We start from the raw sequence: 56,075 nt of genomic DNA, 5'->3' as shown, positions 1-56,075 counted from the left end.
AAACAAATTGTTATATTTACAAATTGCCACAGGGAGAGATTGTCATTGACGCTGGGATTGGCGCGAGTGATTGGGTGATGGCGCATTGCTCCAAGCCACTTGCATTTTTAAATACACACGGGCATTTTGACCACATTTGGAGCAATGCCACGCTTAAAGCACATTTTCCTCAAGTACCGCTTGTCTGTCCTGCACTTGATGCGTTTATGTTAGAATCAGATTGCTTTGGCACAGGTGTAACGCCAAGCACACCTGATATTCTTACATTATGTGAAAAAGGTACACAAAGTTTAGTGTTTGATGGCATAGAGGTGATATTTTCTCATTTTCCCGGACACACACCGGGCTGCTCAATTATTGAAATTGAGGGTAATATTTTTAGCGGGGATTTTATCTTTTATCGCTCTATTGGGCGGAGCGATTTTCCCTATTCAAGCACGATTGATATGAGAGATTCTCTTCTTGCTTTTAGTGCGCTTCCTTCAACTCCCAATAAGCCTATTTATCCCGGACACGGAAGGACTACTTACCTTAATGATGAACAGGCAAATGTGCCCTTTTGGATAAAGCATTTGGGCGGTATGTAATATCTATTTACTAGGAATATTTTTTGCTTTCTATTTCTTAAATTAGTTTATGAGGTGCCTATGGATTTAACGAGTATTTTAGGACTTTTGGGGGCTGTTGCTAGTCTCTCGCTAGGAGATATTTTGGAGGGAGGTAACCCTTTACATCTTATCCATATTAGTTCGCTCATCATCATTATTCCTACTGCTGGTTGTGCAGCAATGGCAGCCACACATGGTACACATGTTAAGGCTGCTTTTAAAGAAATGAAGCTTGTTTTTGGTGGAAGTGGAGTGAATTTGAACGAAACTATACGTACTCTTGTTGAACTTTCTACCCTTGCGAGAAAAGATGGTGTCCTTTCTCTTGAAGGTAAGGCGGCACAGATTGAAGATGATTTCTTACGTCAGGCACTTTCAATGATTATTGATGGACGCGATGCACACGCTGTGCGTGAAGATATGGAAGTGCAAATAGAATCTTTAGAAGAGTACTATCACGGGTCTTCGCATTTTTGGATTATGTATGCTGAGACTTGCCCTACAATGGGGCTTGTTGGAGCGGTTATGGGGCTTATGCTTGCTTTGCAGTTGCTTGATGACCCAAAGGCTATGGCAGCAGGGATTGCTGGAGCATTTACTGCAACGGTTACAGGGATTTTCTGTTCTTATGGAATGTTTGGTCCTTGGGGGCATAAAATGCACGCTAAAAGCAAGGATATCATACGTGAACGTATGGTGATTTTAGAGGGCGTTGTGGGTATTGCTAATGGTGATAATCCTCGTAACCTTGAAGAGAAATTATTAGGATTTATCCCACCGGGTGAGCCCAAAATCTCACAATTTGAATAAGAGAGTGCATAATGGCTAAAAAAAAGAAGTGTCCCGATTGTCCTGCAGGAGAAAAATGGGCTGTGCCTTATGCGGATTTCCTTTCGCTTCTTTTGGCTCTTTTTATTGCCTTGTGGGCGATTTCATCAACAGCCGATTCGGATTCTGAAGCCTTAAAAACGGAGTTTATAAAACTCTTTGATTTTACACTTACCGCACCACTTCCTTCAAATCAAGATGATATAAGTGAAAATGAAGTGGAAAATGAAAGTTCTGCCCTGAGTGAAAATTCATCTATTACTACTGCGCAAATTGAACAAATGGCAGAAGAGGGTGGGATTTTAGAGCAAATGGAAATGGGTGTGTCGCTGCGGTTACCCTCTAATATTTTCTTTGAAGCAGGAAGCGCAGAGATTAATAATAGCGATGTGTATTTATATTTGCAACGTATGAGTGCGATTATCAAGAAACTTCCTGATTATGTTAAGATTGATGTGCGTGGTTATACGGATAATTCTCCTTTGCCTGTTGGCTCACGCTATAAGGATAATTATGAGTTGTCTGCGGCACGTTCACTTAGCGTAATGAAGTCTCTTGTGAAAAATGGTATCTCAAATGAACGTATTTCATTTTCTGGCTATGGCGAACACCAAGCTATTGCGCCCAATGATACACCTGTTAATCGTGCAAAAAATAATCGCGTGGAAATCTTTTTCTTTGTAGATCCTAAAGATGCGCCAGTGGCACAATCCATCTTGGAAGAAACTTTGCAAAATACACAGTAGTATGCAAGTTATATAGCTTTGTATAGTGATAAGCTTGTCTTTACTCTAGCTTATTTATTGGATTAGATATTTGTGTTTAATTCATACCAAATAGGTAGACTTTAGGAAGAAAATTTTAGTAAAGAAGTTCATTTTGGCATATTCGAATTGATAAAGTGTATAAAAAGCATTTTTACTCTAGTAAGATGTGTTGCGTTATGAATCACTATCAATTAAAGAATAATGCAGTTTATTCTATTTAGCTAAATGCTGATGAATAGCTAAGTTTGTGTTCCTATCTTTTGCAAAAACAGCAAAGGGGTTTTATGCTCTTTGTAGACAAAAGCAGTTTATTTTATGTATTTTTTAGCTTTTTAAGATAGAATTTCACCTTTTAATTTACCATTCAAGGAGGTCTTATGGCTTTAGATATGGCGAAAAAGAAAGAGATTATTGCTAAGTTTGCAAGGGATAATAAAGATACGGGTTCAAGTGAAGTGCAAATAGCATTGCTTTCGCAAAGAATTACTGACTTAACAGAGCATTTAAAGGCAAACCCAAAGGATCATTCGAGTCGTTTAGGGCTTTTAAAACTTGTAGGGCAAAGAAAATCATTATTAACCTACCTCAAAAAAACACAATATAGTCGCTATACAAAATTAATTAGTGAATTAAAACTCAAAGATAGATAGCACTTAGGACAAGTGTCCAAGTATTTGAATCTGTTTGTCATTAAATTTTATAGAGATTTTATATGTGCTATAAAACAATGTTATTTGATGCTAGATTTAGCTGAGACAGAGTCATAAATAAAAATAAGTTTTGCAAACAAACATCTATCTTGCAATACCTTTTAGAATAGTAAAAAGGAGAGTGTAATCTTTCCTTTTTACTATTGGGATAAAAAAATTAAGTAGAGTAAGTTGCACATAAAGTTGTTTCCACTTGTATAAATAAATCATAAATATATTTTCTCCATATTATTGTAAAATTCTTTAGATAACTTAGGAGGGTGAGTCTAAGCAGGACAAGCAGACCTGATAAGCAATAGTTAAACTTGTATTCTAATCGCTGATAGATGTATTTGCATATTTTAAAGAAAACTATGAAACTTGAATTTTATGAATATATATATTGCAGGTAGGCGTTAAACAAAAATATTATTTTCTTTTGATATCCATCCTAAAGGCACTTTTATCTTTAAAGTATCTTTAGATTCTTTTTTATAATAAAGATAGAGTTTTGATGTAATCTTAAATAGTGATTAAAAAATAATCCTTTCTATTGCCCATTATCTACCCACTCCCTTCATTCCAGTATAATCCTACAAAGGTAAAAAAGATATTATTTTTCTATTTGAGGATACCTTTCACCTTCAAGCCCAAAATATAAAATCTCTTTTTGCCTTAAGATATGAGGATTACATCTTTTTTGGTAAATTGAAGGAGAAATCTTACTTTGTATCCCTATGGGATTTACTTAAGAGCTAATGTTATTGCAGACTTTTGCAAGTATTAAATAAATACTTTGTGTGAATGCTTTATTGAATCTGCTTCTCTGGCTTTTCTTTGATAGGTTATTTTTTATTTTCACTCCATATCTCCAATATTTACAAGAGGTGAAGGGAAATCATAGCTAATATCTCTTTTATGTATCTTTATTGTGAAAGCCAAGGTTGTGTGCTTTATATTCTTTTACTATTGTGCCGTGTGCCGTACATACACCAAGTACTAATCCATACTCGCAAGCAATTCTTAAGGTTATCTGTGAATTGTATAGCTTACTAAACTTGCTCATTTGCAAAGAATTAAGTGTATAATATAACAAACGTTATAGGCTTATTTGAGTTTGTTTTTTTATATTAAGGAGTGATATGTGAAAAACCTGCTTCAATCCATTCCTAAAGTCGATTCGCTGCTCCAGCATAATGAGCTAAAATCGTTTGATAAATCCCTCCTTTTGCCCCTTATTGCATCGCATCTTAACGCCCTACGCACAAATCTAAAAGCAGGACATATCTCTAGAGCAACTTTTGAAGAATCTCTGCTTGGTCTTATCCCCATGCTTAAAAAAAAGGCAGAGGCACTTTCTCGCCCTACCTTAAGGCAAGTGGTAAATGCCACAGGCGTTGTGATACATACAAATCTTGGGCGGAGTGTGCTTTCACAAGAAATCCTTGATGAAATCATGCCATTTTTACGCAGTTATCACACACTTGAATACGATTTGGACAAAGGCAAGAGAGATGAGCGCTATAGGCACTGCACACAAATGTTATGTGAAATATGCGGCTGTGAGGACGCGCTTTTGGTGAATAACAACGCCTCTGCGGTGTTTTTAGTGCTAAATACCTTTGGAGCGCAAAAAGAGACTATTATCTCACGTGGGGAGCTTGTGGAGATTGGCGGGAGTTTTAGAATCCCTGAAATTATGGCAAGTGCGGGGAGTATCCTATGTGAAGTAGGTACGACAAACAAAACGCGTCTAAGGGATTATGAAAATGCCATTAACGAGCAGAGTGCTATTATTATGAAAACACATCAAAGCAATTTTAAGCAAATAGGCTTCGTGCAATCCTGCGAGTTTAAAGAGCTTACCACTCTAGCGCGGAAGCACCATCTTATTGATTATTTTGACTTAGGCAGCGGGCATATAGGAGTGCTAAATCTCCCAGATGAGCCAAGTGTGCAGGAGATTTGCAAATATAAGCCCTCACTTCTTAGCTTTAGCGGAGATAAACTCTTAGGGGCGGGGCAAGTAGGCATTATACTTGGCTCATCGCCTCTTATTGCAACACTTAAGAAAAATCCCTTACTTCGTGCATTGAGAGTAGATAAATTCAGCATTCTCGCCCTCAATGCGACCCTCAAAGCCTATAAGCAAAAGGCTTATTATAAGATTCCAACCCTCTCTATGCTTCAAACAGATAGCAAGGTGTTAGAATCTAGGGCACAAACGTTAAAAAATGCTCTTAATGCCACTCCATTTGCCTCAAAATTTGCCCTCCTTGAGGTTATCCCCTTGCAATCACTCGCAGGAGGAGGGAGTATCCCACATTTATCATTTGATTCCTTTGGTGTAGCACTTTGTATGAAAGATATGGAGGTTAAGGCTTTAGAATCTGCCTTAAGGCGATGTGGGATAATCGTCTGTGTGCAAAAAGATAGAATCCTCCTTGATATGCGGACATTGCTTAATGGCGATGAGGAGCAAATTTTAAGCGCACTTGAAAGCATTCTAGGTGAGACAAATGCAGGATAATGATATTATCGTTGGGCTAGGTGGGCATATTGACCACGGCAAAACAACGCTTATCAAGGCTCTTAATGGCTTTGATGGAGATAATCTCAAAGAGGAAAAGCAAAGGGGTATTACATTAGATTTAAGCTTTTCCTCCCTCCCCCTACCTGCACGTAATGTCGCCTTTATCGATGTCCCCGGACACGAAAAATTAGTAAAAAATATGATTGCGGGGACCTTTGGTATTGATGTATTGCTGCTTGTGATAGCCGCAAATGAAGGGATTATGCCTCAAACATTAGAGCATATTAAAATTGCCGATATGCTGGGGATTCGCACCTGCATTTGCGTGATAACTAAAATTGACAAGCTCACTTCACCCTCCACGCAACTTCCGCTTTTAGAATCTCACATTGCAAAGCTTTTTATACAAAGTGATATAAAGTTGTATTCCTGTATTGCCCTTAGTCTGCACCCTAAAGCAGACAAGATAGAAAACACACAGGCATTAGAGGCATTAAAAGAAGTCCTAGATAATGTGCCTAAGCCACAGAGGGCAGATTTTGGTATGTTTGTGTATTACATTGATAGAAGCTTTACGATAAAAGGCGCAGGCTGCGTGGTAACCGGTAGTGTTTTAAGCGGGCAATGCGCCCCTAATGACAAGCTTTATGCTTATCATATCCATAAGGAAGTATCCGTGCGCGGGATACAAATTCACGATAAAGATGCGCCTCTAGCCACGCCCTCGCATCGTGTCGCGCTCAATCTCACACAAGTAAAACACAATGAGCTTAAAAGAGGCTTTCTCGTTGCGCCTAAGGGATATTTGCGGGGATTTAATAGTGTTGATGTAGCGATTTTTGGTGATGTGAAGCATAATGCTACCTATCAATGCTACATAGGCAGCACGAAGCTTAATGGAAAGGTGCAGATTCTAGAATCTTCTCCCATAAGCGCACATAGCTTTGGCTCAAAGCCCCTTATCCTCGCTACACTCAAATGCGATGAGCCCATCTTTGGCATATTCTCGCAACGTTTTGTCCTAAGAAATGATGAGGGCGCATTAGGTGGAGGCGTGATTTTAAATCCCATCATTGACCCTATTAAAAAATCTACCAAGATTACATTGCTTAAAGCCCTCGCACAAAGGGACTTCCACCAAGCATTTACCTTGCTTACACGCATTCATAAAAAGGGCTTTGGACTTGTGAGTTCGACACAAAGATTTAATCTTAGCCACGTTCAAAGCTGTGAAATCGCCACCTCAATAGATTCTATCTTTGTTGATGAAAAGTCCCTCACACTCTACCCCCTCTCACAAATAGAATCGATAAAAACCGCTATTATTGATATTTTTACACGTAATAAATATGCTCTTCTCTCCGCGCAAAGCTTGAGTTTAAAGCATAAATGGGCGTCTTTAGCCCTCGCACAAAGGGCATTAGATGAGCTGCTTGATGAAGGGCAGATTATCCATAAAAATGGGCTGTATCTCTCCTGCTGGAATGAAACTAAGGATATTCGCATATACGTTGAAGATGTGCTATTTGATACACTTATTAAGCAGCACTTTACGCCACTTGCGCCCTATAATATTTATGATGCACTTGATATTGATAGAAAAATGGGCGATAATGCACTAAAAAGCCTCTCCCTAAGCAAAAAGATCGTGCGTCTTAGCCATAATTTTTTTATCGCTACCACTGCATTAACGCAAATGAATGCCCTTATGCGTGAGATTATCACAAAGCAGGGCTATGTAGATGTCAATAATTTGCGCAAGCGCACTCATTTAAGCCGTAAATATCTCATCGGCTATTTAGAGTATCTCGATAAATTTGATGATATAGAATGTATCGATAATAAGCGATTCTATAAATACATAAAGCCGCATAATGAGGTAGAGCAATGAATATACATCTTGATTTTTTAGCTAATTTCCCGCTAAATAAAAGCGCAAATGCCCTGCTTTTTGAGGATAGCTATCCTAATCCTAATATATTTGACAATGCCTTTGTGCGTGATTTAAAGGCAGATAGCGCACACTTAAGCGCGATGTTTAATAAAACTCACGCCCATAGTTTTGATTATAGCTGCGGGGAGTTTCTCTGCCTCTTTAGCACACTTTTTTCTCATCATTATCATATTGTCTTAGCTCCTAGCTTTTCACAGCAGAGCTTTTATGCCGCACATACATTTCAGACAATGCACAAAGATGGCTTATCTTTTATGCCACTCTCGCGGCAGGGCATTATAGAATCTCTGCCTGTTTTAAACATACGCCCAAATGAACCAATAGTTTTTTTCCTGCCTATTATCAACCAAGATGTGCTATCCATAAATCCCATAAAATCTATGATAGAGCAGATTCTATGTGCTTATCCTCACGCGCTTATATTTTGTGATATTTCACTTTTTTTAAGCACACTCACACAAGCACATTTAGAATCTTTGCGCCTTCTCAAGCATAAAAAATTGCTTTTTATGTGTAATGCCGAGCATATTGGCTTAATGCGTAAATGCGGCTTTATCCTAAGTGAGCTAAGTGATGGGGAAATTCCCGCACTTAAAGCTTATTTTGACACACAGCTTTTGCGTCCCAATCTCTTTAAAGCCGCCATTACCGCCATAGAGGACATACTCGCCCTGCCTCCTAGCATAGATACTAAAGCGCAGTTTTTTACATCTTTGCAATCGCATTTAAAAGATGATATGGCACTTTTTGTGCCACCTCATTTAAATAGCCCAAACGCCCTTGCTTTGCGATTTAGGGGTATAAAAGCACGACTTTTGATAGAGAGTTTGCAAATAGCAGGGATTTATGCTATTAACGGGCAGGATTGTCTCTTTGGCAATGCAAAGCCCTCTTTTGTCCTACATTCTATGGGCTATGATGAACCACAATGTCGCGAGTTACTTAGCGTGAGCTATAAGCATTTAGATGATATAGAATCTATTACCTCACATATCGCCTCTGCGTATTTGCAACTACGACAATTCCATTTATGAAGGAGATACGCTATGGTAAGTTTTTTAGAAGCATTACAAATCGCCACATCTTTAAGCCCTACCACGCGCACACATACATTGCCACTTTTTAAATCTTACAATCATATTATTACTCAAGATATCAAAGCCGCTAAATCGCTCCCGCCATTTGATAATTCTGCAATGGACGGCTATGCGATTATGTTAGATGATTATGGTTCTACTTGTGTGTGTGATGGGAGCATTTTCGCCGGGGATAATGCTACTCATATCACGCTCACAAAGGGGCATACTTATAAGGTAATGACGGGCGCGATGATTCCCCAACATACACAAGCCATCGTGCAGTTTGAATGGACTAAAGATAATGGCACAGCGGTGCAAATCCCTGCTAGTGATTGTTTGCAGAGTATCAAAGCAGGGCAGAATATTCGTTTCAAGGGTGAAGAAATCGCCCCAGATTCTATACTTTTACGCAAAGGGCAGCGGCTTAATCATTTAGATGTAAGCATTCTTGCCTCACAGGGTATAAGCGCAATAGAGAGCTTTACACCCTTAAAAATAGGGATTTTCTCTAGTGGCGATGAGGTGATTGAGCCTCACCAAAAGGCAGCACCTCATCAAATCTATAATACCAATGCCACAAGCCTTTATACACTCCTTACGCAAAGAGGCTATCAATGCAGTTATGAGGGTATTTTAGCAGATGATATGAATGCCCTTTGTGGGAAAATAGAGCAATTTACACAATATGATGTGGCGATTACAAGCGGTGGGGCGAGTGTAGGCGATGCGGATTTAATCAAAACTGCCCTTCAGGCACAGGGCGCGAGATTTCTTTTTGATGGCATAAATGTAAAGCCCGGGCGACATCTTAGCTGTGCTATGCTAAAAGATACTTTGATTATCCTGCTCCCGGGCAATCCTCTAGCCCTGCTTTTACATACGCATACTTTTGTGCTTTCTGTTTTAGAATCTTTGCAAGGTGGTAGGGCTATCTACCCTAAAAGCCTTACTCTAAAGCTCTCGCACGATGTAAAACTAAAGCCTAATACTACAAATATGCTTCTAGGCAATATACAAAATGATACATTTTTGCTTTATAATAATGGCAAAATCGGCTCAAGTTCGTTAGTAAATATGTGGAAAAACAATGCGATCGCGCTTTTTGAAAGCACTCGTACATTCTCTCAAGGCACAGCGATTAAGGTTATCCCATATAATGCCGATTTTTGTGATATAATGGACTATATGAATTAAAGGAGTAAGTATGACAAAGCTTTTGTTTGGAGTGAGCGATACGCAAGAATGCCGCAGAGCCATTAGTACGATTATCCGTTTTTTTGGGCATAGAGATGAGATAGAGCTTACACTTTTGCACGTTACTCCCGAAATTGTCGTATATGCTGAAAGTGGGATTGTGGATTATGGCACGATAGAAAATATAGAAAATGAAAAATCAAAAAATATTTTAAATGAGTTTGAACTCGCTTTTAATAAAGAGGGCATTACTTGCAAAAAGATTCTAAAAACGGGTAATCCTGTTGATGTCGTGCTTGAAATCATCAATGAATATGATTTACTTGTAATTGGCGCGAGTGAATCTTCCCTTTTGCATAGAATCTTTAATTCTCATCAAAATAGCTTTATCAATTCCTCCCCTATCCCCGTTTTGGTGGCAAAATAACTAAGGTTTTAAAAGAGGTAAGTATGAAAAAGCAGCTTTTAATAAGTGCTATATTTTGTGTAAGCGAGGTTTGCGCGCTAGAATTTGGCTCTATGGGAAATACAAGCGCGAGTATGGGCGGTGCAGGAGTAGCACTCAAATCCTCTGCTTGGGGCTTGTATTACAACCCTGCACTTTTAGCCGCTGACCCGCGCGTAAAAATAGGTTATTCACTTGGCATTGGTTTTAAAGAACATAATCTCGCTGAAATTACAAAGATTGACATTAGTAATATGTCAAATGTGGCTGAAAGGCTGATAGAAACTTTTACTGACACAAGCGGTGCAAATGCGGGGGAGATTAAAAATGTAGTAACAAGTGCTTTAGATAGTGTCCTTAAGGCATCAAGTCAAACTCCAACAGGCGACGTAACAAAAGATTTAGAAACTTATTTGCAAAATAAACAAGGTAGTAGCGATTATAGCGATTTGGCAAAAGAGGTGATGAATGCCGTTCAAAGTTCATCAGCTCTTACTCCCGAGCAAAAAAGTTTGCTTGATAATATCGCTGGAAGTATTGATTATGGCAATTTAAACTTTGATAGTGCTAAAAATAATGCGTTACAAAATATCACTATCAAAAAAGGTGGTGACAATGGGCTTGATAAGGCGGTGGGGGATATAAGCACTTTGCAAGAGATTCTTAAAGATAATAATTTAAGCGTGGTTAGCCAAAATGGCGTGATTTTGCAAATCTCAAGTAAGACAATCAATCAAAAGCTTGGTTCACTTGGTGTAGCCTATTTTGGTTCTTTATATTCTAATCTCTCTTTCAAGGCAGACCCCGAACGTATGCGGCTTATCGTTAATGGAGGCGGGGGCTACTATGAACTTACAGATAATGGCGATAATTATAGCTATAAAGAATCTACAAAAGATGATTATGAGAAGTTTTCACTTATTGCTTCATTAGAGGGCGACAGTGATACCCATAAGCTCGTGACTACGAGCTTTGTGCTATCTGAAATCCCTGTGGGCTATGCGCGGACATTTTATCTTAAATATGGGAATTTGAATCTAGGCGTAAGTGGAAAACTAATGAATGGCATTAGTACACAGCATATTATTGCTATTAATAAAGGCACTGACTTTGAAAAAGAGCTAAAAGATCTCGCCTCACTTGATAATGCTATCTCTTCTAATAACTTTGGGATTGATTTGGGGGTGCTATATGAGCTAGATTTGCCTAAATATCGTTATCTTACTGTAGGGCTAGTGGCTAAGAATCTCAACTCCCCTACTTTTAAATCTACATTTTATGATATTACCATAAAGCCTCAATATCGTATGGGTCTAGGCTATAACTCAAAGTTTTTAAAACTCGCCTTTGACGCGGATTTAGTCCCTAATGATATGATTGCCTTTAGTAATATTAAACAGCAAAGTCAAATGATTGGCGGGGGCGTGGGCTTTGATATTAGGGCGTTTGATTTGCGCTTTGGGGCGATGAAGGACTTAAAGCAAGATACCGGGCTTATCCTCACAGCAGGGATAAATCTCTTAGGATTCTTAGATATTGCCTTGCAATCAAGCACAAAGGTTACTGATGTAGATGGAATACCTATTCCCAAATATTTGAATCTCCGTGTGGGTGGGAGCTTTAGCTTCTAGTATTTAGAGTATTGCTAATCAAGTCTCTGTCTTAATGTGGCTTGAGGTATATCATCACTGACATAAAAATAAAATCGCAATTTAGCATTTTTAAGGGAGTGGTGTTGAGGGAAAAAGCGCATATTATACTTTTTGATTTAGATGGCACACTTGTAGATTCTACACAGGCGATTTATGCAAGTTTTTGTGAGAGTTTTAAGGCAATGGGGCAAATTCCTCCATCATTTGAATCTGTGAAGCAATATATTGGGCATACATTGGAGGATATGTTTTTAGCGCATAATGTTTCATCCTTGCAAGTTGAGAGCTATGTGCAGCATTATAGAAACTGCTATCGTAAGCTTATGGAGGAGGGTACACATTTGCTTCCTTATGTCAAAGACGCATTGAAAAGGGCTTATGAGTTTGCCTCTCTTGGCGTGGTAACGACCAAGCGAGGGGGATTTCTCACGTATTTTATTAGAAAATCTTGGTGTATGGAAATATTTTGATGGGATTGTAGGTATTGAATCTGTTAAATACCCTAAGCCCCACGCAGAACCGATTCTAAAGGCACTTGATTTACTACAAGCACAGCAAAAGGGCATTAGCAAAAATAGAATCTATATGGTAGGTGATACGATGTTAGACATACAAGCAGCGCAAAATGCGGGGATTAAGGCTGTAGGTGTGCTATGTGGGTTTGGCATAGAGGCGGATATGAGGGCGTCTAATGTGCCTTTGTATGCAAATCCTTTGATGGCAGTAGATTATATTGCGCAAAAATGTAGCATTTAGTCCTTGTTTATTTTACTTTAGCTATTATTATAGATTCTGTTTCACATACTAAAAAACGGGGAGAGTTATGGCAGTAGAACCAATGACAAATTACGGCTATGAGAAGCTTTGCGCGGAATTAAAGAATCTCAAAGAAGTGGAGCGCCCACGTATTATTGTAGAAATTGATGTGGCACGCTCACACGGAGATTTGAAAGAAAATGCAGAATACCACGCCGCACGTGAGAAACAAGCTTTTATTGAAGCGCGTATCAATGAATTAGGGCTTATGCTTGCAAATGCACAAGTGATTGACCCTGCGAGTTTGCCTCACGATAAGGTGAGTTTTGGCTCAAGTGTGAAAATACTCAATCTTGATACGGAAAAGGAATTTATCTATACGCTTGTGGGCTCTATGGAGAGTAATCCCTCTAAGGGACTTATCTCGGTTTCTTCGCCTATTGCTAAAGCACTAATGGGGAAAAAGCAAGGCGATGAAGTGAGTATTATGCTGCCTAATGGAGAGAATGAGTTTGAAATCTTAGAAGTCTTTTATAAAGACATTGTGTTTGGGGAATAATAATGAAGCGCACACGACTTAAGATTAAAAAGCTCCATTTTAATGCAATTATCCCATCGTATCAAACGCCACAGTCAGCGGGATTTGATCTACACGCTTTAGAATCTTGTGTGCTAAAAGCCGGAGAGCGCATACTTGTAGGTACAGGATTAGCCTTTGAGGTGGATTCTGGCTTTGAGATTCAGGTGCGCCCAAGGAGTGGTTTGGCACTTAAAAATGGCATTAGTGTGCTCAATACGCCCGGCACGATTGATAGCGATTATCGTGGGGAAATCAAAGTCATTCTTATCAACCATTCGCGTGAGGATTTTCATATCAAGGAGGGCGATAGAATCGCTCAAGCAGTAATCAATGAAGTGATATATGCAGATTTTGAAGAGGCAGAAGAATTAAGTGAGAGTGTGCGAGGGGAAGGTTCATTTGGCTCTTCGGGTGTGGCTAAAGATAAATAAATCCTAAGGAGGTTATGATGAGTTTGCAATCTAATCTGAAAAGTGTTAAAGAATCTTTTAATAGTGATGAAAAACTTTTAGAGAGTGCTTTTGCTCTAGAAATTATGTGGAAGCGATACCGCAAGTACATCATTACATTGCTTATTTGTATGGTGGGTGTGGGAATATGGTGGCTTGTGAGTAACTATATTCAATCACAAAAAGCAATAAAAGCAAGTGCCGCGTATGAAAGGCTTATTAGTGATTCTACGGATAAAGAGGCATTAGAATCTCTAAAAGATGCAAGCCCTGCTTTGTATGATATGTATCGTTATTTTAATGCAAATAATGATAGTGCAGTGTATGAGGCATTAGCAGATTCACAAAATGCCTTTGTCCGCTCTATCGCACAATATGAATTGGCTTCAATACAGGCAAGTAAGCTATTAGAGGCAAATGATATAGACGAATCTTCTCTTAATCAAGCCTTAGTGTCTTTAGAACGCACAAAGCCTACAAGTCTTAAAGAGTTGGCTATATTGCAAGAGGCGTATTTGCTATTCAAGGCAAATAAGGTCAAAGAAGCATATCAAAAGCTCATATTGATACCTGAAAATAGTGCATTTTATAATGAGGCAGTTATTTTTAAGCATTTTGGATTGGATAATAAATTTTTACTTGGGGGCAAGTAAGCAATGCTATATGTATCAAGGATTATTTTTTACATAGTGTTTGCAAGTAGTATATGGCTTATCTTTGGATGTAGCTCTAAAAAGCATTTTGAGCCTAATGCTATACAGGGTGATATGCGATTTGAAGGCAAGTTAAGTGCGCCGCTAAAGAGTGCTACGCGTGTGGGTGCTGTGCTTAAAGATAATACATTGCTTAGCTTTGCAGATGGGCTAACACCTATTGTTTTAGAATCTAATTATAAATTTCTTGCGCAAAATAAAAATACTTTCGTGCTGCAAAAGCAGTGTAAAGATATATTGATAATGGATTCTCAAAATATATTACATACTATCCCCTTTGATACTTGCGTGCTTTCTGCTGATTTTAAGGACAATAAACTCGCTATGGTGCTACTTGATAATACGCTTATGTATTATGATGTGCCTACACAAAAAGAGATTTTCTCGCAAAAGTATCCTGCAGTCATCGCCATTAATGCCTATTTGGCTTCACCGCAAATCACGGATAGTCAAGTGTTTTTCCCTGATTTAGAGGGAAAGGTGCTTGTATATGATAAGGCGCAAAATAAGATTATTAAAGATATTTTAATAAGCAGTGATAAGTTTTTTAATAATGTGATTTATATGTATATACACAATCAATATTTGCTTGCAGCTACGGCTAGACGCGTGAGTGTGATTATTAATGATAAAAGCTTTAAGTATGATGTGGATTTACGCGATGTGTTGTTTTTTAATAACAAAATTTATGTGTTGAGCATTGAAGGAGAGATTGTCGAGCTAGATCATACGCTTAAAGTGCTGCGCAAGGTGCGTTTGCCCTTTGCGGTATTAAGCGGTATAATTATCACCAATAATACACTTTATACGCTTGAAAAGGGTGGGTATCTCATCGCTCTTAATCTTGATGATTTTGTTCCTATGGTGTATAAAAGCCATCTCTCTAAGAAAAAGAATCTTTTCTACAATCGCGATACTTTCTTTTATGACAAGGTTTATAAAAGGTTTGAGTAATGCTTTTGTGTGATATAGGCAATACTTTTTTACACTTTTATCATAAGGGTAAAATATGGAAAGAAAAGCCATATTCCTTAAGTAAAAAAAAAGAGAATCTGCCTATTTATTACATCAGCGTGAATGAACGATTTGAGAGATGTCTCCTTGCTTCACACCCATATTGCGTTAATGTAAATGAGTATATTGAGATTGAAAGCGAGTATAAGGGCTTGGGTGTGGATAGGAGGGCAGCGTGTAAGGCAATTAGTGATGGTGTGATAGTCGATGTGGGAAGTGCCATTACGGTGGATATTGTGCAATGGGGCATTCATATAGGCGGATACATTATGCCCGGATTAAATGCGTATAGAAAGATGTGTGCGGATATTTCTCCTGTGCTTGATAGGGTCATAGAGCCAAGTGTGAATCTCTCCGCCCTGCCTCAAAATACAAGCGATGCACTGAGCTTTGGAGCGATAAAAAGTGTGGTATTAATGATAAAAAATACCTCACGCACGAAAAAGCTTTATTTTACCGGGGGCGATGGCAAGTTTTTCGCACGATTTTTTGAAAATGCCATTTATGATAATACGCTTGTATTTAAGGGTATGCAAAAAGCCCTAGAGAAGCACATATAAGGCAAGAGCAGTAGATTCTAAATAAGGAGCTGAAATGATAAAAATAGCTTTACCAAAGGGCCGTATAGCAAAAGAAAGTCTTGCGTTGTTTGAGCAGCTCTATGGAGGGGGCTTTGTCTTTGATGATAGGAGACTGATTTTAGAACGTGATGACTTTACTTTTATGCTTGTGCGTAGCCAAGATGTGCCTACTTATGTGGTGCATCAAGCCGCAGATGTGGGGATTGTAGGGCTAGATGTGATTGAGGAGCAGCAAGTGAATGTCGTGCGGCTTTTGAATCTTGGTATTGGAAAGTGTAAGGTGGTAGTAGGCTCTCCTGTGGGGAAAAGCCTTGATTATCAAAAGCCACAGCTTAAAATTGCTACAAAAATGCCTCATATTACACGCAAATATTTTGCTAATAAAGCCGTTTCTATTGAATCTCTAAAACTTTATGGTTCTATTGAGCTTGCCCCGCTTGTGGGCTTAAGTGATGCGATTGTGGATATTGTGGAGACAGGCAGCACAATGGCGCAAAATAATCTTAAAATTGATGAAGTGATTATGGAATCAAACGCATATTTGGTAGCAAACAAAAATAGCTTTTATGAGAAAAAAGAGCAGATTCTATCACTTTATAAGCAGCTTAAAAAGTGTATTAAGGCTACTCAATAGCCGCATTGAGCATTTCTTGAGATTTTTTAAGTGCATCAAGCTGCATATTTTTCACCCTCTCATCATCGACTTTAGGCGTGGTAGGCGTATAGATAGCACTTTGTGAGCCTTTTAGTTCATTTGGCTGCATACCGCGAGGCATTTTGATAAATACATCTTCATAATTTTTTTTGCCTAAATGATGGCGAATGTAGATTTCACCAGTATTTGTGGAATAAATATAGGTATCCTCTCCATCTGAGAACATCACCCAATCTCCTGCCCATAAGCTCACGCATATACACAAGCCACACAGAATCTTTTTCATACTTTCTCCTTTGCATTGATCTATCAAATTTATAAGTGAAGTATATCCTTACTTACGCAACAATTAAAAGCATTGTGGCAACATTAGTTAAGTGGGTTTAAAGTCTTAAGGATTATGCAGAGAGCTTACAAGCTCAATTTTTCCTTTATGTGTATTGATGATACCTTGATTTTTAAGAATCTTTAGTGCGCGTGAGAGTGATTGAGGTGCGATATTGAGACTTTGGGCGATATGCTTTTGACTCATTGTATGCAGTGAGTCTTTATGCGTTTGCAGATATGATAAAAGCCGCTCTTGGAGGGTTTGATTACTCATATTGATATGAGATTCTAAGATTTTGATCTTTTGACAAAGTGAAGTGATGAATAAAAGGCACATTTGCATATCATTAAGGCAGTGTTTGCAAAACTCATCAAAGCTTATGCGGATAATTTCACAAGATTCTATGCACTCAGCATTCGCAGGATAGCAAAGTCGCATAAAAAATGGCATTTCAGCGATAAATTGAGGGGTGTTAATCGTGTGAATCGTGCATTGGGTAGAGAGATTTATATCTGCCCTGCTTTTATAAAGCCGCACTTTACCACTTTTTAGTAAAAGTAAATGCGTGGCTTCCTGCTCTTCAAAAAAGAGAATATCACCCTTTGAATGTGTAAAAGTGTGCCCTATACGAGATAGAGTGTCGATAAGTTGCTGCATAGATGTCCTTTTATTGTGAATTATTAAATTGTATGGGTATTATATAAGCCACCTATAAAACTTTATATTTTAAGGAGAGATTCACAAGTGAGGTATATCCTCGAGCTGACTTTGTGCTCGTGCTTTAACACTAGCTCATACTTATACATTTAAGTCCTTTCCCCTTGTAGAAAACAAACTCATTTTATAAAGTAATATTTGAAGATGAAAATATTACAAATCATTCAATTTTTTGCAAAATTTAACATAAATCAATTTTTTTAGATAGCTTTTATTCTAAGATTCTCTCTTAAATTTCACCAAAGGAATAACAATGGAGGCTATGTATCCATATTTGCTTATCGTGCATATATGCTGTGCGATTATATTTTTGGGCTATATTTTTACTGATGTGGTGCTGCTTGAGCCTTTGAAAAAGGTTTTAGATTCTAATATAGCAGATAAGGTTTTTGCCACTATTATGAAGCGAGGGGTAAAGATTATGCCTCTTTGTGTGCTGCTTTTGGTATTGAGTGGCGGAGCTATGATAAGCCGATATATAGGCGGCTCACAGGGATTTTTTGATACACCATTACAGATTTTGCTTGTGATAAAAATGGGCTTTGCGTTGCTTATTTTGGCAATGGTGATTACCTCACTTAGTTGCAAGTTTTTGGGATTAAAGAATCCTTTGGCTAAAGTGATACACCCAGTAGTGTTGCTACTTGGGCTAATCATTGTTATTCTTGCAAAATTGGCATTTTATCTGTAAAGGAGAGGTTATGAAATATGATGAAATAAATGCAGATTCTATTCGCGCGTTGATGGATGTATTTTATGCGAAAGTAAGGGCAGATAAAAATGGTTTGGGCGATGTGTTTAATGCAAAAATTAGCACAGATGACGCACATTGGGAGGCTCATAAGGAAAAGATTGCAAACTTTTGGGGCGGTATGCTACTTGGTATTGGCGATTATAGCGGACAGCCATTAAAGGCACATTTAGACTTACCACCATTCCCTAGAGAACTTTTTAATGTGTGGCTTGAGCTTTTTGAGGAGAGTTTAAAGGCTATATATGAGAGAGAGGAAGATATTTTCATTGTTTTGCAACGTGCCCAAGCCATCGCACAACGTTTCCAATATGTGCTCTATGAGAGTGGAATGCATCATTAGAGGGATTTAATTAGAATCTCTAATCTATCCTATGCCCTTGCTACTGCGATGTAATCGCCGCATTCGCACGAAGTGCTAATCCACACTTGCAAAAGGTCTTGCTTTGTAGATATAAAATCTGCTTTGCGTCTCAAGTTAGTTTTTAAAGGTAGATTCTCTAATCTATAAATCACAAAATACCACTTTAAAAATTTCAGACTCTCTAGTTTTTCTTTTTTATAATGGGGGAGAGGGGCATTGAATCTTTAAGTTGGCTCGAGGATATACCTCTTGCTCCCCCTTATAAATCCCCACCCCTACACCGCTTTCAAGGTGTGTGATACGCTTTGTGTATCACACTATTTTATTTTCTATAAGTGAAGATATACCTCACTTGTGGGGAGATTATAGATTTTTAAACCTTAGGAACTCACCTTATAAATACGGAGTTTAGCTGTAACAGCAGGCATAATTAGACTAAAGATTCTAAACTTTAAAAACACATTTAATATTATGATTTAATACGTATCAGCCACACTTTGTAATACACAATTTCACAATACTATTAAGTAGCGATGGAATAAGCATAAGAATAGATAGTTCAATGCTTGAAGCCCAAATGCTAGATATATTTATCGCAGCTTTAAATTTTCTTGGATATTATTATTCATAAGTTTATCTTTGAATTTGCCAATAAACAGAAGCAGAGTTGTTACTTTCTTGTAAGTATTATAAGGAGTATTTCCACGAGAATAATATTCAAGTATAGAATCTGTTTGCAAGAGATGAAGCTCTAAAAACTTCAAAAATTTTGGCAAATGTTTTGTGTCTTTCAGGTAATAATGACCAATACTTCGAGGGTTATATTCTACTCCTTGTAAATCCACCTCTATACCATTATTAAAGAGTATATAGATTAAATCAGCACCAACAAGAAAGCTCAATTTTTATCAGTGAGTGTTTCTTTAGGGTGGTGTGCTAAAAGCTCCTTAAAAAATATATCAAGTGTTTTTGTTAAACATATATCTATAGCCTATATGTTCAGGATTAAACTCTAAGTTTCTAAACAACTCTTCATTGATTTTATTGCTGCAATTTTGCACAAAGAAGCGCATCACCCCCCCCCCAGCATTTCTTTTGTTGGTTTCACCCCTAATCCTATGTTACAACTCCAATCACCAATAATAACTTTATAGCCAAAAGCGCTCAAATACTTCACATATTTTATTTCGTCATATGTAAGATATCTTGGCATTACCCCGGGCTCTGCATAAAAGCAAAGTCTCGCACATTTTGTGTATTCTGCTTTTTGAGCGGTGGGTAGCTTTGAGAGGCATTCTTTTGCATTGGCATAATCTCTTGTCAAATCTACACTTGGATTATCCATATCGAAGACAGATTTATATTGTAATGGCTGGTGTTTTGTGATATTGGGCAGTTTTTGAAAGAGACTTTTTGCTTTTTTAGTTTCCATTTACTCAAATCTGTCCTAAAGTCTTTCAGTCTTGCAAAAAGTTTACTTATATCATTGATTTTGCGTGTAGCCTATTGTTCTATACCGCTAAAATTTCCCATTTTTATCATATAAAGGATAGAGCTATGGAGGGCAGATTCTATACTCTTACCTTTTGTAATAGTTCCTAAAGCTTCCTTTAGCTTCTTCTTTTTCGAGTTGCTTCACTGCTATAATCTTTAAACCCTTGACGTTATAATTTGCCCTTATAACTTGCAAAAATGCTGCTTGAATGCCTTCTCCAATTTCTTTGCTGCTTTGAGAATCTAGCCTTAGCCGCAAATCTTTTTCACTTATTAGCTTCTCTAAAAGTGTGCAGATTTTGGCTAAAAAACCAAGCAATGGCTTTCAAACCACCTTTGAAAGCCATTGCTATCGCACTCAGCCGTAGAAATGCCTGTTGCACTTTCATATTCTAATGCATACTTTTTGTAATCAGCATTCATTGTCATTCCACAAGAGGATTCATTGAGATATTCAAGTGCAGCTTTGATTTATTTTTTGGCATTTTGACATTGGCTTTAAAATAAGTGGTGATGGTTTCCTCATCGATATTCTTTTGTGTTATGAGGGATTTAAGTGCCTGTGCATCTTGTTTTTCATTTTAAGCCTTAAATAGTATAAGCAAATTTTTTGTGCAATACTGATGAAGATTTACTTCATACCAAATTAAAATATGATTAAATATTATCAATAATGAAATTTTAGTCTTACCTCAATACCAAAAAAACATAAAGAGCAATATTATTGTCCTTATTAAAAGGATATAAAAATATATAAAAAGAGCGAAAAATAGGCAAATAACTTGACTTATTTTTATAATTTTGTCTATAATCACGCGCTAAAAACATCAAAAAATTTTATTTTTGATGAGTTCTTTAATAGTGAAGGAAAAAATATGGAAAGAATACGACTTAGGCTAAAAGCTTACGATCATAGGGTTCTTGATAGGTCGGTTGCGTCTATTATAGAAGCAGTGAAAAGGACAGGTTCAGAGATAAGGGGTCCCGTACCACTTCCTACGAAAAAGAAGCGATATACCGTTTTACGCTCGCCTCATATTAATAAAGATTCACGAGAGCAGTTTGAAATCAGGGTGCATCATCGTATCATTGATATTATCTCTGCTACCCCTGATACCGTAGATAGCCTTATGAAGCTTGATTTAGCACCAGAGGTAGATGTCGAAGTAATGTCTATGAGTAAGTAAGAATGTGAGGTTTAGGATATGGAATTTATAGTTGAAAAAATTGGTATGAGCCGCACAATAGGTACAAAGAGTGAGGCAGTAACGTTGCTTCGTGTATTTGGCGCAAAGGTGTGCGAGCTTTATGATAATGGCAAGGCACTTGTGGCTTATCCGCAAGGCAAAAGATTCAATAAAGCCATTGCAGGGCAGCAAAAGAAATATAGCCTAAGCAAAGAGTTTAATCAGTTTGCTACATTGAAAGTGAATAATAAAGAGGTTGGCGATATTGATGTGAGCGTTTTGGAGAGTGCAAAACGAGTGAAAGTGAGCTTTAAGACAAAGGGTCGGGGCTTTAGCGGTGCGATGAAAAGATGGAATTTTCAAGGCGGTCCAGGCGCACATGGGAGCAGATTTCATAGACGTTTAGGTTCTATTGGGAATCGTGAGTGGCCCGGGCGCGTTCAGCCGGGTAAAAAAATGGCAGGACATTATGGAAATGAGCTTGTGAGTGCAAAAAATGATATCTTTTCATTTGACAAAGAAAGCGCTATTTTGGTGCTTAAGGGTTCAGTAGCTGGACATAATGGCGCATTTGGCAGAATAGAAATCATAAAGTAAGGTAAGGCAGTATGAGTAAAGCGATTGTATTAGATAAAAAGTTCGCACAAAGTGGTGAGCTTGCATTACCAGAGAGATATTCACAAATCAAAGAGCATAATTTGTATTTGTATGTGAAGTCTTATCTTGCCTCATTGAGGGCGAATAATGCGTGTGCAAAAAAGCGAGGCGAAGTAAGCGGTGGCGGTAAAAAGCCTTGGAATCAAAAAGGTGGCGGTCGTGCACGTGCAGGGAGTATCACTTCTCCTGTGTTTGTGGGTGGAGGCGTTTCACACGGTCCTAATAATGATAGAAACTATCAGCTTAAAGTCAATAAGAAACAAAAGCGATTAGCGCTTGAATGTGCCTTGTATCAAAAGGCGCAGGAGGGTGCACTCTTTGTGGTGGATTCTCTTAATATCTCAAGTGGTAAGACAAAAGAAGCGTATGCGATGTTTAAGGCGTTAAATAAAAGAAATGCCTTATTTGTTACACAATTAAGCGATGAGCCTACATTTTTGGCTTTTAGAAATTTGCAGCATTGTTATTTAGCCGATACAAATGAGCTAAATGCGTATCTGGTGGCTACATTCCGCTCTATTGTGATTGAAAAAGCCGTGTTTGATGAAATTATCGCAGAAAAGAAAGGGGAATAAAATGGCAGATATTACAGATATTAAGTCAATCCTCTATACAGAAAAATCTCTCTCTTTACAAGAAAGCGGAGTGCTTGTAGTGCAGACAGCCACACACGTAAGTAAGAATCAGCTTAAAGAGATTTTCAAAGAGTATTTTGGCATTACACCTTTAAGAATCAATTCTTTGCGTCAAGAGGGCAAAGTGAAGCGATTTAGAGGCAGAATCGGACAGAGGGCGTCATTTAAGAAATTTTATGTGAAGATTCCAGAGGGCGCAAAACTTGATGCGCTATCAGTGTAAGGAGTGAATATGGCAGTTAAAACGTATAAGCCTTATACCCCAAGTCGCAGATTTATGAGCAATCTAAGCTCAAGCGATATTACAGGCAAGGCAAGTGTAAGGAGTTTACTTGTTAAGCTACCTGTGAGTGCGGGGAGAAATAATAATGGGCGCATTACAAGTCGTCATAAAGAGGGCGGGGCAAAAAAGCTATATAGAATCATTGATTTTAAACGCAATAAATTCAATGTGCAAGGCAAAGTAGCAGCCATAGAGTATGACCCATATAGAAATTGTCGTATTGCACTTATCTATTATGTCGATGGTGAAAAGCGATATATTATCCAGCCAAGTGGATTAAAAGTAGGCGATATAGTGTTCTCTGCAGAATCTGGGCTTGATATTAAGACAGGTTTTGCAATGAAGCTTAAAAGCATACCGATTGGGACAATCGTGCATAATATAGAGATGCACCCCGGCGCAGGTGGGCAGCTCGCTAGAAGTGCGGGAGCAAGTGCACAGATTATGGGACGTGAGGGTAAATATATTATCCTTAGAATGCCAAGTGGCGAGATGAGATATATTTTAGAGGAATGTATGGCAACTATTGGCGTTGTGGGTAACGAGGACTTTACAAATATTTCTATTGGTAAGGCAGGGCGCAATCGCCATCGTGGTATTCGCCCACAAACACGTGGTAGCGCGATGAACCCTGTGGATCATCCACACGGCGGTGGTGAGGGCAAAACAGGCTCGAGCGGACATCCTGTATCTCCGTGGGGAACACCAGCAAAAGGTTTTAAAACTCGTAAGAAAAAAGCGAGTGATAGATTGATTATCTCAAGAAAGAAAAAATAAGGTAGGAAACTATGGCAAGATCAATTAAAAAGGGTCCATTTGTAGATGATTATCTCATCAAAAAAGTTGAGAAAGCAAAAGCAGGTAAGGATAATAAACCTATCAAAACGTGGTCTAGACGCAGCACGATTTTACCCGATATGATAGGGCTTACATTTAATGTGCATAATGGTAGGGCGTTTGTGCCAGTGTATATTACTGAAAATCACGTAGGTTATAAGCTCGGTGAGTTTGCCCCTACACGCACCTTTAAAGGACACAAGGGAAGTGTCCAAAAGAAAATTGGTAAGTAAGGGGATAAGATGAGTAAGGCATTATTAAGATACGTTCGATTATCTCCAACAAAGACGCGACTTATCGCAAGAGAAGTGCAGGGTATGAATGCTGAAGTGGCAATTGCGAGTTTAGAATTTACACCCAATAAGGCTGCAAAGGTAATTTCAAAGGTTATTGCTTCAGCAGTGGCAAATGGTGGCTATGACGCACAAGATGTCATTATTACCTCTTGTCGTGTAGATGCTGGTCCTGTGCTAAGACGTTTTACACCACGTGCAAAAGGGAGAGCTACTCCTATCCGTAAACCAACATCACATATTTTAGTAGAAGTGGACACACAAAAATCACAAAAAGCTCTAGATTCTAAAGCTACTAAGGCAAAAGATGTGAAGCCAAAAGTAAGCCAAACACAGCAAGAGCAAGAAAAAGTAGCTACACAAGAAAAAACCCAATCAAAAGCAGCTACAAAGGCTAAAACTACTACTAAAAGCACCAAGAGCAACACAGAATCTAAGGTAGTAAAAACAGAGGCAAGCAAAGCAAGTGGAGAGAAAAAAACAACGATAAAGAAAAAAACTGAAGGTGAGGAAAAATAACAATGGGTCAAAAAGTTAATCCAATAGGTTTAAGATTAGGTATCAATCGTAATTGGTCTTCTCGATGGTTTTCAGTTTCACAAACGACACCTTCAAATATCTTAGAAGATCATAAGATTCGTAAATTTCTCAAACGCGAGATGTATTATGCAGGAGTGAGTGAGATTATTATCGAACGTGCAGCAAATAAGATTCGTATAACCGTTGTTGCTTCTCGTCCGGGACTTATTATTGGTAAAAAGGGCGTGGATATTGATAAACACAAAGAAGCATTGAAAAAGATTTTGCATAAAGAAGTGTTTATTAATATCAAAGAGGCTAAACGTCCCCAAGCTAACGCGCAACTCGCAGCGGAAAATATCGCTACACAGCTTGAAAAACGTGTGGCTTTTAGACGTGCTATGAAAAAGGTTATGCAAGCAGCGATGAAAGCAGGAGCTAAGGGTATTAAAGTCAAGGTTTCTGGTCGTCTAGCAGGGGCTGAAATGGCAAGGACAGAATGGTATATGGAAGGACGTGTGCCTTTACATACACTTCGTGCTAAGATTGATTATGGCTTTGCCGAAGCGATGACAACTTATGGAATCATTGGCGTGAAGGTATGGATTTTCAAAGGTGAAGTATTGCATAAAGGTATTTTGCCTGAAAAAAAAGAAGAGGGAAAGAGCGGCGATAAAGAGGCGCGTTCTAAATCACGAAGAGGGAGGCAATAATTATGTTAATGCCAAAAAGAACAAAATATAGAAAGCAGATGAAAGGACGCAATAGGGGTAAGTCTTTCCGCGGTGCAAGTTTAGCTTTCGGCGATATTGGGATTAAAGCATTAGAGCACGGGCGTATAGATTCACGTCAAATAGAATCTGCTCGTATTGCGATGACAAGACATATCAAAAGAGCAGGGAAGGTGTGGATACGCGTTTTCCCTGATAAACCACTCACGGCAAAGCCCCTTGAAACAAGAATGGGTAAGGGTAAAGGTGGTGTGGAAAAATGGGTGATGAATATCAAGCCCGGTCGCATTATTTATGAAATGGCAGGGATTGAAGAATCTTTAGCGCGAGAGGCATTAGCCTTAGCTCAAAGTAAGCTCCCTTTTAAAACCAAAATCATAAACAGCGAGAGTGAAAATGAAATTTATTGAATTGAAAGATAAGGACGTTGCAGAATTGCAAAAAATGTTGAAAGAGAAAAAGTCGTTGCTTTTTGAAAAAAGATTGCAACTCAAAACAATGCAGCTTACCAATCCAAGTGAAATTAAAACGATTCGCAAGGATATTGCAAGAATTAATACAGCTTTAAGTGCGAAAAAGGATTGAGTATGAGTGAAAAACAAGCACATAAGAGGGTGATTCAGGGCAAGGTTATCAGCCGAGCAGGGAATAAGAGTGTAGTGATTTTAGTAGAACGCAAAGTGGTGCATACAAAGTATCGTAAAATCGTTAAACGTTTCAAAAAATATACTATCCACGATGAGAATCATAGTGCCAAAATTGGCGATGTGATTAGTGCGATTGAATGTAAGCCAATCTCTAAAACAAAGGCTTTTAGATTCAAAGAAATTATTACCGCAGGAGTAGAGCTATGATACAAAGTTTTACAAGATTGAATGTCGCAGACAATAGCGGTGCGAAAGAGATTATGTGTATTAAGATTTTGGGCGGTAGCCATAGACGATATGCACGTGTAGGCGATGTGATAGTCGCTTCTGTGAAAAAGGCTATCCCAAATGGGAAAGTCAAAAAAGGGCAAGTTGTCAAGGCAGTAGTGGTAAGAAGTAAAAAAGAAATCCATCGCGATAATGGTTCTTTGGTACGCTTTGATGATAATGCGGCGGTGATTCTTGATGCTAAAAGAGAGCCTATTGGCACGAGAATCTTTGGACCAGTAAGTAGAGAAGTGCGATACGCTAATTTTATGAAAATAGTATCGTTAGCTCCGGAGGTGTTATAGTGGCAAAGTTTAAGATAAAAAAAGGTGATTTGGTGCTTGTTATCGCAGGTGATGATAAGGGCAAAAAGGCAAAGGTTTTGCAAGTGTTGCCTAAAAAAGCACAAGTGATTGTTGAGGGCTGTAAAATCGTAAAAAAGGCAATCAAGGCAAATGATAAGAATCCTAAAGGCGGATTTTTAACCAAAGAAATGCCAATGAGTATTTCAAATGTAAAAAAAGTGGAAGGAGATAATTGATGTTTGCATTAAGAGAAAAATACAAAAATGAGATTATCTCCCAACTTAAAAGTGAGCTAAATATCAGCAATCCTATGCTATTGCCAAAGCTTGAAAAGATTATCATTAGCGTTGGAGCAGGAGATTATGCAAAAGATTCTAAGGTAATGCAAAATATCGCTGATACGATTTCGCTCATCGCAGGGCAAAAGGCGGTCATTACATTAGCAAAGAAATCTGTTGCAGGATTCAAAATGCGTGAGGGTATGCCTATGGGTGTGAAAGTTACACTTCGTGGCAAAATGATGTATAACTTTTTAGAAAAGCTCATTGTTATTGCTTTGCCTCGTGTGAAAGATTTTAGAGGTGTGAAACGTAACGGCTTTGATGGTAGAGGTAATTATAGCTTTGGCTTGAATGAGCAGTTAATGTTCCCCGAGGTCGTATATGATGATATTATGGTAACTCATGGTATGAATATTACATTTGTAACTTCCACTAATAGTGATAAAGAGGCGTTTAAGTTGCTTGAGCTTCTTGGTATGCCTTTTGCGAAAGGACGATAAAATGGCGAAAAAATCAATTATTGCAAAGGCAAAAAGAAAGGCAAAATTTAGTGCGCGAGCCTATACAAGATGTCAAGTGTGTGGCAGACCTCATTCTGTATATCGCGATTTTGGATTATGTAGAGTGTGTTTGCGGAAAATGGGTAATGAGGGCTTGATACCCGGATTGCGTAAAGCAAGTTGGTAAGGAGAAAGTATGGTAAATGATATTATTGCAGATTCTTTGACGAGGATTCGTAATGCTTCTATGAGGAGACTAGAGGTTACGACATTGTATTATGCTAAGATTGTCGTATCAGTCCTAGAAGTGTTTAAGACGAAGGGTTTTATCAAGGATTATAAGGTAAACGATAAAGATGGTAAGCAATCCATTATGGTGCAGCTTGCTTATGATGAGCGTGGGAGAAGTGCTATTAATGAAATTAAACGCATCAGTAAGCCCGGTCGCCGTGTGTATAAGGGACATAATGAGCTAAAACGTTTTAAAAATGGCTATGGCACGATAGTGGTAAGCACAAGTAAAGGTGTGATTGCCAATGATGAAGCTTATCGTGCAAATGTTGGTGGCGAAGCACTTTGTAGTATATGGTAGGAGAAAGATATGTCAAGAGTTGGTAAAAAGCCTATTAGTATTCCAAAAGGCGTAGAGGTATCCGTGCAAGGAAGCAAGATTCTATTTAAGGGCACAAAAGAGCAAAAAGAGCTAGAGACGTATGGACGCGTGCAAATCGCACTAAACGATGGGGCTTTGAGCTTTAGCTGTATAGATTCTCAAGCGCAATCTCGTGCATATTGGGGGACATATCGTGCATTAGCAAATAATATTATTATCGGTTTGTCTCAAGGATTCACAAAAGTGCTTGAAATCAATGGTGTGGGCTATAAGGCAAATATTAGCGGAAAGAATCTTGAAATGGCATTGGGATTCTCTCATCCAGTGATTTATCCTATCCCTGCAGGTATTGAAATGAGCGTGGATAAGAATACGATTACTATTAAAGGTGCTGATAAGCAGCAAGTAGGGCAGATTGCGGCTGAAATTCGCGAGTTTAGACCACCAGAGCCTTATAAGGGCAAGGGGATTAAATACAGCGATGAGACCATCATTCGCAAAGCCGGCAAAACTTCTAAAAAATAACTAGGGGTAAGATATGACAGAGAAAGTATTAAAGCAAAAGCAGCTTCTTAGGACAAAAAGAAAGCTACGCACAAGAGGCAGAATCTATGGCATAGCGAATAAGCCACGTATCAGTGTATTTAGGTCTAATAAATATTTTTACGCACAGGCTATTAATGATGAGTTGGGTGTAACACTTGCTTGTATTGATGGCAAAAAGCTTAAACTAGGTAACAATAAAGAAGATGTGAAAAAAATTGCTAATGAGTTTGCTGCCGCATTAAAGAAGGCTAAGATTGCAGAGGCGGTATTTGATAGAAATGGATACCTCTATCACGGCGTTGTAGCGGCATTTGCCGATACTTTGCGCGAAAATGGCATAAAGTTATAATCAAAGGACGTTTATGGAAATCAATAGAGAAGAATTTAGCGAAGTGGTTGTGAATATCGGTAGGGTTACAAAGGTTGTTAAAGGCGGACGTAGATTCCGTTTCAATGCGCTTGTGGTAGTAGGCAATAAAAATGGGCTTGTGGGCTTTGGGCTTGGCAAGGCAAAAGAAGTGCCAGATGCGATTAAAAAGGCTATTGATGATGCATTTAAAAATATCATTAAAGTAAATATCAAAGGGACAACCATAGCCCACGATATTGAGCATAAATATAATGCAAGTAAGATTCTCTTAAAACCTGCTAGCGAGGGGACGGGCGTTATCGCGGGTGGTTCTACTCGCCCAGTGATAGAACTTGCAGGGATTAAAGATATTTTGACTAAATCACTCGGGTCTAATAATCCCTATAACGTCGTTCGTGCAACTTTTGACGCACTTGCACGTATTAAGGCTTAAGGAGTAGGCTATGTTAGAAAAGATTAAACCAGCAAAAGGCAGCACAAAAGATATTAAACGTGTAGGTAGAGGACAGGGCAGCGGAATGGGCAAAACTTCTACGCGTGGTGGAAAGGGACAGACTGCTCGTAGCGGCTATAAGGCAAAGAGAGGTTTTGAGGGCGGACAGCAACCACTTCAAAGACGTTTGCCTAAAGTGGGCTTTACTTCACGTGTTATTAAACCCGTTGTTATTAATGTGGATAAGGCAAAGGTTTTTGATACATTCACAGAAATTAATATGGAAATATTACGAGCACATTTTAGTATTCCTAAAGGCGCGACAAAAGTAAAGCTCATTGGCAAAAAAGCCAAAGCTTTAGCTGCTAAAACCAAAGATACTTGCATTACAACAAGCGGAAATAAAGAATGACAAAAAGCATTGTAAATAAGATTCTCATCACTCTTGCCTTTTTATTTGCATATAGAATCTTGGCGTATGTGCCTGTTCCGGGCGTAGATGTTGGGTTGATTAAATCTTTTATTGACGATAATGCAAATAATGCGCTAGGCTTATTTAATATGTTTAGTGGGAATGCGGTGGAACGTTTTAGCATTATCTCACTTGGCATTATGCCCTACATTACCGCTTCTATCATTATGGAGCTTCTTGCAGCGACTTTCCCCAATCTTGGTAAGATGAAAAAAGAACGCGATGGTATGCAAAAATATATGCAAATTGTGCGTTATGTAACTATTGGGATTACTATTATTCAAGCAGTGAGTGTAAGTATTGGGCTTAATAGTATGAGTATGGGGGCGATTAAAATTGATTTGAATCTTTTTATTGCTGTTTCTGTGTTTTCAATGCTTGCAGGCACAATGTTGCTTATGTGGATTGGAGAGCAGATTACACAACGAGGTGTAGGCAACGGGATTAGTTTGATTATTTTTGGTGGTATTGTTTCAGGCATTCCTTCAAGCATAGGCAATACCTTTAACCTCGTCAATACAGGGCAAATTAATATATTTATGCTCCTTGTCCTATTAGCTGTGATTCTCTTAACCGTTGGGGTGATTATCTATATTGAATTAGCCGAAAGGCGCATACCTGTATCTTATGCGCGCAAGGTGGTAATGCAGAATCAAAACAAGCGCATTATGAACTACATTCCTGTGAAGCTTAATTTAAGCGGGGTTATTCCGCCTATTTTTGCTTCAGCGTTGCTTGTATTTCCATCGACTATTTTACAAGCCTCATCAAATAGCGTGATTCAATCCATTGCAGATATTTTAAGACCCGATGGTTATATCTATAACTTTTTGATGTTTGTTTTGGTGATTTTCTTTGCATATTTTTATGCTTCTATCGTATTTAATGCGAAGGACATCGCGGATAATCTCAAAAGACAGGGTGGATTCATACCCGGATTGCGTCCGGGTGAGGGGACATCAAATTTCCTTAATAATGTAGCGAGTAATCTTACCTTTTGGGGTGCGTTTTATTTGGCTCTTGTATCTACGCTCCCGTGGGTGCTTGTGAAATTTACAGGTGTGCCTTTTTATTTTGGTGGGACAGCGGTGCTGATTGTGGTGCAGGTGGCTATTGATACGATGAGACGTATCGAGGCTCAAATTTATATGAGTAAATATCAAACCCTAAGTGCCGTAGGGCTTTGAAATGGCAATTAGCATTAAGAGCAAAAAAGATATAGAATCTTTACGCATTCCTAATAAAATTGTCGCTCAAACTTTGCAATTTTTAAGTCTTCAAGCAAAGGAGGGCGTCTCTCTCCTTGAGCTTGATACAATGGCACAAGAGTTTATCGCTGCTCAAGGCGGGAGGGCTGCATTTTACCAGCTATATGGGTTCCCAAAGTCTATCTGCACATCTGTAAATGAAGTCATTATCCACGGTATTCCTACGGATTATAGGCTCAAGCAAGGCGATATTTTAGGGATTGATATTGGTGTGGAATATAATGGCTGGTATGGTGATGCGGCTATCACACTTGGAATTGGGGAGATAGCTCAAGCTGACAAAGAATTGATTAAATGCGCGAAAGATACATTATATGAGGCTATCTCGCAAGTGCGCGTAGGTATGCGTTTTAAGGAATTAAGCTTGATATTAGAAGAGGCAATTACAAAGCGAGGTTTTGTGCCATTACGCGGATTTTGTGGACACGGCATAGGGAGAGCACCTCACGAGGAGCCGGAGATTCCAAATTATTTAGAATCTCCCAATCCAAAGCAAGGTCCAAAGATTAAAGAAGGGATGGTGTTTTGCTTAGAGCCAATGATTGTCCATAGTGATGGAGAGCCTATTGTCTTAAATGATAAATGGTCAGTGGTGGCAAAAGATGGTTTAAATGGTAGCCATTATGAGCATACAATAGCTATTGTCAATGGCAAAGCAGAGATCTTAACGGAGGTGTAATAAATGGCAAAAGATGATGTGATTGAAGTTGATGGTAAAGTGATTGAAGCTTTGCCAAATGCAACTTTTCGTGTGCAGCTTGAAAATGGACATATAGTGCTTTGCCACATTGCGGGCAAAATGCGTATGCACTATATTAAAATTTTACCCGGAGATATGGTAAAAATCGAGCTAACCCCTTATAGCCTAGATAAGGGAAGAATTACTTATAGACATAAATGAAATGAAGTTTGTAAGTAGATTTTAAAAATTTTTTCGCTAGAATCAGCAGCTTTAACTCAAAAAAGTTAGAAAAATATATAAGGAGCAGGTATGAAAGTTCGGCCTTCAGTCAAAAAGATGTGCGACAAATGTAAGGTTATCAAGCGTAAAGGCGTGGTTAGAGTGATTTGCTCAACCCCTAAACACAAACAAAGACAAGGATAAAAAATGGCTAGAATTGCTGGTGTAGATTTGCCAAAAAAGAAAAGAGTAGAATATGCTATTACTTATATTTATGGTATTGGGCTTAAAAGCTCAAGAGATATTCTTAAAGCTGTAAATATTTCTTTTGATAAGCGAGTTAATGATCTCAGCGAAGATGAAGTATCATCTATTGCAAAAAAGATTCAAGAAGGTTATATGGTAGAGGGTGACCTCCGTAAAAAAGTAACAATGGATATTAAGTCATTGATGGACTTAGGCAGTTATCGGGGCTTACGACATAGAAAAGGATTGCCTGTGCGAGGACAGACGACAAAAAATAATGCTCGCACACGCAAAGGCAAGAAAAAAACCGTTGGTAGTAAATAAGGAGTAGGCAGATGGCAAAAAAAGGTGTAACGAAAAAAAAGAATGTCAAAAAGAATATTGCACGTGGCATTGTGTGCATTTCTGCGTCATTTAATAATACAAATGTAACTATTACTGATGAAATGGGAAATGTTCTATGCTGGGCTACTGCTGGTGGATTAGGATTCAAAGGAAGTAAAAAATCTACCCCTTATGCCGCACAACAAGCCGTGGAAGCTGCAATGGAAAAGGCTAAAGAACACGGAATCAAAGAAGTTGGCATTAAAGTGCAGGGACCGGGTAGTGGGAAAGAGACAGCTGTTAAAAGTGTAGGGGCGATTGAGGGTATTAAGGTTTTATGGCTAAAAGATATCACACCATTGCCACATAATGGCTGCAGACCACCAAAAAGAAGAAGAGTATAAGGGAGTAGTGTATGGCACGATATAGAGGACCGGTTGAAAAATTAGAAAGACGATTTGGCGTATCTCTTGCATTAAAGGGTGAGAGACGATTGGCAGGTAAGAGTGCGCTTGATAAGCGACCTTATGGACCAGGACAGCACGGACAAAAGCGCGGTAAAATTTCGGAATATGGGTTGCAATTGCGCGAAAAGCAAAAGGCAAAAATGATGTATGGTGTGAGTGAAAAGCAATTCCGCTCTCTTTTTAGAGAAGCCAATCGCCAAGAGGGCAATACAGGTGAAAATCTAATACGCATTATTGAGCAACGTTTGGATAATGTAGTGTATCGTATGGGATTTGCGACAACAAGGAGATTTGCAAGGCAGCTTGTTACACATGGACATATTCTTGTGAATAGTAAACGTGTGGATATTCCTTCATATATTGTTAAACCCGGACAAAAAATTGAGGTAAAAGAAAAAAGTAAAAATAATCCTCAAATTATCCGTGCAATAGATTTAACCGCACAAACAGGCATTGTACCTTGGGTAGATGTAGATAAGGATAAAAAGTTTGGTATCTTTACGCGTTTTCCACAAAGAGAAGAGGTAGTGATACCTATTGAAGAGAGACTGATAGTTGAGTTGTATTCCAAATAATTAAGTAAATAAAGGATGGTCGCAAAATGAATATGATTAAAATTGAGCCTTATATCCCTACGGATATAAATATTGAAGAAATTTCAGCCAATAGAATTAAAATTAATGCCTATCCTTTTGAATCTGGATATGCTATTACATTGGCTCACCCCATTCGTCGTTTGTTACTTTCAAGTTCTGTGGGTTATGCACCTACGGCTTTAAAGATTCAAGGTGTATCGCACGAGTTTGATTCTATTCGTGGTATTGTAGAAGATGTGTCGCATTTTATCAGCAATCTTAAAAATATTCGTTTTTTGATTAAAGATAAAGAAGTGGATAACGTGCAGTTGCATTATGAGCTTAAGGGACCTATGGTTTTAAATGCAGGTGAGCTAGCTAATGATTTGGTGGGGATTGTGAATCCCGATGCGTATTTAGCTACCATTAATGAAAATGCTGCACTAAGTTTTTCGCTTATTGTGCAAAAGGGTATAGGCTATGTGCCAAGCGAAAGCATTCGTGCTACGATAGCAGAGGATTATATCCCTCTTGATGCGTATTTTACTCCTGTAAAAAGAGTAGTGTATGAAATAGAAAATGTGCTTGTCGAGGACAATCCAAATTATGAAAAAATCATATTTGATATTGAGACAGACGGGCAAATTGAGCCACTTACTGCATTTAACGAGGCTATAGCCATTATGCATAAGCAAATGAGTATTTTTGGTGTAGATTTAAGTGAAACAAGCAATAATGCAAAAAATATTGCTGAAGATTCTGGTGAGCTTAAAACATTAATGATTAAGATTGATACATTAAACTTAAGCGCGCGTTGCTTTAACTGCCTTGATAGATCAGGCTTAGAGTATGTGGGTGAATTAGTGATTATGAGTGAGAATGAGCTTAAAAATATCAAAAATATGGGTAAAAAGTCTTACGAAGAAATTGCAGAAAAGCTAGAAGAGCTTGGTTATCCTGTGGGTGGAGAAATTGCCGAAGATATTTTACAGCTACTCAATCGCAAGTTGGCTAAGATGAGAAATAATTAAGACAAGGAGAGCTAGATGAGACATAGACACGGATATAGGAAATTAGGACGCACATCTGCTCATCGCAAGGCGTTATTAAAAAATCTTGCCATTGCGCTTATTACTTACAATAAAATTGAGACAGGTGTATTTAAGGCAAAGGAATTGCAAAGTTATATTGAAAAGCTTGTGAGTGTAGCGCGTAGTGGTGATTTAAACGCACATCGCTATGTATTTGCGCATTTGCAAGAAAAGAGGGCGACTAAAAAACTTGTAACAGAAATAGCCCCTCAATATAATGGACGCAATGGTGGATATACAAGAATTCAACGCACTCGTCTCCGTAGGGGTGATGCCTCACAAATGGCGATTATTGAATTTATATAGAATTTAGGAGCGGCTCTCCTTAAATGTTAAAATCGCTTGTTATACAATGGTGGTTTATGGTTCTTATACATATAAAAAACCTTTAAGAAAGCTTATAGCTTTTGATATAAAGGGTGTTTTGAGTGCGTTAGATTCCATAGATATATTTCTTAACTCTCAAAACAAAGGTTATTTTGTAGGCTATATTACGTATGAAGCAGGGGTTTTGCTAAGCACTTATAAACTTGGGGCTTATGAACACCTGCATAAAGCTATAATACAGCTTCATCAATCAGTTTCCTATACTTCTCCTTTGCTTTATTTCACACTTTTTAAAAAACGTAAAAAATTTAAATTCTTACATACGCATACAAAACCCTCTTTGCATATTGTTAAGGGATTAGATTCTAAAGCATATACGCAAGGTTTTCAAGTGATAAAAAACCATATTCACAAGGGCGATAGCTATCAAGTCAATTTTACGCAAGAAATATTGCTGCATTCCCCCACTAAACCTAAACATCTTTTTAAGCAGCTCCTTTCCCATCAAAATACCACCTATAAAGCTTATATGAAAAATGTATTTATGGAGATTCTATGTTTTTCGCCTGAGCTATTTTTTAAGGTGAAAAATCACACTATTACCGCGCAACCGATGAAAGGGACGATAAAAAGAGGCAAGGGCGGCGAGGATAGAGAGCTTAAAGGGCGATTACAGGCCGATAGCAAAAATCGCAGTGAAAACATAATGATAGTGGATTTACTCCGCAATGATTTAAGCAAGATTATCAAACCCCATTCTTTGCGTGTGAAGGAGCTTTGTGCTATTCATAGCTATCCTAGTCTTCATCAAATGGTTTCTACATTACAAGGGCGATTAGCCCATATTTGTATACGTGAGATATTCCAAGCCCTTTTCCCCTGTGGCTCTATCAGTGGTGCACCTAAGCTTAAGACAATGGAGATTATCCATAGCTTAGAATCTCGTTTGAGAGGTGTGTATTGTGGTGCTTTAGGCGTGATTTCTGCTAAAGATACATCTTTGTGCGTGCCTATTCGCACGCTTTTTAAGCACTCTAGTGAATCTTGCTATCACTATGGCGTGGGAAGCGGGGTAGTGTGGGATTCTGTCTGTGAGGAGGAATATGCTGAGCTTGCATTAAAAAGCCGCTTTTTATCTGCTAAAGAGGATTATGCACTTTTTGAGACAATGCTTTATGATGAGGGACATATTTTTCTCCTTGTGCAGCATTTAAATCGTATGTATAAGAGCGCCTGTGATTTGGGCTTTGAATCTAAGCTTATACAAAGGTTATGTGCAGTTGTTTCACTTAGTGAGACGAATATTGGCGATGATTTTATCACACGTTATAGCTATATTTGCTTTGATGGTGAGGATAGGCTATGGGGGAGGGCGCACTTTTTGTTTGAATTCTTGCAAATGCCCTTGCCCTATAAACGTTGCATAGTGAGACTTACTTTATCACGTGATGGTGTATTGAATCTTAGCATATCGCCACTAGATGATATTGCCTCACATACCCTGCTTGTATCATCTCAAAATATAGATAAGCATAATCCTTTGATATATCATAAAACCACGCAGCGCGCACATTTTGCCAATGCGCATGAGCTGATTAAAGAACATAAGATATTTGATATGCTGTATTGTAACAAAAAGGGTTTTGTGAGTGAGGGTAGCAGGAGCAATGTTTTATGTGAGATAGAGGGGAGATACTATACACCTAGGATTCAAAATGGACTACTTGGAGGGACGCTACGTGCAGTGCTTTTAGATAATGGGTGTATCAGGGAGAAAAATTTGTATCTTAAGCATCTTAAAAAGGCAAGTAGAATTTTTTGTATTAACTCTGTGCGTGGTATTGTAGAGGTGAAATTAAACACAAAATGTATTGAATGTTTTATGTAGTTTTTGCAGAATATTGCAAGGATAAAGTTAGCACTCTTAAAATATAAGGGTTATGGGCTTTTGCAGGTATTTTTTCTTAAATTGTTTTCAAGCACGATCTTTTCTTTCACTTGTGGAAAGCGTGTTAGTATATTTTGGAGTTGAATATCATTTTGTCCTTGCGTGAGATTGATATACCATAGGGGTTGCCCTCGCATTCAAAACTGCTTATTTCCCTAATATTATTTTCCACGGCATTACATTTCACATCATTGCATACCGCCATTGCCCAAAACCAAATATCATCACCCGTAGGGCAAAGCCCCATAAATGTTTTAGAATCTAGGGCTTGTGTGCCTAAGCTATGCGGAGGGTAAAGCACCCCGCCAACGCCAGTAAAAAAGTGCAAAAACGAAGGGGTAGTATGCCTAAAATCAATGCAAGATTCCCAATCATTATAGGGAAGGGGCTGATTATGCTTATCAAGGCTTATCTTATAGACGCGGTGGGCGTGAATGTATTGTGGGGCTTGTGTATAAGCGTGATAAAGCCGCTCTAGCCAATATGACGGATATATGGTATCATCATCGGCGGTTACGATGATGTCACGAGGAAAATCTTGCAAAGCATAGACAAGCTTCTTATAGGGCTTAAAATTTTCTTTGACCCATTTGATTTCTAAGCCTTTGTGTTAGAATGCGAGAATCTTATCGGGCAAATTAGCTTGATGTTGCGGATATTCTTGCGTGGTAAGGTAGAGAATGATTTTATTGGGTTTTAAATTTTGTGTGAATAGTGAATAAAGCGTGTGGTGGAGTATGTGATTGCGTTTAGGATAGGAGGTAAGTGAAATGATTAATTGTGGATTTCTCTGTTCTATCCCCCCCCCCAGTTAAAATATTTTGTTTATTGCGATGAAAAAGATAGAGCTTTGTCTCAAAGCAATAGCTATTTATTTTTCGTCTTAATTTTCCTAATATTCTTCTTATTTCTCTAAACATTTTGTTTCCTTATGGTGCTTAATGGATAAAATTTAAATAAGATTCTATGTTAGCAAACTTTAAGGTAGGCTTATAGTTTTATACCCCACCCCTTTATCCTTAAATTCTCCTCTTAGTGTATTGGTTATCGCTTCCTCCCATTCTTTTGTATTGCACTCCTACAAATGCGACAAATATATTGCAACAGCGTAGCCATCACATACTCGATTCTCTACCTTAGAATCTTTGCTTTGTAAGTGTGGATAAGCATTGTGTGTAAATACCTCTTAATGATAAATGCGATAGCGGTTTTTAACTCTATTCTATTTTAAACTCTCCTTCTGCCCCATACGCACTTAGCTTATTAATAGCTGATATATCAAGGGCATTGAGATAAAGCTCAAACTCAGGGCTTTGTATTTGGGCGTGTAAAGAGAGTTTCATATAGTATTCCCTCATACCACTTGTGTAAAATGTCTTATAGTATGTCCCACCCACAAGAATACTGCTATTATTCACTCTTGCTTCTCCAGTAGAGCGAGGGAGAGTAGCCTTACCTTGCTCATAGCCTAGATAGATTCCAGCATTCCCCCAAGTATCTAGATTCTTAAATGTGCCTAGCAATGCTCCACCAGAGAATTCACTCCCTATATATCCTTGTCCTAAATCTGTGCGTGTATAGCGACTAAAAGGAATGATAAAGCTTTGATGATTTGAATCTTTAGCGTGAGGGGCATAAATGAGATCTGTTTCGTGGAGTAAGTCTATATTACTATAAACTAAAGGCACTTCTACATTCTCATCATCTTTTATTCTTTTGCCCTCTTCATCTACACTTCTAGAAGTAACCACATAGGTTTTACCTTGTCTATGGGAGAGTGAATCATGAAACATTCTTCTGCTCATAGCATCTATAAGATTACCTATAAGGATATTCTTAGAGATTGTTCCATTTAAGAGTGCAGCAGAAAGCGATTCTACAGGAGAGCCTTGAGGCTCAATCCCCAATGCAAATCCATCAAGCAAATCTATAATCCTTGTAGTAGATTGTGGGGTATAGAGATGCTTTAAGGCTTCTATTTTAACCGTAGTATTGCCCCCATAGCCTGTGGCTTGACCTACTGCTGGCTGCCCATAATCATCAGTTTTACCTACTGTATTGCCATTTTCATCTTGCACTGCACTAATGATAGTAGAATTTTGTCCTTGAGCATTTCTTTGGAGGAAGAGAGCCTGATAGTTATATTTCTCTCCCCATTTATCCTGAGTGGCGAGTATTAATATGCCTGCGTTTTGATCTCTTATGCTGCCATCATCATTAAAATGCGCATCAATCCTAATCTCACTCAAATTGACATTCTCATTTACTAAGATATGCCCTTTGGTATTATCATTTGTAGCATTATTTAAATTGGTATTATAATCTCCTCCTCTTTGTGTGCCTCCACCCTTTTGCGTAAGCTCTAATACCCAGTTTTTTAATTCAAGCTGTGTGGCATTATTATTACCGGCATTGATAGTCCCACCTATATGCACACCATTTGTATTTGCTATCAACGCTGTAGGATTAGCAAGATTACGTCCAAGTATTATCGTATCTGCAGTAATTGTGCCTGTGTTGCTAAAAGTTCCCCATATATCAATAGTCTTTCCGTTAGCTTCAATAGTCCCAGCATTATTAAATGCTCCATTCGCATCGCCTAAGCCGTGGATAAATAAATCTGTGTTATTTGTATTAATAGTCCCTGCAGTATTAGTGAAATTCACAAAGAAAGATACATCTTTGGCAGCATTGGTATTGAGCGTAGTGGTAGTGTTAGCGGCATTATTGGTATAGTTTGTGATAGATGAGGCAAGATTGAGTGTAGAGAGTGTGCCTTGGTTACTCAAAGTATTTAATGTAGCATTGGCATTATGAGTTAAAGTAGTGAGGGTGCCCTCATTAGTAAGAGTAGTAAATGTGCCATCATTAGTAAGCGTAGTGATTGTCGCATTGGTATTATTAGTAAGCGTAGTAAATGTGCCAGTGTTTGTAAAGGTAGTAATTGTGCCTTCATTGTTCCCTGCGTTGATAGTGCCTTGGTTAGCAAGGGTAGCTAGCTGTGCGTTATTAGCATTACTCAAGGTAGTGATATTTCCAGCATTAGTAAGCGCAGTTACATTACCATTAGTATTATTCGTCCAAGTCGTGATTGTCCCGCCATTTTGATTAGTAAAAGCATCTACTTGTCCGGCTTGATTATCAAAGGTAGTGATTGTGCCCCCTTGGGCATTTGTGAAGTTGAGGATATGTCCACTATCAGGGTTAGCCGCATTCGTGTTTTGATTAGTGAAGGTAGTAATAGTGCCAGAGTTGCTCCCATTATCTATTTTACCCTCATTGGTTAGAGTTTGTAGAGTGTTAGTATTGGTGAGGGTAGTAATGGTGCCACTTTCTTTGTTTTCTAGAGTGGTGATGGTGCTTTGGTTAGTAAGGCTTCCTATGGTTCCGTTGTTATTATTTGTAATAGTCTCTAATGTAGCGCCATTTTCATTATTTAAAGTAGTGATTGCGCCCGTATTCTCTACTTTGGTGAGAGTTCTGCGATTATTGATTGTGGTAATGGTGGCATTTTGTTCATTGGTGATACCTACATTAATACTGCCTTCATTGGTAAGCGTATCAATGGTAGCATTGCTTTTATTGGTGATTCCATTTGTAAATGTGCCCGTATTGCTAAGGGTCGTTACATTGCCTTCATTACTAAAGGCATTGGTAATAGTTCCAGCATTATTGAGCGTAGTAATAGTCCCTGTGTTTTTATTCTCAAGCTCAGTGATTGTGCCATTTGCTTGATTATCTAATTGAGTTATACTCCCGCTATTATCTACTTTATCAAGTTGAGAAGTATTTGTTAATGTCCCTATATTCCCTTGGGCTTGATTTGTGATACCTACATTAATTGTCCCATTATTCGTAAGTGTTGTAATAGTCCCTGTGCCAGCATTGGTAATCCCTTGTGTAAATGCGCCCGTGTTATTGTTATTAAGGGTAGTGATTGTCCCATTATTCGTAAAGGCATTAGTTACACTCCCTGCATTATCAAATTGCCCTATGGTAGCATTGGCTTGATTGGTAAGGGTGGTTATCGTGCTATTTTGGGTATTGGTAAGCTGGGCAATTTGCCCATTAGCATTATTAGCAAGCTCTGTAATAGTAGCCCCAGATTCATTATTAAAAGTAGTGATTGTTCCGCTATTTTCTACCCTAGATACATCTCTTCTGTTAAAAACAGTTGTAATTGTGCCATTTTGTTGGTTTGTGAGTGTGCCTGTGAGATTTCCCTCATTTGTGAGTGTGTCTATATTTCCCGTGCTAGAGTTTGTGAGATCACTTAGAGTTCCTGTGGTTTGATTATTCAAAGTAGTGATTGTTCCATTATTTGTAAGAGGTTGGGTAATCGTGCCATTATTGTCTAGCCTTTCTATCGTAGCATTAGCATTATTATCAAGGGTAGTAATTGTGCTTCCTGCTGTGTTATTTATCGTAGAAATAATTCCATCACTTTGATTAGTTAAAGTGGTAAGCGTAGAGTTGTTTTGATTATTGATTGTGCCTATATCTCCTGTATTGGATATAGAATTTAAATTGGTGGTTGTAGTGATAGTATCTATATTCCCTCTACCATTATTATTTGCCTCATTTGTGATAGTTGTCATTGTGCCATCGTTTTGAATGGTTGTTATAGTGCCTGTGGAGGAATTGGTAAGAGTTGTTAGCGTGCCGGTATTTTCATTAGTAATAGTAGTGATTGTCCCATTATTGGTAAGAGGTTGAGTGATATTCCCTCTATTCTCTATGGTAGCAATAGACCCACTCATTTCATTGGTAAGAGTTGTTAGCGTGCCGGTATTTTCATTAGAAATGCTATCAATACTCCCTGAATTGCTTATTGTGGTGATGGTATTTTCATTAGAAATGCTAGTAATTTGTGCATTAGCTTGATTAGTAAGGGTAGTTATGCTTCCATTGGTGTCATTTGTAATATCGCCTATCGTGCTCGAGTTTGTAAGAGAAGGAAGTTGTGCGCTATTGCTAATGGTATCTATATTCCCATCATTGGTAATACCATTATTGAAATTTCCCTCATTTGTGAGTGTGTCTATTTGCCCGGTATTAGAGTTGGTAAAGCCATTCATCACTCCATTGCTCATATTAGCAAAAGCAGTTATCTCTCCATTATTGGTAAAGGCATTGGTAACTGTTCCATCATTATTAAGATTTTCTATCATAGCCCCTTGATTATTTTCAAGGGTATCGATTCTCGCATTGTTATTATTGGTGAGAGTTGTCGTTGTGCCACTATTGGTAAAGGTAGTAATAGCGCTTTCATTGGTAAAATCATTTATAGTTGCCCCTGTGTCATTTGTAAGGGTTGTTATACTCCCACCCGTGCTATTAGTAAAGCTTTGCACATTCCCAGTAGCATTATTATTAAAAGTAGTGATTGTTCCGCTATTTTGCCCATCAGTAATGCTTCCTGTATTAGTAAGCGTATTCATCGTGCCATTGGTTTGATTATTGAGATTGCTTAGAGTGCCAGCATTAGTAAGCGTATCTACCCTCCCTTGTGTGGCATTGGTAAAATCAGCTATCGTTCCCCCTTGAGCATTGGTAAGATTCTGCACTTCTCCACCATTATTAGTAAAGCTATTGATTTGATTACTATTGGTAAAGTTTTCTACTATCCCTGTGTTTTGATTATTATTAAAAGTAGTGATTGTGCCATTATTTGTGCCATTAACAATAGTCCCTGCATTCTCTATGGTGGATAATGTGCTTTGATTGGTGAGCGTATTTATTGTGCCCCCTTGATTATTTTGTAATGTAGTTACACTCCCACCGGCATTATTACTAAAGTCAGTTATCGTGCCATTATTGGTAGCATTATCGAATGTGCCAAAGTTTGCCACTCCTGCCATATTACCAACATTATCAAGCGAGTCTATCCTGCCACCACTTTCATTGGTAAGTGTGCCCATATCCTGCACATTGCCAGCACTACCATTATTATGAATCGTAGTGATGGTGCTGCCATTACGATTAGTAATATTCCCCATCATATTATTATTAGTAATAAAATCTATGGTTCCATTATTTTCATTAATGATACCTGTGGTGATATTGCCTCGATTGGTAATCCCACCTGTGAGAGCTGTTCTGTTTGTAATAGTGCCTATTGTCCCATTATTTTGATTGGTAATCCCACCTGTGAGAGTGCCTTCATTGTTTATAGAAGTTATATTCCCCGCATTTGTAAAGTTTGTAAAGCTTCCATTTGCTTGATTATTTAACGTTGTGATGGTGCCTTGATTAGTGAAAGTATTATTTGAGACTGCTCCACTATTATTAAACGTATTGATTGTAGCATTATTGGCATTAGTAAGAGTGCTTATGGTGCTGTTATTATTTAAAGTTGTGATTGTGCCATTTGCATTATTACTTAATGTAGTGATGGTATTTTCATTCGTAAGGGTGGTGATCGTCCCTGTGTTACTTACATTAGTCATTGTCCCTGTGTTGGTATTTTGCAATGTTTGTCGAAAAAGATGTAATCCTGTAAAGGCTATACGGGCAAAGCCTTGATTCCTTTAGGGTAAAAAAGCGGAAGCTTGATTCTTCTGTCTTGCAGGATTACATCTTTTTGCGATAAAAAGAAACCAAAAACATCAAGATAAAGATATCTTTTTATTGATGAATGTAACGTGTATCGCAAAAGCTTCCTGCGTGGATATTGCTAAAGGCATTTTTGAGCGATTTGAAAAATTGGGGATTTTGCTCCTCCATATTTTTAAGAAATTGCTTTGTCGCCTCACGCGCGAAAGGCTTTTTATCAGAATCTAGCCAATTAATAGGGCAGTTACAATCTGGTGCGATGTAGATGTGATTATGCGCGATGAAGTCAATAATCTGCCTCTCCCGCACGAAAATCAGCGGACGTATCACCTCTAGGCCATTTTCTGCACGATAAATAGGTGGCATAGAGCGCATTGCACCATTATAAGTAAGATTCATAAAAAAGCTCTCCGCAGCATCATCAAGATGATGTGCTAGGGCGAGTTTATTATACCCTCCCTCTAAAGCCTTGCTATATAATGCTCCTCGCCGCATACGTGAGCAAAAGCTGCAATAAATTGTCCCCCCTCTTTTGTTTTGCTCTAAGATTTGGTAAATATCCGTGCGGTAGAGTTCGTAAGGGATTCCAAGTTTTTGACAATATTCAAAAATATATTCATATTCCCCGCCTCTGCCGTAATCTACCGTTAAGGCTTTGAAAGTAAATTTAAAGGGCGCGTGTTTTTGCATATAGGCAAGGAGTGTGGCAAGTAGGATAGAATCTTTGCCCCCGCTTAAGCCAAGTAGCACTTTATCACCTGCTTTGATAAGGTTATATTGCGCATTTGTCTTGCCCACTATGCGAGTAATTTTTTTGCTTATCGTGGGGGAGGTGCTAGATTCTAATAGATTATTTTCTGGACTCATTTTCATTATCTTTATTGCGGGTGAAGTAATTTCTATTACGATAGATTAAAAAACATAAATATAGCCCCATCGCACTAGCAATAATGATTTTTTCATATAGTTCCATTATGCCCCCTTAAATACCGACAAAATAGCCGCTTCTTGAATCAAAGTAGCATCGTACTTGATAATAGCAATATGCTCATTTTGGTTAATATACCACTCAATAATGCCCTGCAAAGTATCAAGCTTATTAAGTCTAGAGGCGATATTCCCCTCAAGTTTAAGATATACATTTTTATGATTTTTAGGATTGCTTAAAAAGAGGATTAAGAGTATAGCCCATATAATACATATTACTGCGACGATAAGAGAAAGACTAAAGACCCCTACCGCCTCATAGAGCCACCCTCCGCACATACCCCCAAGTGCTGAACCCACATAGCCAAGCGTAGTAAAAATACCAAGTGCTGCTCCCTTTTGATGTGCCTTAGGATAGCGACTAGCTAGAGATTGCATAATCGGCTCAAGCACGGCAAAACCCATAAAAAACACTATCATCATCAACAATATAAGCCATTTTTCACTCTCTTTGACTGCATAAGCCATAAGAAAGTATGAAAGCACAAATGCACAAATACCAAAAAGCATAACGGCTTTAAATTGCCCCTTTTTTTGCGCAAAAATTGATGCAGGACCCATAGCTAAAGTGCCTATGATCGCCGAAGGAGTGTAGATAAGCCATAATTCGTCTTCATCTAGTAAAAAATGATGGATGAGAGCGAAACTTACACACATAAAGGTAAGAATCATTAAGAACTTTTGCAAAAATGCGCTAAGATACATAATCAGCAGATTCTTATCGGTAAGGAGATCATGAATCTTGCTATCATTAAAATGATATTTGACATTAGGTGTATTAGGCACTTTCCAATACAATACAATCAATGAAAACACGCACAAAACGCTAGTGATAAGAAAGAGCATATTGGAGCCAAAATGACTTGCAATAATAGGGCTTAAAAACATAGCAAGCACAAAACTCATAAAGATTCCCGCGCCCATCACCGCCATAGCCTTATTGCGTTCCTCCTCGCGCACTAAATCAGCCACTTGTGCGCTCACCACACCGCCAATAGCCCCAACACCCTGTAAGAATCGCCCAATAATAAGCATAGTAATATCATTAGCAAACGCACACACTAAAGAGCCAAGCAGAAAAATCAATAAACCAATGCCAATGATATGTTTGCGATTGTATTTATCACTTAAGATTCCAAAAGGCGTTTGAAATATAATCTGTGTGAGCGCATAGCCACCCGCTGCTAATCCCGCAAGAAAGGCAGTCGTGTGAAATTCATCAGCATAAAGCCCAATAATAGGCAGCACAATAAAAAGCCCAAAAAATCGCAAACTCGCAATGAGCGTCAGAGGAAGCAGATGTTTCATCATTATATTTGCCTTTAAGGGCGATTAGAGAGTTTCGCAAATAGTGATAGATTTGATAATATCACCTTGCTTCATCTTATCAAGCACATCAAAACTTTGAGAATCTTTTCTATCGATACCGCCAAAAACCGTATGTTCTCCATCAAGATGAGGCTGTGGAGCAAGGCAGATAAAAAACTGACTCCCGCCCGTATCACGCCCAGCGTGAGCCATAGAAAGGGCACCTTTTACGTGCCTGTGTTTGTTATTTGCTACTTCGCATTTGATACGATAGCCCGGACCCCCTGTGCCATTACCCACAGGGCAGCCACCTTGAGCGACAAAACTAGGTATCACACGATGAAAAGTAAGCCCATTATAGAATCCGCTTTGTGCGAGTGTGGCGAAGTTTGTAACACTTTGTGGCACATCTTGAAAAAGCTTTAATGTCATTGTGCCATATACTTCACCATTGGGACTAGCTACTTCAATAAGGGCGTAATTACACTTTGATAACTCCTCTTCTTTGATGTCAAAAACTTTTAATTCTTCTCTTTGCATTTCCTCTCCTTTTATTATTGTGTGACATAAAAAAGTTGGCGGATTCTACCGATATTAGTTTAATCATTTTTGAATGAAGGAGCACAGGAGTGCTAAAGCAAAATATGGCTCACACGCTTATATGGACTATAATATGTTTGATTTATTTGGGTTTTGCAGGAGTGCTTAATGCTTCTGAAGATTCCGTAGAGGCGGTAATGGAAGGCTATGAAAGCCCGCAAAAACTTTTTAGCAATCTTGATACAATACATACAAATGAAAGTCCTGCCTTTAAACAAGAACAATCTCGCGCCATAAACACTGCACAAACTCCCTCTCAAATCGCTTTAGATTCTAAAACCATACAACACACAGCTCCTACACAATGGATTTATAGCACTGCCATCATAGAAGTTTCTTTTACTGATGGCTCATTTAAGAGAGGACTAGGGACATTGCTCAAAAATGGCTTTTATATCACATCAGCGGAGATTCTCTACAATGGTGATATTGTGCCTAGAAAAGTGTATGCTAAAATGCAAGATGATTTTAATGAAAATATGATGTGTGTAGCAAGTCTAAAACTTAAAGTACTTGATTTAGATACAGGACTTGCTTTACTGAAAGTCTCACAATTTGTAGATAGCTTTTGTCAAGTTCGCGCTAAGAGCTATTATCAAGATAGAATCTACAAACGTTTTGGGATTGATGTGTTTGCTTCAAATGCAGCTATTGCACCCCAAACACAAGCATACTATCCTTATTTGGACAATACATTTGTATTTATCCCTCAAAGTATCAAGCTTAACAAACCTGCTACATATTACGATTTTGCACAAAAAAAAGAACGTGCGTATGGCTTTGAATTAGAGCACGAATCTTATGAAGAATTTACCTATGGTAGGGCATTTTATGATGAAAAAGGTGTTTTTTTGGGGATCATGAGCAGAACAGTGGTGGGCTATGTGCCTGTTTTTGTCAGTCGTAATGTCATACAAGATTTTTTATGTGATGTGCAAGATAAAGGCATCATTAATGAAAATTTTGTGCAAAAATCCTGTCAAAAACTTGGTTCTAAACGGCAACGTTTCTTTACAAATTTTTACTAATGGTGAGTATTCTATGCTTTTATCTAAACTATAACTTTGGCTTTTAATTTAGATAAATATATAATTTTTTAGGTAGAATATACCCTTTGATTTTGCTACATAAAAATTTACAATCTTAAAGGTAAGGTTTATTAATGAATAAGTCACGAGTGGTTTTAGCGGGTATTATTATCTCATTGTTTGTAAGTTCGGCATTATTTGTAGGATTATGGGCTGATGAAGCACAAAAAGCCAAGCCCAAAGTACAGGAAGCCAATAAATTAGAATCCTTCAAGAAATTACGCCGTATTATGGGGATAGTGGAGGAAAATTATGTTGATGAATTAAGCTTTGATGAGATTGTAGATAAGGCTATTGATGGGTTATTAAGCAATCTTGATGCACATTCAAATTATCTTAACAAAAAGAAATTTGATGACTTACGCGCTAACACAGATGGCGAGTTTGGCGGGATTGGTATTACCGTGGGGTTAAAAGATGGGGCTTTAAGCATTATCGCACCTGTTGATGGCACACCCGGGGATAAAGCAGGGCTAAAAAGCGGTGATGTTATCATAAGAGTAAATGATGAAAGCACGATTGATATGAGTATTGATGATGCGGTGAATCTTATGCGTGGAGCGCCTAAGACAAAGGTTGAACTCACTATTGTGCGTAAAGGTGAGGCAAAGCCACTTGTGTTTAATATCGTGCGTGATATTATCAAAATAGATTCTGTGAAGGTGCGTAAGATTCAAAATAGTGATTTTGTATATGTGCGCATATCCTCATTTGATAAGAATGTAACACGTAATGTATCAAGTGAGCTAAGGCAAATCGGTAAGTTTAAAGGTATTGTCCTTGATTTACGCAATAATCCCGGTGGTGTGCTTGATCAAGCAGTAGATTTAAGTCGATTGTTTATAAAAAGTGGTTTGATTGTTACTCAAAGGGGACGCACAAAAGGTGAAAATATTGAATATAAGGCGAAGAGTGCGCCTTATGCAGACATACCCGTAGTAGTGCTTATTAATGGTGGGAGTGCGAGTGCAAGCGAGATTGTAGCGGGTGCATTGCAAGACCATAAACGAGCCGTCCTTATAGGAGAGCAGACATTTGGCAAAGGTAGTGTGCAGACAGTTATGCAGCTAGACCAAAATGAGGGACTAAAGCTCACTACTGCAAAATATTATCTCCCTAGTGGGCGGACGATTCAAGCGGTAGGGGTAACGCCTGATATTGTCGTATATCCGGGGGCTGCACCAGAGAATGAAAATAGCTTTAGCATTAAGGAATCTGATTTAAAAAGGCATTTGCAAGGAGAGCTTGATAAAATCAACGCACAGAATCTTAAGACAGAAACTGCTAATGAAGATAAAAAGCTCATTACTCAAACGATGATTTACCAAGATATTCAGCTAAAGACTGCCATTGATGTATTAAAAGCGTGGAATGTAATAGGCACTTTTAATCCAAGTAAATAAGGAGTAGTGATGGAAAAACAAACTATGCTTTATGAGGGGAAGGGCAAGAAGTTGTTTGCTACAAATGATGTAAATAATGTGATTGCTGTTTTTAAAGATGATTTGACTGCATTTAATGCCGAAAAAAAGGGCACAGAATCTGGCAAAGGTGCATTGAACTGCCGCATTAGCACTTTGCTTTTCACACTCTTAGAACAAGCAGGTATAAAGACGCATTTTGTAGAGCAACTCAGTGAAAATGAAATGCTTTGCAAGAAAGTATCCATTATCCCCATAGAAGTGGTAGTGCGTAATATTGCCACAGGCTCACTCACCAAACGTTTGGGTATTGAAGATGGCAAAGTGATTCCTCATACACTTGTGGAGTTTTATTACAAAGATGACGCGTTAGGCGACCCACTCATTAATGATGAGCATTGTAGAATCTTAGGTTTGGTTGAAAATCAAAGTGATTTGGAGATTCTTAAAACCCAAGCACGTAAAGTTAATGAAGTGTTAAAGACATTTTTTGATAAAAGGGATTTAAAACTTGTTGATTTTAAGCTTGAGTTTGGACGTGATAATAAGGGTGAGATTATCCTAGCCGATGAAATTAGCCCCGATAGCTGTCGCTTATGGGATAAGGCTACTAATCAAAAGCTTGACAAGGATAGGTTTAGACAGGATTTAGGCAATGTGAAAGTCGCCTATGAGGAAGTTTTGCGACGTATGTTAGAAACTAAATAAGGAATGGGATATGAAAGCAAAAGTGCTTATTTCGCTTAAAGAGGGAGTGCTTGACCCACAGGCAAAGGCTATTGCACACGCTTTGTATGTACACGGCTTTGAATCTTTGCAAAATGTAAAACTCTCAAAAGAAATTATTTTGGATTTAGATGAAAGCGATGCGCAAAAAGCTTATAAAATCGTGCAAAATATGTGCGAGGAGCTACTTGCTAATGTGGTTATTGAAAATTATGCTATTGAGATTCTATAATGAATGTAGCTGTTATCCGCTTTCCGGGCACAAATTGTGAATTTGATACGCAATATGCCTTTGCTAAACTTGGGGCAAATGTATCTATTGTGTGGCATAAAGATGAAAGTTTGCCCGATAATGCACAGCTTGTCGTAGTTCCGGGAGGCTTTAGTTATGGGGATTATTTGCGATGTGGGGCAATCGCGCAGTTTTCGCCCATTATGCAGGCTATTAAGCATTATGCAGATTCTGGTGGCTATGTGCTAGGGATTTGCAATGGCTTTCAAATTCTCTGTGAGGCGGGGCTATTACCCGGTGCGTTAATACGTAATGAGAATCTGCATTTTATTTCAAAAATGCAAAAATTAAAAGTCGCTAATCAAAATAATGTATTTTTACGCTCTTATTCTAAGAATCAAGAGCTTAAGCTCCCTATAGCCCACGCTGATGGAAATTATTTTATTGATGAAGTGGGATTAGAAAAACTTAAAGCAAACGGACAAATTTTGCTTACATATACAGATAACCCCAATGGCTCAGTAGAGGCTATCGCGGGAGTGTGTAATGAAAATAAAAATGTCTTTGGGCTTATGCCTCACCCTGAAAGAGCCATTGAGGCTATACTTGGCAGTTGCGATGGTGTGGCAATGCTTGATAATTTATTGCAGATTCCATTAGAGGGATAAAATGCCACAAAAGTTACAATATACCATTTTAGTTATGCTGCTATGTATAGGGAGTGTTTTTGCAGATACAAAGCCAAAGATTGCCTACCTTAATGTGCAGTTTCCTAATGCAGATACAAGCCTATATGTAGGACAACATATTGAGGTGAAATATACTCTTACCTTGCTTTCAGGGGCAAAGCTTGTAAGCACAGACTTGGTGGATTTCACCTCTAAGAACAATATAGTATTAAAAAATAAAAACCCAGATTGGAGAACAGGCGATAATGGGACATTAGTAAATATCTATACATATAATATTACAGGTAAAAATGTAATAATCCCTCCTTTGCGCATAAAGGCTATATCAGGTGATGGAAGCTATGAGGAAGAGGTTGTATCTCAGGGTGCCACTTTTCAAGCCATTGAACTCTCAAACAATCCCAATTATAATCACGTTATCGCTGATATGATGGAAGTAGTGGACTATCGTGTGAAAGAGTATGACGAGGCAAATAATATTATTATCTTTCAATTTGAGAGCAAAAATGACAACCTTAGCCATATGAAAATTGCGCAGTATCCTAAACAGGGCTTAGAAAATAGCAAGGTGGTTGATGGCATCACTTATGGTATTTATTATGTAGTACTTGATAAGTCTATTCGCTCTCTCTCTTTTGAGTATTTTAATTTAGCACAACGGCAGTTTATCAATATAACATTGCCCATTCAGCTCGTGCGAAATACAATCGATGAGGGTGGGGACATTAAACCACGTAATACGTTTTTAATATTTAAAAATCTATTTATAGGTGCGGCAATTTTATTTGTTGGGCTTATTTGCATAGTGTTTAAAAAAATCCGCAAAATAAGTTTAACTATACTTATTCTACTTATACTTATTCTAGCTTATAATATATTTTTTAGTGCTACTTCAGGTATAGCACGAGTGGGAGCAAATATAAGCATTATCCCCACACATAATTCTACTATTATGGAAGTGGTAAAAGTCCCTACACAAGTAAGTATTATCGGGGAGTATGAGGATTACTACAAAGTCGTTATAGAATCTAAAGTTGGTTGGATAAGGAAAGAATATGTTAGCAAAAATTAAGGCACTCTTTGCCACTCTCTCAATCGCGATTTATTTACCCATCATGATTGTCCAGATTTACATTACGCGCAATAGGGCAAATGGTAGATGGGCGAGGCAGCAATGTCGCTGGTTTTTTAGTCTTAATGGTTTAAATGTAGAGCGCATAGGAGAATATGACAAAGACGCGCAACTTTTGGTAGTCAATCATCAAAGCGTAACAGATATTATCTATTTTGAGGCATTTCACCCAGCCAATCTATGCTGGGTAGCCAAGAAACAGCTAGGTGAGATACCAATTTATGGACACGCTCTTAAAGCCCCTGATATGATACTTATTGACAGAGAGGATAAAAATGGCATTGTCTTTTTGCTTAAAGAAGCAAAAAGGCATCTTAGCAATCATCGCACAATAGCCATTTTTCCTGAAGGGACAAGAAGTAAGGGTGAGGAAGAGTTTTTACCCTTTAAGCCTGGGGCGAAGATTCTCGCTTCAAAGCTCAAGCTTAGAATCCAACCAGCCGTGCTTATTAATACTCGCAAGCTCTACAATAGCTCTCCTATGGAAACACAAACCAATAATGCAAGAGTAGTGCTTATGGACGCCTTTATGCCAAACTTTGAAGATGAGCAATGGTATGAAAAATTACGAGATTCAATGCATGAGGTATATATCAAGCATTATAATGAGTTAAATAAGGAGGCTTTAAGAGAGAAATAGGCACAATCAAGGCTTTTAAACACGGGGTGTTAGCTCAGTTGGGAGAGCGCAACGCTGGCAGCGTTGAGGTCAGGGGTTCGACCCCCCTACACTCCACCATTTTCATCTGCTTTTCGCATAGTGCTAAAAATAAATCTAATTCGTTGGAAATACAAAAACCAACCCTATCAATATATTTATCTCTCACATTTTGGATAGCTTCAGCTATATCCTATAACATCATATTATTTTTCAAGATTTGCTTGATGGATAAAGTAATATTTACCACTAAGTTAATCACTCGCTGTCCTTATTCTCTCTCTGCCAATTGAACCTACAAGCATAAATAAAGATTTCATATCTCCCACCCAAATTTTTTCTCGAAAAGGCTAAGCGAGAGCGTTATGGATAATCAAAATAGAATACAGCTCTTTTAAAGTCTTTGCAAATAAAAACATTATATAATACTTTTTGCAATCCATCAAAGGACATATATGGCAAATAGTATCAAAACACTTTCTCTTGCACGAATTTATGAAATGATGGGACTCAAAGAAGATGCGCTTAAGATATATCGGGAGATTCTCTTAGAACGCCCAGAAAACAAAGAAGCCCAAATAGCAATTAAACGTCTTATGCTTGTACAAAAGCATTTCCCTCCTGTCAATGAAGAACAAAAACATATATTTATGGAGCTGTCTACACAAGAGGATATACTTCAATTTCAAAGGTGGCTACTGCAATGGAACTCAAAGATTTAATACTTGAAACACTTAATGAACTCTCCCAACCCAATGAAAATTCTATGGATTTACAAAAAAATATCTCCATACATACTACACCTATCTCTACTCCAGCATATCCTCAAAATATTCCAAATATTCCAAAAACAAATGAATCTTTACGTGAGGAATATGAATTTTTAGAAATGCTCCAAGAGCGTTTATTGGTGCTTTTTGAAGGTTTAAATGCTCCACAGAATCATAATTTACAAACAAAGCTTAGCCTTACTATTAACTTCCTTGAATACCAACTTAGCATTATTGCTGAACGATTAAATGATTTAAGAAAATAATCTTGTTAAATTTACATTTGCCAATATCACTTACAATGCTTCTTATCCTTTGACCCGAATGAGATAGGGCAAGGTGATGGATTAACCCATTGTGGGTGTCATCTCAAAAACAAGGAGGTTATCCCCCTCCAGCTTCCTCCTTGTTTTTAGATACTCACATTAAACAACCAAACCTTTATGGAGCTGCTCAAGACCCCCACTTGAGCAGCTTCCTTTTTTCAATCTCCTATAATTCCTTTCTGTCTTGCTTTATATGAGGCGTATTTCCCTTAAGCTATCTAAAAAGTGTTTTGTTATACAATTTCCGCTTACTTTATACTTACTCAATAAAGGTTTTGGATTATGCTAGAAGTTTTAATGATTGAAGATGATGTAGAATTAGCAGAAATTATCACAGGTTATCTTAAGCAATATGATATGAATGTTACTAATTATGATGAACCCTACACAGGTATGAGCGCAGTAAATGCCAAACACTTTGACATTTTACTCCTCGATTTGACATTACCTAATCTTGATGGGCTTGAAGTGTGTAAAAGAATAGCAAAGCAAAATAGTATCCCTATTATTGTCTCTTCTGCAAGAAGTGATGTAGATGATAAGGTCGAGGCACTTAAATCCGGAGCCGATGATTATATCTCAAAGCCCTATGACCCAAAGGAGCTTGTAGCGAGAATCCAATCTCTCCTTAGACGCTACAATAAGAAAAATGTCAAAGAACAAGACAAAGAAAAAGATAGTGTGTTTAAAATCGATAAGTATAGTCGTCAAGTTTTCTTTAAAGACAAAAAACTTGAATTAACTCGCGCAGAATATGAGATTCTCACATTGCTTATTAGTAAAAAGGGACACGTATTCTCACGTGAAGCAATCGCCATAGAATCTGAATCAATCAATCCAGAAAGCTCCAATAAGAGCATTGATGTTATCATTGGGCGTTTGCGCTCTAAGATAGAGGAAAACCCCAAGCAACCACAATACATTATCTCTGTGCGTGGTGTAGGCTACAAACTTGAAGCATAAGGCATCTTATGCTGAAAATTCGACATTCTATTTTTTTTAAAATTATTGTTTTATTTTTATGTGCTTTACTTAGCTTTTTTGCTATCTCATATTATTTTATTGAAGATCATATTGAGAATGAAAATCTCCGTTCTGAGCTCCGCTATAAACAATTTACAGCCACCATTAACGAAATCATGCAATATGGGGGCAATCTCAACACGATTAAACAATATTTAGAAAATATACAATTTATCCCCGTAGAAGAAGAGGAGATTAAGAAGGTTTTACAAGAAATCAATAAGATTCCTTACGGCTTTGATGGTATTTTTGCTAAAGCTATCAATACTCGAGATGGTATCTATATCCTCCTAGAAACCAATGATGAAACAACACTCTATAAAGACAATTCACGTAAAACTTATGAAGATTTTTATATAATCACACTTATTGGCATTATGCTGCTGACTTTTGTATTTTTTATTGTGCTTAAAAGTCTTATGCCTCTTAAGATTCTCAAAGGACAAATAGAGCAATTTGCAGAAGGTAACTTTGGCACACAAGATGAAGAAAATACTTCTAAAGATGAGATTGGTGAGCTCTATCGCGAGTTTTACAAAGCCTCAAATAAAATTAAATCTCTCAATGAATCTCGCAGTCTCCTTTTGCGCTCCATTATGCACGAGCTTAAAACCCCCATTACAAAAGGACGCATTGTCGCTGAAATGGTAGAAAACCCTACACAAAGGGAGCAGCTTTCCTCCAGCTTCACACGTCTTAATGAGTTGATTAATGAATTTGCAAAGCTTGAGCAAATCAATTCCCAAAACTACCATATCAACAAGCAAGAATTTCTCCTTGCTGATTTAATTGTCCATGCTGAAGATATGCTACTTATTGACGCCAATAGCCCTATTGCAGTTGATTCGCCCGATTCACTTATTAAGGCTGATTTTGATTTGTTTGCGATTGCACTTAAAAATCTTCTTGACAATGCTATCAAATACAGCAAAGATGGCAAAGTAAGAGTATATACAAAAAATGACCGCCTTTACACAAGCTCAAAAGGGGACCCGCTCACCCACCCACTAGAAGCTTATTTCAAGCCCTATTTCAAAGACGCTAAAAAAGCGTCATCACAAGGATTTGGATTGGGTATGTATATTATTAAAAACACCCTTGATAATCAGGATTTTAACCTCAGCTATAAGCACGAAAATGGCTATAATATATTTATTATTCATCATTGTGTGGTAGAAAACTATTGTCTTATTGACAAGAAGCCAAGCCCCTTAAAAAGGAAGAATAATGTTTAGAAGATTCAAACGCACTCGTCTCAAAGCCCCGATGAGAGCTTTAGTGCGAGAGACGCATTTGCGCAAGGATGATTTTATCTATCCGCTATTTGTCATAGAGGGTGAGCATATCAAAAATGCCATTCCCTCTATGCCTGATGTATATCAAATGAGTGTTGATAATATTCTTAAAGAATGTGAAGAGCTTTTGAAGCTTGGCATATATCATATAATCCTTTTTGGTTTGCCAAGTCATAAAGATTCCTGCGGGAGCGAGGCTCTAAGCGATAAAGGTATTATTGCTAAAGCTATTAAGGCTATTAAAAAGCATTTTCCTCAAATGATTGTTGCGCTTGATTTATGCTTTTGCGAATATACGGACCACGGGCATTGTGGCATAATTGATAAGAATCTTAATAGTGTTGATAATGATGCTACTTTAGAGATTCTAGGGCAGCAAGCCCTTGTACTT

Annotated in this window: 72 protein-coding genes, 1 tRNA gene and 1 pseudogene (2 of these 74 only partly in view); 63 read left to right on the top strand and 11 right to left on the bottom strand. The window is 38.1% G+C overall.

Annotation, left to right across the window (positions count from 1 at the left end; all coding sequences use genetic code 11):
• The 18 genes from V3I05_RS02665 to hisG all read left to right on the top strand — a co-directional run.
• Positions 1-587 carry the 3' portion of an MBL fold metallo-hydrolase gene (locus V3I05_RS02665; RefSeq protein ID WP_295699712.1) on the top strand. It extends 34 nt beyond the left edge of the window, so only the last 587 of its 621 coding nucleotides appear in the window; its start codon lies beyond the left edge, outside the window; it ends in the stop codon at positions 585-587.
• 60 nt (positions 588-647) lie between these two features.
• On the top strand, positions 648-1,418 hold the full coding sequence (gene motA / locus V3I05_RS02660; RefSeq protein WP_295699716.1) for a flagellar motor stator protein MotA: 771 nt from the start codon (positions 648-650) through the stop codon (positions 1,416-1,418).
• 11 nt (positions 1,419-1,429) lie between these two features.
• Positions 1,430-2,182 carry a flagellar motor protein MotB gene (gene motB, locus V3I05_RS02655; protein ID WP_300731661.1) on the top strand — a complete coding sequence of 251 codons (753 nt, stop codon included), beginning with the start codon at positions 1,430-1,432 and terminating at the stop codon, positions 2,180-2,182.
• Positions 2,183-2,580: 398 nt separating this feature from the next.
• Positions 2,581-2,853, top strand: coding sequence for a 30S ribosomal protein S15 (rpsO, locus tag V3I05_RS02650; protein ID WP_295699721.1), 273 nt, complete (start codon positions 2,581-2,583; stop codon positions 2,851-2,853).
• Between the two features lie 1,183 nt (positions 2,854-4,036).
• The gene (gene selA / locus V3I05_RS02645) at positions 4,037-5,422 is read left to right on the top strand and encodes an L-seryl-tRNA(Sec) selenium transferase (RefSeq protein WP_295699722.1); all 1,386 of its coding nucleotides are present in this window, start codon (positions 4,037-4,039) and stop codon (positions 5,420-5,422) included.
• Positions 5,412-7,316 carry a selenocysteine-specific translation elongation factor gene (selB, locus tag V3I05_RS02640; RefSeq protein WP_343353908.1) on the top strand — a complete coding sequence of 635 codons (1,905 nt, stop codon included), beginning with the start codon at positions 5,412-5,414 and terminating at the stop codon, positions 7,314-7,316. The genes selA and selB overlap by 11 nt, the downstream gene beginning before the upstream one ends.
• Positions 7,313-8,413 (top strand): cysteine desulfurase, encoded by a 1,101-nt coding sequence (locus tag V3I05_RS02635; protein ID WP_343353907.1) that lies wholly within the window; start codon positions 7,313-7,315, stop codon positions 8,411-8,413. The genes selB and V3I05_RS02635 overlap by 4 nt, the downstream gene beginning before the upstream one ends.
• A 12-nt stretch (positions 8,414-8,425) precedes the next feature.
• Complete coding sequence (locus V3I05_RS02630) at positions 8,426-9,652, top strand: molybdopterin molybdotransferase MoeA (RefSeq protein WP_343353906.1); 1,227 nt, start codon at positions 8,426-8,428, stop codon at positions 9,650-9,652.
• A 10-nt stretch (positions 9,653-9,662) separates the two neighbouring features.
• Positions 9,663-10,079, top strand: coding sequence for a universal stress protein (locus V3I05_RS02625; protein ID WP_300447851.1), 417 nt, complete (start codon positions 9,663-9,665; stop codon positions 10,077-10,079).
• Positions 10,080-10,102: 23 nt separating this feature from the next.
• Positions 10,103-11,728 (top strand): conjugal transfer protein TraF, encoded by a 1,626-nt coding sequence (traF, locus tag V3I05_RS02620; protein WP_300731643.1) that lies wholly within the window; start codon positions 10,103-10,105, stop codon positions 11,726-11,728.
• Positions 11,729-11,832: 104 nt separating this feature from the next.
• Entirely contained in the window at positions 11,833-12,219 is a 387-nt protein-coding gene (locus tag V3I05_RS02615) for an HAD family hydrolase (protein ID WP_343353904.1), read from the top strand.
• Positions 12,182-12,505 (top strand): HAD family hydrolase, encoded by a 324-nt coding sequence (locus tag V3I05_RS02610; protein WP_343354239.1) that lies wholly within the window; start codon positions 12,182-12,184, stop codon positions 12,503-12,505. Before V3I05_RS02615 ends, V3I05_RS02610 begins: the two co-directional genes overlap by 38 nt.
• Positions 12,506-12,572: 67 nt before the next feature.
• Positions 12,573-13,064, top strand: a complete 492-nt coding sequence (greA, locus tag V3I05_RS02605; RefSeq protein ID WP_295699741.1) for a transcription elongation factor GreA — start codon at positions 12,573-12,575, stop codon at positions 13,062-13,064.
• A gap of 2 nt (positions 13,065-13,066) precedes the next feature.
• Positions 13,067-13,516: a dUTP diphosphatase gene (gene dut / locus V3I05_RS02600; protein ID WP_343353903.1), complete on the top strand. Its 450-nt coding sequence runs from the start codon at positions 13,067-13,069 to the stop codon at positions 13,514-13,516.
• Between the two features lie 17 nt (positions 13,517-13,533).
• The gene (locus V3I05_RS02595) at positions 13,534-14,187 is read left to right on the top strand and encodes a hypothetical protein (RefSeq protein ID WP_300447859.1); all 654 of its coding nucleotides are present in this window, start codon (positions 13,534-13,536) and stop codon (positions 14,185-14,187) included.
• Between the two features lie 36 nt (positions 14,188-14,223).
• A complete protein-coding gene (locus V3I05_RS02590) occupies positions 14,224-15,201 on the top strand; it encodes a plasminogen-binding protein (RefSeq protein WP_295699749.1) in 978 nt (325 codons plus the stop codon).
• Positions 15,201-15,821: a type III pantothenate kinase gene (locus V3I05_RS02585; protein ID WP_300447861.1), complete on the top strand. Its 621-nt coding sequence runs from the start codon at positions 15,201-15,203 to the stop codon at positions 15,819-15,821. The genes V3I05_RS02590 and V3I05_RS02585 overlap by 1 nt, the downstream gene beginning before the upstream one ends.
• Before the next feature lie 34 nt (positions 15,822-15,855).
• Positions 15,856-16,476, top strand: a complete 621-nt coding sequence (hisG, locus tag V3I05_RS02580) for an ATP phosphoribosyltransferase (RefSeq protein WP_343353902.1) — start codon at positions 15,856-15,858, stop codon at positions 16,474-16,476.
• On the opposite strand, the gene V3I05_RS02575 is transcribed toward hisG, so the two are convergent.
• Together V3I05_RS02575 and V3I05_RS02570 are read right to left on the bottom strand one after the other, a co-directional pair.
• Positions 16,466-16,783: a hypothetical protein gene (locus V3I05_RS02575; protein ID WP_295699757.1), complete on the bottom strand. Its 318-nt coding sequence runs from the start codon at positions 16,781-16,783 to the stop codon at positions 16,466-16,468. The two genes, hisG and V3I05_RS02575, sit on opposite strands and share 11 nt — an antisense overlap.
• A 105-nt stretch (positions 16,784-16,888) precedes the next feature.
• A complete protein-coding gene (locus V3I05_RS02570; RefSeq protein ID WP_300447866.1) occupies positions 16,889-17,482 on the bottom strand; it encodes a Crp/Fnr family transcriptional regulator in 594 nt (197 codons plus the stop codon).
• Positions 17,483-17,795: 313 nt separating this feature from the next.
• Between V3I05_RS02570 and V3I05_RS02565 the strand changes: the two genes are divergently transcribed.
• Together V3I05_RS02565 and V3I05_RS02560 are read left to right on the top strand one after the other, a co-directional pair.
• The gene (locus V3I05_RS02565) at positions 17,796-18,233 is read left to right on the top strand and encodes a copper resistance protein CopD (protein WP_300447868.1); all 438 of its coding nucleotides are present in this window, start codon (positions 17,796-17,798) and stop codon (positions 18,231-18,233) included.
• 10 nt (positions 18,234-18,243) lie between these two features.
• The gene (locus V3I05_RS02560) at positions 18,244-18,636 is read left to right on the top strand and encodes a group III truncated hemoglobin (protein ID WP_295699763.1); all 393 of its coding nucleotides are present in this window, start codon (positions 18,244-18,246) and stop codon (positions 18,634-18,636) included.
• 29 nt (positions 18,637-18,665) lie between these two features.
• On the opposite strand, the gene V3I05_RS02555 is transcribed toward V3I05_RS02560, so the two are convergent.
• The 4 genes from V3I05_RS02555 to V3I05_RS02540 form a co-directional block, all read right to left on the bottom strand.
• Entirely contained in the window at positions 18,666-18,809 is a 144-nt protein-coding gene (locus tag V3I05_RS02555) for a hypothetical protein (RefSeq protein WP_295699765.1), read from the bottom strand.
• A 438-nt stretch (positions 18,810-19,247) separates the two neighbouring features.
• Positions 19,248-19,559 carry a hypothetical protein gene (locus V3I05_RS02550; RefSeq protein WP_300447870.1) on the bottom strand — a complete coding sequence of 104 codons (312 nt, stop codon included), beginning with the start codon at positions 19,557-19,559 and terminating at the stop codon, positions 19,248-19,250.
• Between the two features lie 170 nt (positions 19,560-19,729).
• Positions 19,730-20,089: a hypothetical protein gene (locus V3I05_RS02545; protein ID WP_304648087.1), complete on the bottom strand. Its 360-nt coding sequence runs from the start codon at positions 20,087-20,089 to the stop codon at positions 19,730-19,732.
• Positions 20,090-20,236: 147 nt separating this feature from the next.
• Positions 20,237-20,470, bottom strand: coding sequence for a hypothetical protein (locus tag V3I05_RS02540; protein WP_343353897.1), 234 nt, complete (start codon positions 20,468-20,470; stop codon positions 20,237-20,239).
• 556 nt (positions 20,471-21,026) lie between these two features.
• On the opposite strand from V3I05_RS02540, the gene rpsJ reads away from it, so the two are divergent.
• From rpsJ to V3I05_RS02390, 30 genes and pseudogenes are all read left to right on the top strand, one after another.
• Entirely contained in the window at positions 21,027-21,338 is a 312-nt protein-coding gene (gene rpsJ, locus V3I05_RS02535) for a 30S ribosomal protein S10 (protein WP_034361487.1), read from the top strand.
• A gap of 18 nt (positions 21,339-21,356) precedes the next feature.
• Complete coding sequence (gene rplC, locus V3I05_RS02530; protein WP_295699777.1) at positions 21,357-21,935, top strand: 50S ribosomal protein L3; 579 nt, start codon at positions 21,357-21,359, stop codon at positions 21,933-21,935.
• 11 nt (positions 21,936-21,946) lie between these two features.
• Positions 21,947-22,570 carry a 50S ribosomal protein L4 gene (rplD, locus tag V3I05_RS02525; RefSeq protein WP_300449031.1) on the top strand — a complete coding sequence of 208 codons (624 nt, stop codon included), beginning with the start codon at positions 21,947-21,949 and terminating at the stop codon, positions 22,568-22,570.
• A gap of 1 nt (position 22,571) precedes the next feature.
• The gene (locus tag V3I05_RS02520; protein WP_295699781.1) at positions 22,572-22,853 is read left to right on the top strand and encodes a 50S ribosomal protein L23; all 282 of its coding nucleotides are present in this window, start codon (positions 22,572-22,574) and stop codon (positions 22,851-22,853) included.
• 9 nt (positions 22,854-22,862) lie between these two features.
• The gene (gene rplB, locus V3I05_RS02515) at positions 22,863-23,690 is read left to right on the top strand and encodes a 50S ribosomal protein L2 (protein ID WP_300449032.1); all 828 of its coding nucleotides are present in this window, start codon (positions 22,863-22,865) and stop codon (positions 23,688-23,690) included.
• An 11-nt stretch (positions 23,691-23,701) separates the two neighbouring features.
• Positions 23,702-23,983, top strand: coding sequence for a 30S ribosomal protein S19 (gene rpsS / locus V3I05_RS02510; RefSeq protein ID WP_295699786.1), 282 nt, complete (start codon positions 23,702-23,704; stop codon positions 23,981-23,983).
• 9 nt (positions 23,984-23,992) lie between these two features.
• Positions 23,993-24,364, top strand: a pseudogene (rplV, locus tag V3I05_RS02505) (50S ribosomal protein L22); the annotation flags it as partial.
• A gap of 200 nt (positions 24,365-24,564) precedes the next feature.
• Positions 24,565-25,275, top strand: a complete 711-nt coding sequence (gene rpsC, locus V3I05_RS02500; RefSeq protein WP_295699789.1) for a 30S ribosomal protein S3 — start codon at positions 24,565-24,567, stop codon at positions 25,273-25,275.
• A gap of 2 nt (positions 25,276-25,277) precedes the next feature.
• The gene (gene rplP / locus V3I05_RS02495; protein WP_295699792.1) at positions 25,278-25,703 is read left to right on the top strand and encodes a 50S ribosomal protein L16; all 426 of its coding nucleotides are present in this window, start codon (positions 25,278-25,280) and stop codon (positions 25,701-25,703) included.
• Positions 25,690-25,878, top strand: coding sequence for a 50S ribosomal protein L29 (gene rpmC / locus V3I05_RS02490; RefSeq protein WP_295699795.1), 189 nt, complete (start codon positions 25,690-25,692; stop codon positions 25,876-25,878). The genes rplP and rpmC overlap by 14 nt, the downstream gene beginning before the upstream one ends.
• 2 nt (positions 25,879-25,880) lie before the next feature.
• On the top strand, positions 25,881-26,147 hold the full coding sequence (gene rpsQ, locus V3I05_RS02485) for a 30S ribosomal protein S17 (RefSeq protein WP_295699798.1): 267 nt from the start codon (positions 25,881-25,883) through the stop codon (positions 26,145-26,147).
• Positions 26,144-26,512 carry a 50S ribosomal protein L14 gene (rplN, locus tag V3I05_RS02480; protein WP_295699801.1) on the top strand — a complete coding sequence of 123 codons (369 nt, stop codon included), beginning with the start codon at positions 26,144-26,146 and terminating at the stop codon, positions 26,510-26,512. Before rpsQ ends, rplN begins: the two co-directional genes overlap by 4 nt.
• Positions 26,512-26,748 carry a 50S ribosomal protein L24 gene (rplX, locus tag V3I05_RS02475; RefSeq protein ID WP_295699803.1) on the top strand — a complete coding sequence of 79 codons (237 nt, stop codon included), beginning with the start codon at positions 26,512-26,514 and terminating at the stop codon, positions 26,746-26,748. Before rplN ends, rplX begins: the two co-directional genes overlap by 1 nt.
• Complete coding sequence (gene rplE, locus V3I05_RS02470; RefSeq protein ID WP_295699805.1) at positions 26,748-27,293, top strand: 50S ribosomal protein L5; 546 nt, start codon at positions 26,748-26,750, stop codon at positions 27,291-27,293. Before rplX ends, rplE begins: the two co-directional genes overlap by 1 nt.
• A 1-nt stretch (position 27,294) precedes the next feature.
• Positions 27,295-27,480, top strand: coding sequence for a type Z 30S ribosomal protein S14 (locus tag V3I05_RS02465; protein WP_002956257.1), 186 nt, complete (start codon positions 27,295-27,297; stop codon positions 27,478-27,480).
• Positions 27,481-27,489: 9 nt separating this feature from the next.
• Positions 27,490-27,885 (top strand): 30S ribosomal protein S8, encoded by a 396-nt coding sequence (gene rpsH, locus V3I05_RS02460; RefSeq protein ID WP_295699823.1) that lies wholly within the window; start codon positions 27,490-27,492, stop codon positions 27,883-27,885.
• 9 nt (positions 27,886-27,894) lie between these two features.
• Positions 27,895-28,431 carry a 50S ribosomal protein L6 gene (rplF, locus tag V3I05_RS02455; protein ID WP_295699826.1) on the top strand — a complete coding sequence of 179 codons (537 nt, stop codon included), beginning with the start codon at positions 27,895-27,897 and terminating at the stop codon, positions 28,429-28,431.
• A 13-nt stretch (positions 28,432-28,444) separates the two neighbouring features.
• Positions 28,445-28,801, top strand: a complete 357-nt coding sequence (gene rplR, locus V3I05_RS02450) for a 50S ribosomal protein L18 (RefSeq protein ID WP_295699828.1) — start codon at positions 28,445-28,447, stop codon at positions 28,799-28,801.
• A gap of 13 nt (positions 28,802-28,814) precedes the next feature.
• A complete protein-coding gene (rpsE, locus tag V3I05_RS02445; RefSeq protein WP_295699831.1) occupies positions 28,815-29,255 on the top strand; it encodes a 30S ribosomal protein S5 in 441 nt (146 codons plus the stop codon).
• A gap of 10 nt (positions 29,256-29,265) precedes the next feature.
• Positions 29,266-29,667, top strand: a complete 402-nt coding sequence (gene rplO / locus V3I05_RS02440) for a 50S ribosomal protein L15 (protein ID WP_295699834.1) — start codon at positions 29,266-29,268, stop codon at positions 29,665-29,667.
• Positions 29,664-30,914, top strand: a complete 1,251-nt coding sequence (gene secY, locus V3I05_RS02435; protein WP_295699837.1) for a preprotein translocase subunit SecY — start codon at positions 29,664-29,666, stop codon at positions 30,912-30,914. Before rplO ends, secY begins: the two co-directional genes overlap by 4 nt.
• Position 30,915: 1 nt before the next feature.
• Positions 30,916-31,674, top strand: coding sequence for a type I methionyl aminopeptidase (map, locus tag V3I05_RS02430; protein WP_295699840.1), 759 nt, complete (start codon positions 30,916-30,918; stop codon positions 31,672-31,674).
• Positions 31,675-31,677: 3 nt separating this feature from the next.
• Entirely contained in the window at positions 31,678-31,896 is a 219-nt protein-coding gene (gene infA, locus V3I05_RS02425; RefSeq protein WP_011116239.1) for a translation initiation factor IF-1, read from the top strand.
• Positions 31,897-31,986: 90 nt separating this feature from the next.
• Complete coding sequence (gene rpmJ, locus V3I05_RS02420; protein ID WP_002956266.1) at positions 31,987-32,100, top strand: 50S ribosomal protein L36; 114 nt, start codon at positions 31,987-31,989, stop codon at positions 32,098-32,100.
• Positions 32,101-32,103: 3 nt separating this feature from the next.
• Positions 32,104-32,466, top strand: coding sequence for a 30S ribosomal protein S13 (gene rpsM, locus V3I05_RS02415; RefSeq protein ID WP_300449034.1), 363 nt, complete (start codon positions 32,104-32,106; stop codon positions 32,464-32,466).
• 11 nt (positions 32,467-32,477) lie between these two features.
• Complete coding sequence (rpsK, locus tag V3I05_RS02410) at positions 32,478-32,870, top strand: 30S ribosomal protein S11 (protein ID WP_295699855.1); 393 nt, start codon at positions 32,478-32,480, stop codon at positions 32,868-32,870.
• 11 nt (positions 32,871-32,881) lie between these two features.
• Complete coding sequence (gene rpsD, locus V3I05_RS02405) at positions 32,882-33,508, top strand: 30S ribosomal protein S4 (RefSeq protein WP_300449035.1); 627 nt, start codon at positions 32,882-32,884, stop codon at positions 33,506-33,508.
• A gap of 26 nt (positions 33,509-33,534) precedes the next feature.
• Entirely contained in the window at positions 33,535-34,539 is a 1,005-nt protein-coding gene (locus tag V3I05_RS02400; RefSeq protein WP_300449036.1) for a DNA-directed RNA polymerase subunit alpha, read from the top strand.
• A 15-nt stretch (positions 34,540-34,554) separates the two neighbouring features.
• Positions 34,555-34,905 (top strand): 50S ribosomal protein L17, encoded by a 351-nt coding sequence (gene rplQ / locus V3I05_RS02395; protein ID WP_295699861.1) that lies wholly within the window; start codon positions 34,555-34,557, stop codon positions 34,903-34,905.
• A 118-nt stretch (positions 34,906-35,023) separates the two neighbouring features.
• Positions 35,024-36,814 carry a bifunctional anthranilate synthase component I family protein/class IV aminotransferase gene (locus V3I05_RS02390; RefSeq protein WP_343353888.1) on the top strand — a complete coding sequence of 597 codons (1,791 nt, stop codon included), beginning with the start codon at positions 35,024-35,026 and terminating at the stop codon, positions 36,812-36,814.
• 124 nt (positions 36,815-36,938) lie between these two features.
• Here V3I05_RS02390 and V3I05_RS02385 read toward each other — a convergent pair whose 3' ends face one another.
• From V3I05_RS02385 to V3I05_RS02365, 5 genes are all read right to left on the bottom strand, one after another.
• On the bottom strand, positions 36,939-37,418 hold the full coding sequence (locus tag V3I05_RS02385; RefSeq protein ID WP_300450792.1) for a hypothetical protein: 480 nt from the start codon (positions 37,416-37,418) through the stop codon (positions 36,939-36,941).
• 673 nt (positions 37,419-38,091) lie between these two features.
• Complete coding sequence (locus V3I05_RS02380; protein WP_343353887.1) at positions 38,092-43,323, bottom strand: hypothetical protein; 5,232 nt, start codon at positions 43,321-43,323, stop codon at positions 38,092-38,094.
• A 178-nt stretch (positions 43,324-43,501) separates the two neighbouring features.
• Entirely contained in the window at positions 43,502-44,296 is a 795-nt protein-coding gene (locus V3I05_RS02375; RefSeq protein WP_300446856.1) for a tRNA 2-thiocytidine biosynthesis TtcA family protein, read from the bottom strand.
• Positions 44,297-44,401: 105 nt separating this feature from the next.
• Positions 44,402-45,727: an MFS transporter gene (locus V3I05_RS02370; protein ID WP_343353884.1), complete on the bottom strand. Its 1,326-nt coding sequence runs from the start codon at positions 45,725-45,727 to the stop codon at positions 44,402-44,404.
• Positions 45,728-45,748: 21 nt separating this feature from the next.
• A complete protein-coding gene (locus tag V3I05_RS02365; RefSeq protein WP_300446852.1) occupies positions 45,749-46,264 on the bottom strand; it encodes a peptidylprolyl isomerase in 516 nt (171 codons plus the stop codon).
• Positions 46,265-46,353: 89 nt separating this feature from the next.
• Between V3I05_RS02365 and V3I05_RS02360 the strand changes: the two genes are divergently transcribed.
• From V3I05_RS02360 to hemB, 13 genes are all read left to right on the top strand, one after another.
• The gene (locus tag V3I05_RS02360; RefSeq protein WP_300450881.1) at positions 46,354-47,352 is read left to right on the top strand and encodes a hypothetical protein; all 999 of its coding nucleotides are present in this window, start codon (positions 46,354-46,356) and stop codon (positions 47,350-47,352) included.
• A 134-nt stretch (positions 47,353-47,486) separates the two neighbouring features.
• Positions 47,487-48,815 carry a S41 family peptidase gene (locus V3I05_RS02355; protein ID WP_300446848.1) on the top strand — a complete coding sequence of 443 codons (1,329 nt, stop codon included), beginning with the start codon at positions 47,487-47,489 and terminating at the stop codon, positions 48,813-48,815.
• A 9-nt stretch (positions 48,816-48,824) separates the two neighbouring features.
• On the top strand, positions 48,825-49,541 hold the full coding sequence (purC, locus tag V3I05_RS02350; protein ID WP_295699892.1) for a phosphoribosylaminoimidazolesuccinocarboxamide synthase: 717 nt from the start codon (positions 48,825-48,827) through the stop codon (positions 49,539-49,541).
• Between the two features lie 10 nt (positions 49,542-49,551).
• Positions 49,552-49,791 carry a phosphoribosylformylglycinamidine synthase subunit PurS gene (purS, locus tag V3I05_RS02345; RefSeq protein ID WP_295699895.1) on the top strand — a complete coding sequence of 80 codons (240 nt, stop codon included), beginning with the start codon at positions 49,552-49,554 and terminating at the stop codon, positions 49,789-49,791.
• Complete coding sequence (gene purQ, locus V3I05_RS02340) at positions 49,791-50,459, top strand: phosphoribosylformylglycinamidine synthase subunit PurQ (RefSeq protein ID WP_300446846.1); 669 nt, start codon at positions 49,791-49,793, stop codon at positions 50,457-50,459. Before purS ends, purQ begins: the two co-directional genes overlap by 1 nt.
• A gap of 1 nt (position 50,460) precedes the next feature.
• Positions 50,461-51,552, top strand: coding sequence for a hypothetical protein (locus tag V3I05_RS02335; RefSeq protein ID WP_300446844.1), 1,092 nt, complete (start codon positions 50,461-50,463; stop codon positions 51,550-51,552).
• The gene (locus tag V3I05_RS02330) at positions 51,536-52,252 is read left to right on the top strand and encodes a 1-acylglycerol-3-phosphate O-acyltransferase (RefSeq protein WP_300446841.1); all 717 of its coding nucleotides are present in this window, start codon (positions 51,536-51,538) and stop codon (positions 52,250-52,252) included. The genes V3I05_RS02335 and V3I05_RS02330 overlap by 17 nt, the downstream gene beginning before the upstream one ends.
• A gap of 23 nt (positions 52,253-52,275) precedes the next feature.
• A tRNA-Ala gene (locus V3I05_RS02325) sits at positions 52,276-52,351 on the top strand.
• A 374-nt stretch (positions 52,352-52,725) separates the two neighbouring features.
• Positions 52,726-52,992: a tetratricopeptide repeat protein gene (locus tag V3I05_RS02320; RefSeq protein ID WP_295699906.1), complete on the top strand. Its 267-nt coding sequence runs from the start codon at positions 52,726-52,728 to the stop codon at positions 52,990-52,992.
• A complete protein-coding gene (locus tag V3I05_RS02315) occupies positions 52,974-53,306 on the top strand; it encodes a CiaD-like domain-containing protein (protein ID WP_295699907.1) in 333 nt (110 codons plus the stop codon). The genes V3I05_RS02320 and V3I05_RS02315 overlap by 19 nt, the downstream gene beginning before the upstream one ends.
• 342 nt (positions 53,307-53,648) lie before the next feature.
• Positions 53,649-54,329: a response regulator transcription factor gene (locus V3I05_RS02310; RefSeq protein WP_295699909.1), complete on the top strand. Its 681-nt coding sequence runs from the start codon at positions 53,649-53,651 to the stop codon at positions 54,327-54,329.
• A gap of 8 nt (positions 54,330-54,337) precedes the next feature.
• Complete coding sequence (locus V3I05_RS02305; protein ID WP_295699911.1) at positions 54,338-55,624, top strand: ArsS family sensor histidine kinase; 1,287 nt, start codon at positions 54,338-54,340, stop codon at positions 55,622-55,624.
• Positions 55,617-56,075, top strand: the start of a protein-coding gene (gene hemB, locus V3I05_RS02300; protein WP_300450886.1) for a porphobilinogen synthase. It continues 510 nt past the right edge of the window; only the first 459 of its 969 coding nucleotides appear in the window; the start codon lies at positions 55,617-55,619; the stop codon falls past the right edge of the window. The genes V3I05_RS02305 and hemB overlap by 8 nt, the downstream gene beginning before the upstream one ends.

The organism is Helicobacter mastomyrinus, assembly GCF_039555295.1.
Lineage (GTDB): Bacteria > Campylobacterota > Campylobacteria > Campylobacterales > Helicobacteraceae > Helicobacter_C > Helicobacter_C mastomyrinus.
The sequence above is the reverse complement of the archived record's forward strand: the minus strand, read 5'-3'. Positions and strand labels throughout refer to the sequence as shown.

Coding starts and splice junctions, on each gene's coding strand:
- rplQ (WP_295699861.1), top strand. CDS start 34,555: ATGAGACATAGACACGGATATAGGAAATTAGGACGCACATCTGCTCAT.
- rpsE (WP_295699831.1), top strand. CDS start 28,815: ATGGAAATCAATAGAGAAGAATTTAGCGAAGTGGTTGTGAATATCGGT.
- rpsC (WP_295699789.1), top strand. CDS start 24,565: ATGGGTCAAAAAGTTAATCCAATAGGTTTAAGATTAGGTATCAATCGT.
- rplB (WP_300449032.1), top strand. CDS start 22,863: ATGGCAGTTAAAACGTATAAGCCTTATACCCCAAGTCGCAGATTTATG.
- rpmC (WP_295699795.1), top strand. CDS start 25,690: ATGAAATTTATTGAATTGAAAGATAAGGACGTTGCAGAATTGCAAAAA.
- purS (WP_295699895.1), top strand. CDS start 49,552: ATGAAAGCAAAAGTGCTTATTTCGCTTAAAGAGGGAGTGCTTGACCCA.
- V3I05_RS02330 (WP_300446841.1), top strand. CDS start 51,536: ATGTTAGCAAAAATTAAGGCACTCTTTGCCACTCTCTCAATCGCGATT.
- V3I05_RS02400 (WP_300449036.1), top strand. CDS start 33,535: ATGAATATGATTAAAATTGAGCCTTATATCCCTACGGATATAAATATT.
- map (WP_295699840.1), top strand. CDS start 30,916: ATGGCAATTAGCATTAAGAGCAAAAAAGATATAGAATCTTTACGCATT.
- rpsJ (WP_034361487.1), top strand. CDS start 21,027: ATGGAAAGAATACGACTTAGGCTAAAAGCTTACGATCATAGGGTTCTT.
- V3I05_RS02320 (WP_295699906.1), top strand. CDS start 52,726: ATGGCAAATAGTATCAAAACACTTTCTCTTGCACGAATTTATGAAATG.
- V3I05_RS02370 (WP_343353884.1), bottom strand. CDS start 45,727: ATGATGAAACATCTGCTTCCTCTGACGCTCATTGCGAGTTTGCGATTT.
- dut (WP_343353903.1), top strand. CDS start 13,067: ATGAAGCGCACACGACTTAAGATTAAAAAGCTCCATTTTAATGCAATT.
- hisG (WP_343353902.1), top strand. CDS start 15,856: ATGATAAAAATAGCTTTACCAAAGGGCCGTATAGCAAAAGAAAGTCTT.
- motA (WP_295699716.1), top strand. CDS start 648: ATGGATTTAACGAGTATTTTAGGACTTTTGGGGGCTGTTGCTAGTCTC.
- rpsH (WP_295699823.1), top strand. CDS start 27,490: ATGGTAAATGATATTATTGCAGATTCTTTGACGAGGATTCGTAATGCT.
- rpsD (WP_300449035.1), top strand. CDS start 32,882: ATGGCACGATATAGAGGACCGGTTGAAAAATTAGAAAGACGATTTGGC.
- V3I05_RS02355 (WP_300446848.1), top strand. CDS start 47,487: ATGAATAAGTCACGAGTGGTTTTAGCGGGTATTATTATCTCATTGTTT.
- purQ (WP_300446846.1), top strand. CDS start 49,791: ATGAATGTAGCTGTTATCCGCTTTCCGGGCACAAATTGTGAATTTGAT.
- V3I05_RS02545 (WP_304648087.1), bottom strand. CDS start 20,089: ATGGAAACTAAAAAAGCAAAAAGTCTCTTTCAAAAACTGCCCAATATC.
- rplE (WP_295699805.1), top strand. CDS start 26,748: ATGTTTGCATTAAGAGAAAAATACAAAAATGAGATTATCTCCCAACTT.
- rpsO (WP_295699721.1), top strand. CDS start 2,581: ATGGCTTTAGATATGGCGAAAAAGAAAGAGATTATTGCTAAGTTTGCA.
- rpsM (WP_300449034.1), top strand. CDS start 32,104: ATGGCTAGAATTGCTGGTGTAGATTTGCCAAAAAAGAAAAGAGTAGAA.
- greA (WP_295699741.1), top strand. CDS start 12,573: ATGGCAGTAGAACCAATGACAAATTACGGCTATGAGAAGCTTTGCGCG.
- purC (WP_295699892.1), top strand. CDS start 48,825: ATGGAAAAACAAACTATGCTTTATGAGGGGAAGGGCAAGAAGTTGTTT.
- V3I05_RS02315 (WP_295699907.1), top strand. CDS start 52,974: ATGGAACTCAAAGATTTAATACTTGAAACACTTAATGAACTCTCCCAA.
- rpsK (WP_295699855.1), top strand. CDS start 32,478: ATGGCAAAAAAAGGTGTAACGAAAAAAAAGAATGTCAAAAAGAATATT.
- rplR (WP_295699828.1), top strand. CDS start 28,445: ATGACAGAGAAAGTATTAAAGCAAAAGCAGCTTCTTAGGACAAAAAGA.
- selB (WP_343353908.1), top strand. CDS start 5,412: ATGCAGGATAATGATATTATCGTTGGGCTAGGTGGGCATATTGACCAC.
- V3I05_RS02565 (WP_300447868.1), top strand. CDS start 17,796: ATGGAGGCTATGTATCCATATTTGCTTATCGTGCATATATGCTGTGCG.
- V3I05_RS02465 (WP_002956257.1), top strand. CDS start 27,295: ATGGCGAAAAAATCAATTATTGCAAAGGCAAAAAGAAAGGCAAAATTT.
- secY (WP_295699837.1), top strand. CDS start 29,664: ATGACAAAAAGCATTGTAAATAAGATTCTCATCACTCTTGCCTTTTTA.
- V3I05_RS02635 (WP_343353907.1), top strand. CDS start 7,313: ATGAATATACATCTTGATTTTTTAGCTAATTTCCCGCTAAATAAAAGC.
- rpsQ (WP_295699798.1), top strand. CDS start 25,881: ATGAGTGAAAAACAAGCACATAAGAGGGTGATTCAGGGCAAGGTTATC.
- rplN (WP_295699801.1), top strand. CDS start 26,144: ATGATACAAAGTTTTACAAGATTGAATGTCGCAGACAATAGCGGTGCG.
- V3I05_RS02630 (WP_343353906.1), top strand. CDS start 8,426: ATGGTAAGTTTTTTAGAAGCATTACAAATCGCCACATCTTTAAGCCCT.
- rplO (WP_295699834.1), top strand. CDS start 29,266: ATGTTAGAAAAGATTAAACCAGCAAAAGGCAGCACAAAAGATATTAAA.
- motB (WP_300731661.1), top strand. CDS start 1,430: ATGGCTAAAAAAAAGAAGTGTCCCGATTGTCCTGCAGGAGAAAAATGG.
- V3I05_RS02570 (WP_300447866.1), bottom strand. CDS start 17,482: ATGCAGCAACTTATCGACACTCTATCTCGTATAGGGCACACTTTTACA.
- rplC (WP_295699777.1), top strand. CDS start 21,357: ATGGAATTTATAGTTGAAAAAATTGGTATGAGCCGCACAATAGGTACA.
- V3I05_RS02365 (WP_300446852.1), bottom strand. CDS start 46,264: ATGCAAAGAGAAGAATTAAAAGTTTTTGACATCAAAGAAGAGGAGTTA.
- rplD (WP_300449031.1), top strand. CDS start 21,947: ATGAGTAAAGCGATTGTATTAGATAAAAAGTTCGCACAAAGTGGTGAG.
- rplF (WP_295699826.1), top strand. CDS start 27,895: ATGTCAAGAGTTGGTAAAAAGCCTATTAGTATTCCAAAAGGCGTAGAG.
- V3I05_RS02520 (WP_295699781.1), top strand. CDS start 22,572: ATGGCAGATATTACAGATATTAAGTCAATCCTCTATACAGAAAAATCT.
- rpsS (WP_295699786.1), top strand. CDS start 23,702: ATGGCAAGATCAATTAAAAAGGGTCCATTTGTAGATGATTATCTCATC.
- V3I05_RS02560 (WP_295699763.1), top strand. CDS start 18,244: ATGAAATATGATGAAATAAATGCAGATTCTATTCGCGCGTTGATGGAT.
- V3I05_RS02595 (WP_300447859.1), top strand. CDS start 13,534: ATGAGTTTGCAATCTAATCTGAAAAGTGTTAAAGAATCTTTTAATAGT.
- rpmJ (WP_002956266.1), top strand. CDS start 31,987: ATGAAAGTTCGGCCTTCAGTCAAAAAGATGTGCGACAAATGTAAGGTT.
- infA (WP_011116239.1), top strand. CDS start 31,678: ATGGCAAAAGATGATGTGATTGAAGTTGATGGTAAAGTGATTGAAGCT.
- V3I05_RS02375 (WP_300446856.1), bottom strand. CDS start 44,296: ATGAGTCCAGAAAATAATCTATTAGAATCTAGCACCTCCCCCACGATA.
- rplP (WP_295699792.1), top strand. CDS start 25,278: ATGTTAATGCCAAAAAGAACAAAATATAGAAAGCAGATGAAAGGACGC.
- V3I05_RS02335 (WP_300446844.1), top strand. CDS start 50,461: ATGCCACAAAAGTTACAATATACCATTTTAGTTATGCTGCTATGTATA.
- V3I05_RS02575 (WP_295699757.1), bottom strand. CDS start 16,783: ATGAAAAAGATTCTGTGTGGCTTGTGTATATGCGTGAGCTTATGGGCA.
- traF (WP_300731643.1), top strand. CDS start 10,103: ATGAAAAAGCAGCTTTTAATAAGTGCTATATTTTGTGTAAGCGAGGTT.
- V3I05_RS02585 (WP_300447861.1), top strand. CDS start 15,201: ATGCTTTTGTGTGATATAGGCAATACTTTTTTACACTTTTATCATAAG.
- V3I05_RS02310 (WP_295699909.1), top strand. CDS start 53,649: ATGCTAGAAGTTTTAATGATTGAAGATGATGTAGAATTAGCAGAAATT.
- V3I05_RS02625 (WP_300447851.1), top strand. CDS start 9,663: ATGACAAAGCTTTTGTTTGGAGTGAGCGATACGCAAGAATGCCGCAGA.
- V3I05_RS02380 (WP_343353887.1), bottom strand. CDS start 43,323: ATGACTAATGTAAGTAACACAGGGACGATCACCACCCTTACGAATGAA.
- V3I05_RS02305 (WP_295699911.1), top strand. CDS start 54,338: ATGCTGAAAATTCGACATTCTATTTTTTTTAAAATTATTGTTTTATTT.